Source organism: Streptomyces sp. NPDC079167 (assembly GCF_040686735.1).
In the GTDB taxonomy this organism is placed as follows: domain Bacteria; phylum Actinomycetota; class Actinomycetes; order Streptomycetales; family Streptomycetaceae; genus Streptomyces.
The window spans coordinates 57,422-115,092 of sequence record NZ_JBFBLO010000007.1; the positions used below are offsets into that span (position 1 = coordinate 57,422).

Annotated in this window: 49 protein-coding genes and 1 riboswitch (2 of these 50 running past the window's edge); of the genes, 12 read left to right on the forward strand and 37 right to left on the reverse strand. The window is 70.5% G+C overall.

From position 1 onward, the window contains the following. Nucleotides 1-921: the 3' portion of an aldo/keto reductase gene (locus tag AB0P41_RS16545; RefSeq protein WP_356711782.1), read on the forward strand. It extends 36 nt beyond the left edge of the window; 921 of the gene's 957 nt are visible here — the last part of the coding sequence; its start codon lies beyond the left edge, outside the window; it ends in the stop codon at nt 919-921. Between the two features lie 119 nt (nt 922-1,040). After that, on the forward strand, nt 1,041-2,222 hold the full coding sequence (locus tag AB0P41_RS16550) for a PQQ-dependent sugar dehydrogenase (protein ID WP_356711367.1): 1,182 nt from the start codon (nt 1,041-1,043) through the stop codon (nt 2,220-2,222). Nucleotides 2,223-2,246: 24 nt separating this feature from the next. On the opposite strand, the gene AB0P41_RS16555 is transcribed toward AB0P41_RS16550, so the two are convergent. The 15 genes from AB0P41_RS16555 to AB0P41_RS16625 form a co-directional block, all read right to left on the reverse strand. After that, nucleotides 2,247-5,276, reverse strand: coding sequence for an AAA family ATPase (locus AB0P41_RS16555; RefSeq protein ID WP_365932828.1), 3,030 nt, complete (start codon nt 5,274-5,276; stop codon nt 2,247-2,249). A gap of 47 nt (nt 5,277-5,323) precedes the next feature. Next, entirely contained in the window at nt 5,324-5,497 is a 174-nt protein-coding gene (locus AB0P41_RS16560) for a hypothetical protein (RefSeq protein WP_356711369.1), read from the reverse strand. A gap of 183 nt (nt 5,498-5,680) precedes the next feature. Then, a complete protein-coding gene (locus tag AB0P41_RS16565) occupies nt 5,681-6,337 on the reverse strand; it encodes a hypothetical protein (protein WP_356711371.1) in 657 nt (218 codons plus the stop codon). Between the two features lie 50 nt (nt 6,338-6,387). Next, nucleotides 6,388-6,942 carry a GNAT family protein gene (locus tag AB0P41_RS16570; protein ID WP_356711374.1) on the reverse strand — a complete coding sequence of 185 codons (555 nt, stop codon included), beginning with the start codon at nt 6,940-6,942 and terminating at the stop codon, nt 6,388-6,390. A gap of 28 nt (nt 6,943-6,970) precedes the next feature. Beyond that, complete coding sequence (locus AB0P41_RS16575; protein ID WP_365932830.1) at nt 6,971-9,190, reverse strand: MMPL family transporter; 2,220 nt, start codon at nt 9,188-9,190, stop codon at nt 6,971-6,973. 185 nt (nt 9,191-9,375) lie between these two features. Further along, the gene (locus AB0P41_RS16580; protein WP_365932603.1) at nt 9,376-11,487 is read right to left on the reverse strand and encodes a phosphocholine-specific phospholipase C; all 2,112 of its coding nucleotides are present in this window, start codon (nt 11,485-11,487) and stop codon (nt 9,376-9,378) included. A 167-nt stretch (nt 11,488-11,654) separates the two neighbouring features. Continuing rightward, nucleotides 11,655-13,163 (reverse strand): Asp-tRNA(Asn)/Glu-tRNA(Gln) amidotransferase subunit GatB, encoded by a 1,509-nt coding sequence (gene gatB / locus AB0P41_RS16585; protein WP_356711378.1) that lies wholly within the window; start codon nt 13,161-13,163, stop codon nt 11,655-11,657. 16 nt (nt 13,164-13,179) lie between these two features. Beyond that, nucleotides 13,180-13,413, reverse strand: coding sequence for a hypothetical protein (locus AB0P41_RS16590; protein WP_356711789.1), 234 nt, complete (start codon nt 13,411-13,413; stop codon nt 13,180-13,182). A gap of 5 nt (nt 13,414-13,418) precedes the next feature. Next, the gene (gene gatA / locus AB0P41_RS16595; protein WP_356711380.1) at nt 13,419-14,921 is read right to left on the reverse strand and encodes an Asp-tRNA(Asn)/Glu-tRNA(Gln) amidotransferase subunit GatA; all 1,503 of its coding nucleotides are present in this window, start codon (nt 14,919-14,921) and stop codon (nt 13,419-13,421) included. 5 nt (nt 14,922-14,926) lie between these two features. Further along, the gene (gene gatC, locus AB0P41_RS16600) at nt 14,927-15,223 is read right to left on the reverse strand and encodes an Asp-tRNA(Asn)/Glu-tRNA(Gln) amidotransferase subunit GatC (RefSeq protein WP_014153935.1); all 297 of its coding nucleotides are present in this window, start codon (nt 15,221-15,223) and stop codon (nt 14,927-14,929) included. Nucleotides 15,224-15,489: 266 nt separating this feature from the next. Continuing rightward, entirely contained in the window at nt 15,490-17,631 is a 2,142-nt protein-coding gene (locus AB0P41_RS16605; protein ID WP_365932606.1) for a bifunctional diguanylate cyclase/phosphodiesterase, read from the reverse strand. A gap of 293 nt (nt 17,632-17,924) precedes the next feature. After that, the gene (ligA, locus tag AB0P41_RS16610; protein ID WP_365932608.1) at nt 17,925-20,123 is read right to left on the reverse strand and encodes an NAD-dependent DNA ligase LigA; all 2,199 of its coding nucleotides are present in this window, start codon (nt 20,121-20,123) and stop codon (nt 17,925-17,927) included. A gap of 45 nt (nt 20,124-20,168) precedes the next feature. Beyond that, nucleotides 20,169-21,194 (reverse strand): methionine synthase, encoded by a 1,026-nt coding sequence (locus AB0P41_RS16615; protein ID WP_365932610.1) that lies wholly within the window; start codon nt 21,192-21,194, stop codon nt 20,169-20,171. A gap of 33 nt (nt 21,195-21,227) precedes the next feature. Further along, nucleotides 21,228-21,917 carry an SDR family oxidoreductase gene (locus AB0P41_RS16620; RefSeq protein WP_356711388.1) on the reverse strand — a complete coding sequence of 230 codons (690 nt, stop codon included), beginning with the start codon at nt 21,915-21,917 and terminating at the stop codon, nt 21,228-21,230. A 15-nt stretch (nt 21,918-21,932) separates the two neighbouring features. Continuing rightward, nucleotides 21,933-22,472 (reverse strand): TIGR00730 family Rossman fold protein, encoded by a 540-nt coding sequence (locus AB0P41_RS16625; RefSeq protein ID WP_356711389.1) that lies wholly within the window; start codon nt 22,470-22,472, stop codon nt 21,933-21,935. A 65-nt stretch (nt 22,473-22,537) separates the two neighbouring features. Here AB0P41_RS16625 and AB0P41_RS16630 point away from each other — a divergent pair, with 65 nt between their 5' ends. Both AB0P41_RS16630 and AB0P41_RS16635 read left to right on the forward strand, forming a co-directional pair. After that, complete coding sequence (locus AB0P41_RS16630) at nt 22,538-22,873, forward strand: DUF427 domain-containing protein (protein ID WP_365932612.1); 336 nt, start codon at nt 22,538-22,540, stop codon at nt 22,871-22,873. 62 nt (nt 22,874-22,935) lie between these two features. Further along, complete coding sequence (locus AB0P41_RS16635; RefSeq protein ID WP_365932614.1) at nt 22,936-23,736, forward strand: alpha/beta hydrolase; 801 nt, start codon at nt 22,936-22,938, stop codon at nt 23,734-23,736. 80 nt (nt 23,737-23,816) lie between these two features. Here the strand turns inward: AB0P41_RS16635 and AB0P41_RS16640 are convergent, their stop codons facing one another. From AB0P41_RS16640 to AB0P41_RS16650, 3 genes are all read right to left on the reverse strand, one after another. Next, nucleotides 23,817-24,551, reverse strand: a complete 735-nt coding sequence (locus AB0P41_RS16640) for a YgjP-like metallopeptidase domain-containing protein (protein ID WP_365932616.1) — start codon at nt 24,549-24,551, stop codon at nt 23,817-23,819. Nucleotides 24,552-24,602: 51 nt separating this feature from the next. Continuing rightward, complete coding sequence (locus tag AB0P41_RS16645; protein WP_365932618.1) at nt 24,603-28,157, reverse strand: type I restriction endonuclease; 3,555 nt, start codon at nt 28,155-28,157, stop codon at nt 24,603-24,605. Nucleotides 28,158-28,270: 113 nt separating this feature from the next. Next, a complete protein-coding gene (locus tag AB0P41_RS16650; RefSeq protein WP_365932620.1) occupies nt 28,271-28,756 on the reverse strand; it encodes an ATP-binding protein in 486 nt (161 codons plus the stop codon). 288 nt (nt 28,757-29,044) lie between these two features. Here AB0P41_RS16650 and AB0P41_RS16655 point away from each other — a divergent pair, with 288 nt between their 5' ends. Next, nucleotides 29,045-29,899 carry a helix-turn-helix transcriptional regulator gene (locus tag AB0P41_RS16655; RefSeq protein WP_365932622.1) on the forward strand — a complete coding sequence of 285 codons (855 nt, stop codon included), beginning with the start codon at nt 29,045-29,047 and terminating at the stop codon, nt 29,897-29,899. A gap of 11 nt (nt 29,900-29,910) precedes the next feature. After that, on the forward strand, nt 29,911-30,099 hold the full coding sequence (locus AB0P41_RS16660; RefSeq protein ID WP_365932623.1) for a DUF397 domain-containing protein: 189 nt from the start codon (nt 29,911-29,913) through the stop codon (nt 30,097-30,099). On the opposite strand, the gene AB0P41_RS16665 is transcribed toward AB0P41_RS16660, so the two are convergent. The 5 genes from AB0P41_RS16665 to mnmA all read right to left on the reverse strand — a co-directional run bounded on the left by AB0P41_RS16665 (nt 30,096) and on the right by mnmA (nt 37,368). Beyond that, the gene (locus AB0P41_RS16665; RefSeq protein ID WP_365932625.1) at nt 30,096-31,340 is read right to left on the reverse strand and encodes a hypothetical protein; all 1,245 of its coding nucleotides are present in this window, start codon (nt 31,338-31,340) and stop codon (nt 30,096-30,098) included. The two genes, AB0P41_RS16660 and AB0P41_RS16665, sit on opposite strands and share 4 nt — an antisense overlap. Further along, nucleotides 31,330-33,918, reverse strand: coding sequence for an N-6 DNA methylase (locus tag AB0P41_RS16670; protein ID WP_365932627.1), 2,589 nt, complete (start codon nt 33,916-33,918; stop codon nt 31,330-31,332). The genes AB0P41_RS16665 and AB0P41_RS16670 overlap by 11 nt, the downstream gene beginning before the upstream one ends. Nucleotides 33,919-34,027: 109 nt before the next feature. Next, a complete protein-coding gene (locus AB0P41_RS16675; protein ID WP_365932629.1) occupies nt 34,028-34,858 on the reverse strand; it encodes an RloB family protein in 831 nt (276 codons plus the stop codon). Then, the gene (locus tag AB0P41_RS16680) at nt 34,855-36,027 is read right to left on the reverse strand and encodes an AAA family ATPase (RefSeq protein ID WP_365932631.1); all 1,173 of its coding nucleotides are present in this window, start codon (nt 36,025-36,027) and stop codon (nt 34,855-34,857) included. Before AB0P41_RS16680 ends, AB0P41_RS16675 begins: the two co-directional genes overlap by 4 nt. Nucleotides 36,028-36,234: 207 nt before the next feature. Continuing rightward, entirely contained in the window at nt 36,235-37,368 is a 1,134-nt protein-coding gene (gene mnmA / locus AB0P41_RS16685) for a tRNA 2-thiouridine(34) synthase MnmA (RefSeq protein WP_365932633.1), read from the reverse strand. A gap of 61 nt (nt 37,369-37,429) precedes the next feature. On the opposite strand from mnmA, the gene AB0P41_RS16690 reads away from it, so the two are divergent. Beyond that, nucleotides 37,430-38,125: a peptidoglycan recognition family protein gene (locus AB0P41_RS16690; protein ID WP_356711401.1), complete on the forward strand. Its 696-nt coding sequence runs from the start codon at nt 37,430-37,432 to the stop codon at nt 38,123-38,125. Here AB0P41_RS16690 and AB0P41_RS16695 read toward each other — a convergent pair. The 4 genes from AB0P41_RS16695 to AB0P41_RS16710 all read right to left on the reverse strand — a co-directional run bounded on the left by AB0P41_RS16695 (nt 38,118) and on the right by AB0P41_RS16710 (nt 41,922). Next, nucleotides 38,118-39,287: a cysteine desulfurase family protein gene (locus tag AB0P41_RS16695; protein ID WP_365932635.1), complete on the reverse strand. Its 1,170-nt coding sequence runs from the start codon at nt 39,285-39,287 to the stop codon at nt 38,118-38,120. The two genes, AB0P41_RS16690 and AB0P41_RS16695, sit on opposite strands and share 8 nt — an antisense overlap. A 183-nt stretch (nt 39,288-39,470) precedes the next feature. Further along, nucleotides 39,471-41,309 carry a protein kinase gene (locus AB0P41_RS16700; RefSeq protein WP_365932832.1) on the reverse strand — a complete coding sequence of 613 codons (1,839 nt, stop codon included), beginning with the start codon at nt 41,307-41,309 and terminating at the stop codon, nt 39,471-39,473. Nucleotides 41,310-41,436: 127 nt separating this feature from the next. After that, complete coding sequence (locus AB0P41_RS16705) at nt 41,437-41,751, reverse strand: DUF4190 domain-containing protein (protein WP_356711405.1); 315 nt, start codon at nt 41,749-41,751, stop codon at nt 41,437-41,439. Nucleotides 41,752-41,766: 15 nt separating this feature from the next. After that, entirely contained in the window at nt 41,767-41,922 is a 156-nt protein-coding gene (locus AB0P41_RS16710; protein WP_356711407.1) for a hypothetical protein, read from the reverse strand. Between the two features lie 105 nt (nt 41,923-42,027). Here AB0P41_RS16710 and AB0P41_RS16715 point away from each other — a divergent pair, with 105 nt between their 5' ends. Both AB0P41_RS16715 and AB0P41_RS16720 read left to right on the forward strand, forming a co-directional pair. Continuing rightward, nucleotides 42,028-42,651 (forward strand): TetR family transcriptional regulator, encoded by a 624-nt coding sequence (locus AB0P41_RS16715; protein ID WP_356711409.1) that lies wholly within the window; start codon nt 42,028-42,030, stop codon nt 42,649-42,651. 10 nt (nt 42,652-42,661) lie between these two features. Further along, the gene (locus AB0P41_RS16720; RefSeq protein ID WP_356711411.1) at nt 42,662-43,495 is read left to right on the forward strand and encodes an alpha/beta hydrolase; all 834 of its coding nucleotides are present in this window, start codon (nt 42,662-42,664) and stop codon (nt 43,493-43,495) included. A gap of 49 nt (nt 43,496-43,544) precedes the next feature. Here the strand turns inward: AB0P41_RS16720 and AB0P41_RS16725 are convergent, their stop codons facing one another. From AB0P41_RS16725 to AB0P41_RS16770, 10 genes are all read right to left on the reverse strand, one after another. Beyond that, a complete protein-coding gene (locus tag AB0P41_RS16725) occupies nt 43,545-44,411 on the reverse strand; it encodes a thioesterase family protein (protein ID WP_356711413.1) in 867 nt (288 codons plus the stop codon). 52 nt (nt 44,412-44,463) lie between these two features. Beyond that, complete coding sequence (locus AB0P41_RS16730) at nt 44,464-45,135, reverse strand: trimeric intracellular cation channel family protein (protein WP_356711416.1); 672 nt, start codon at nt 45,133-45,135, stop codon at nt 44,464-44,466. An 18-nt stretch (nt 45,136-45,153) separates the two neighbouring features. Beyond that, nucleotides 45,154-46,458 carry a dipeptide ABC transporter ATP-binding protein gene (locus AB0P41_RS16735; RefSeq protein WP_356711419.1) on the reverse strand — a complete coding sequence of 435 codons (1,305 nt, stop codon included), beginning with the start codon at nt 46,456-46,458 and terminating at the stop codon, nt 45,154-45,156. Continuing rightward, nucleotides 46,455-47,543 carry an ABC transporter ATP-binding protein gene (locus tag AB0P41_RS16740; RefSeq protein WP_356711421.1) on the reverse strand — a complete coding sequence of 363 codons (1,089 nt, stop codon included), beginning with the start codon at nt 47,541-47,543 and terminating at the stop codon, nt 46,455-46,457. The genes AB0P41_RS16735 and AB0P41_RS16740 overlap by 4 nt, the downstream gene beginning before the upstream one ends. Beyond that, nucleotides 47,540-48,529, reverse strand: a complete 990-nt coding sequence (locus AB0P41_RS16745) for an ABC transporter permease (RefSeq protein ID WP_356711423.1) — start codon at nt 48,527-48,529, stop codon at nt 47,540-47,542. The genes AB0P41_RS16740 and AB0P41_RS16745 overlap by 4 nt, the downstream gene beginning before the upstream one ends. A gap of 90 nt (nt 48,530-48,619) precedes the next feature. Next, a complete protein-coding gene (locus AB0P41_RS16750) occupies nt 48,620-50,380 on the reverse strand; it encodes an ABC transporter substrate-binding protein (protein ID WP_356711425.1) in 1,761 nt (586 codons plus the stop codon). 44 nt (nt 50,381-50,424) lie between these two features. Then, nucleotides 50,425-51,417, reverse strand: a complete 993-nt coding sequence (locus AB0P41_RS16755; RefSeq protein WP_356711427.1) for an ABC transporter permease — start codon at nt 51,415-51,417, stop codon at nt 50,425-50,427. Nucleotides 51,418-51,773: 356 nt separating this feature from the next. After that, a complete protein-coding gene (locus AB0P41_RS16760) occupies nt 51,774-52,568 on the reverse strand; it encodes an enhanced serine sensitivity protein SseB C-terminal domain-containing protein (RefSeq protein WP_365932639.1) in 795 nt (264 codons plus the stop codon). Between the two features lie 154 nt (nt 52,569-52,722). Continuing rightward, a complete protein-coding gene (locus tag AB0P41_RS16765) occupies nt 52,723-53,499 on the reverse strand; it encodes an enhanced serine sensitivity protein SseB (RefSeq protein WP_356711431.1) in 777 nt (258 codons plus the stop codon). Between the two features lie 174 nt (nt 53,500-53,673). Next, nucleotides 53,674-54,363, reverse strand: coding sequence for an AAA family ATPase (locus tag AB0P41_RS16770; protein ID WP_356711433.1), 690 nt, complete (start codon nt 54,361-54,363; stop codon nt 53,674-53,676). Between the two features lie 173 nt (nt 54,364-54,536). Continuing rightward, a riboswitch (glycine riboswitch) is annotated at nt 54,537-54,634 on the forward strand. 167 nt (nt 54,635-54,801) lie between these two features. On the opposite strand from AB0P41_RS16770, the gene gcvT reads away from it, so the two are divergent. The 3 genes from gcvT to glyA form a co-directional block, all read left to right on the forward strand. Next, the gene (gcvT, locus tag AB0P41_RS16775) at nt 54,802-55,929 is read left to right on the forward strand and encodes a glycine cleavage system aminomethyltransferase GcvT (RefSeq protein ID WP_356711435.1); all 1,128 of its coding nucleotides are present in this window, start codon (nt 54,802-54,804) and stop codon (nt 55,927-55,929) included. 111 nt (nt 55,930-56,040) lie between these two features. Continuing rightward, the gene (gene gcvH / locus AB0P41_RS16780; RefSeq protein WP_351275341.1) at nt 56,041-56,418 is read left to right on the forward strand and encodes a glycine cleavage system protein GcvH; all 378 of its coding nucleotides are present in this window, start codon (nt 56,041-56,043) and stop codon (nt 56,416-56,418) included. A gap of 18 nt (nt 56,419-56,436) precedes the next feature. Then, nucleotides 56,437-57,671 carry the 5' portion of a serine hydroxymethyltransferase gene (gene glyA / locus AB0P41_RS16785; RefSeq protein ID WP_356711438.1) on the forward strand. It continues 25 nt past the right edge of the window, so only the first 1,235 of its 1,260 coding nucleotides appear in the window; the start codon lies at nt 56,437-56,439; its stop codon lies off the right edge, out of view.

Below are 57,671 nucleotides of genomic sequence, written 5' to 3' on the forward strand. Positions count from 1 at the left end.
TGGGCGTACAGCGCGTCGCAGCAGCGCGGTGACCGCTCGGTGCGGACCGTGCACGCCGCGCTGGACGCGGGCGTCCAACTGCTCGACACCGCCGACATGTACGGGCCCTTCACCAATGAGCTGCTGGTGGGCCGGGCTCTCAAGGGCCGCCGCTCCGAGGCCTTCCTCTCCACCAAGTGCGGTCTGCTGGTGGGTGATCAGCACATCGTGGCCAACGGGCGTCCGGGCTATGTGCGCCGTGCATGCGACGCCTCGCTGCGACGGCTCCAGACCGACGTGATCGATCTCTACCAGCTGCACCGGGCGGACCCCGAGGTGCCCGTCGAGGAGACCTGGGGCGCGATGGCGGACCTGGTGACGGCGGGCAAGGTGCGGGCGCTCGGACTGTGCGCGGTGGGGGCCCGGGCCGGGCGCGGGCCGGGGGCGCGGATGCACGACGGGACGATCCGGCAGCTGGAGCGGATGCAGCAGGTCTTTCCCGTCAGCGCGGTCCAGGCGGAGCTCTCCGTGTGGTCGCCCCAGGCACTGGAGGATCTGCTGCCGTGGTGCTCGGCCCGGGGGGTGGGGATCCTCGCCGCGATGCCGCTGGGAAGCGGTTATCTCACGGGCACGCTCAAGCCCGGCCAGGGTTTCGAGCCGGACGACCCGCGCGCCAGACACCCCCGCTTCACGGGCGAGATGATGGCGGCCAACCAGCCGGTGGTGGCGGGGCTGCGCAGGATCGCGGAGCGGCACGGCGCCACTCCGGCGCAGGTGGCCCTGGCCTGGGTCCTGCGGCAGGGCCGCCATGTGGTGCCCGTGCCGGGCACCAAGCGGGAGCAGTGGGCCGTGGAGAACGCGGGGGCGGCGGGCCTGGCGCTCACCGACCGGGATCTGGCCGAGATTGCCGGGCTGCCGCGGGCCCGCGGGTCGTGGGACTGAGACGGCCGGCACGGGAGGACGGCCCGGCTCCGGGGCGGGAGAATTGGCGGAGACCGGGGACCCGGGGCGGAGCGGCGGTGTAAGAACATGGTCGTGCGACCCTCGAAAGGATCGGTGCTGTGCAAACTCCCGTGCTGCGCAAGGGGGCGGTGGCCCTGCTCGCCTCGGCCTCACTCCTGCTGACCGCCTGTTCGTCCGACGACGGCCCCACGGCCGGTGAGGACGCCTCCTCGCCCACGGCGAGCGCCACGTCCACTCCCCCGGCCTCGGCGAGCCCGTCGGCGGACCTGCCGCCGGCCAAGGGCTCGGTCGAGGTGGTGAAGACGCTCACGGACGGCCTCGCGTCACCCTGGGGCCTGGCGGCGCTGCCCGGGGGCGACCTGCTGGTCTCCTCGCGTGACGAGGCGACGATCACCAGGGTCGACGGGGAGAGCGGCAGGAAGACCCTGCTGGGTTCGGTGCCGGGGGTCGCGCCCGCGGGTGAGGGCGGCCTGCTGGGCCTCGCCGTGGCACCGACCTACGGCGCGGACCACCTGGTCTACGCGTACTTCACCACCGAGTCGGACAACCGCGTCGTCCGCCTCCAGTACGACGAGAAGAAGCCCGCGGGACAGCAGCTGGGGGCCCCGGACACCATCCTGCGGGGGATCCCGAAGGGCACCGTCCACAACGGCGGCCGGATCGCGTTCGGCCCCGACCGCATGCTGTACGTGGGTACGGGCGAGACGGGCGACACGGGCCTCGCCCAGGACAAGGCGTCCCCCTCGGGCAAGATCCTCCGGATGACGCCCGACGGCGAGCCGGTGCACGGCAATCCCGAGGCCGACTCGCTGGTCTACTCGTACGGGCACCGCAATGTGCAGGGCCTGGCCTGGGACAGCGGGAAACGGCTCTGGGCATCGGAATTCGGCCAGGACACCTGGGACGAGCTGAATCTGATCGAGCCGGGCAGGAACTACGGCTGGCCCGAGGCCGAGGGCGAGCAGGGGGAGGCGGGGTTCGTCGACCCGGTGGCCCAGTGGAAGACCTCCGAGGCGTCGCCGAGCGGTATCGCGTACGCCGAGGGTTCGGTCTGGATGGCCGGCCTGCGGGGTGAACGGCTCTGGCGGATCCCGCTGTCGGGCAAGGCGGACGGGGAGCCTCTTGCCGCGCCTCAGGCCTTCCTGGAGGGGAAGTACGGCCGTCTGCGCACGGTGCTCGCCGCCGGCGGCGACAGGCTGTGGCTGGTCACGAGCAACACGGACGGCCGTGGTTCCGCGAAGTCGGGCGACGACAGGATCCTGCTCCTGAAGGTGCGGTAGCGGGGTTCCGCGCCCGGCCCGGTATCACCCCGCCGCGTACAGCCGGAAGCGGTGCGCCAGGGCGGCCGCCTCGCCACGGCTGGACACGCTGAGTTTGGCCAGGATGTTGGACACGTGCACGCTGGCGGTCTTCGGCGAGATGTACAGCTCTTCGGCGATCCGGCGGTTGGTGTAGCCCGCCGCGACCAGCCGGTGCACCTCCTGTTCCCGCGAGGTCAGCCCGAACGACTCGATGGCGTCCACCGCCGGGGCGGGCCCGGCTTCGCCCTCGGCCGCGTCGTCCGGACCGGTGAGCGCGATCCGGGCCCGGCCGGCCAGCAGCTCGACGCTCTCCGCGAGCGGCCGTGCCCCGAGGCGTACGGCGACCGCGTGGGCCTCCCGCAGGAGGCCCGCCGCGGGTGTCCGGTCACCGGAGGCGGTGAGGATCGCCTCGGCCCAGTGATGGCGGATCCGGGCCAGCTCGTAGGGGCGCTGGAGCGGGGCGAAGGCGGTGGCGGCCCGGCACCAGTGGTCCGGGGTGTCCGCCCCCTCCGCCCGGGCCAGTTCGGCCTCGATCAGCACGCCGTACGCCGCCCAGACGGGCACCAGCATCGGCAGCCGCTTGAGGTGGCCCCGGATCCGTTCCAGGATCGCCGGCCGCCCGGGGTCCGTGGTGGGCAGCCCGCGGGCGTCGGCCTCGATCTCGGCGGCTGTGGCGAGCAGCGGCAGGGAGTACCGCTGAGTGCCCGGTGGCAGTCCGATGTCGGACTGCGCCTCGAACGCGGCCCGCGCCTCGGAGAGCAGGCCCTTCCGGGCGGCGATGACCATGGAGTGCCGTACCGGGGAGATCAGGTGCTGCGGCTGCGTCTCGTGGCCGAGATGGCGGCGGTTGAGGGCCAGTTGCTCCTCGGCCTCCTCGAAGTCCCCGGTGGCCAGGGCCAGGTCGGTGCGGCGGGCGGCCACCAGGGCGTTCGACTTGCGGGACCGGGCCAGCGGGGCCGCGGCCTCAGCGGCGGCCCGGCTCTCCTTCCAGTGCCCCAGCGAGTAGTACGACTGTGCCTGGTTGGCCCGTGCCCAGGCCTCGGACTCGGGGACCCCGTGGCTGTGGCAGATCCGGATGCCGTGGTCGGCGGCCGCCACCGCCTCCAGGGAGCGGCCGCAGGATTCGAGCGAGGAGGGCAGGTTGACGGCGGCACGGCTCATGACACCCACCAGGTGCAGCTCCTCGGCCCGGTCGCGGACGGCGTACATCTCGGCGATGCCCTCCTCGACGTCGCCCGCGTCGATCGTGAGCCAGCCGCGGGTGAGTCTGGCGTGCAGTTCGATGGACTCCTCGCCGACGAGTCTGGCGTACTCCACGGCCCGGTCGGCCGCGACGAGCGTCTCGGGTCCTGGCCGGTGCAGGGCGCCCCAGCCGGCGACCGAGGCGAGGACGTCGGCGTGCACGGCGGACGGCCGCAGACCTCGCACCAGGTCCTCGGCGGTGGCCAGTTCCTGTCGGCCGTCCCCTCGGGAGAGGCTCTGCATCAGGAGGGAGCGCTGCACCCAGAACCATGCCGCGCGCAGCGGGTCCCGGTCCCGGTCCAGGATGCGCAGGGCCTTCTTCGCGAGGGCCAGGGCCCGTTCGCGGTCGCCGCCGAAGCGGGCGGAAACCGTGGCCTCGGCCATCAGGTCGAGGTAGCCCAGCGGGTCCGCCGGATCGCAGCCGCACCCCGGGTAGGCCTCGGCGTGGTCGAGGGGGCGCAGGGTGGCGCGTACCTCGTCGGGGACGTCGTCCCAGAGCTCCATGGCTCTTTCCAGCAGCCGGAGTTGCTCGCTGTACGCATAGCGGCGCCGGGCCGCCACGGCTGCCTGGAGCACGGCGGGCAGCGCTCTGACCGCGTCGTGGGCGGCGTACCAGTAGCTGGCGAGGCGTGCGGCGCGCTCATCGGAGCGCACGAGGGACGGGTCGGCCTCCAGTGCTTCGGCGTAGCGGCGGTTGAGGCGTGTGCGTTCGCCGGGCAGGAGGTCGTCGCTGACGGCCTCGCGGACCAGGGAGTGGCGGAAGCGGTATCCGTCGGTGTCGGGGGCGGGCAGCAGCAGGTTGGCGCCGACCGCCGCCCGCAGCGCCTCGTCGAGGTCGTCCTCGGCGAGGCCGGCGACGGCGGCGAGGAGCGGGTGCTCGACGGTGGAGCCGCCCTCGGCGATGATCCGGGCGATCCGCTGCGCGTCGTCGGGCAGCGCCTCGACGCGGACCAGGAGGAGGTCGCGGAGGGAGTCGGAGAGCCCGGAGCTGTCGCCGCAGCACTCCACGCTGCGGGCGAGTTCCTCGACGAAGAAGGCGTTGCCGTCGGAGCGTTCGAAGATGTCGTCGACCAGTGCGGCGTCGGGGACCATCGCGAGGATGCCGGTGAGCTGCCGGCCGACCTCGGCGCGGCTGAAGCGGTCGAGTTCGATCCGTCGGACCGTGCGGAGCCGGTCGAGCTCGGCGAGGAGCGGGCGCAGGGGGTGACGGCGGTGGACGTCGTCGGCACGGTACGTCCCGATCACGACGAGGTGCCCGCTGCGCAGGGTGCGGAAGAGGTAGGCGAGCAGATGGCGCGTGGAGGCGTCGGCCCAGTGCAGGTCCTCCAGGACGAGGACGACCGTGCGGGTGGCGGAGACGCGCTCCAGCAGCCGGGCGGCGAGCTCGAACAGCCGGGCGGTGCCGTGCTCGTCGTCCGGCGCCCGGTCGGCCTCGCCCAGTTCGGGCAGCAGCCGGGCGAGCTCGCCCTCCTGTCCGGCGAGGGCCGCGGTCAGCTCCTCCGGGAGCGCCCGGCGCAGGGCGCGGAGCGCCGTGGCGAACGGGGCGTAGGGCAGGCCGTCGGCCCCGATCTCCACACACCCGCCGACGGCCACGACGGCGTCCCGGCGGCAGGCCGCCCTGATGAACTCCTCGATCAGCCGGGTCTTGCCGACACCCGCCTCACCGCCGACGAGCAGCGCCTGCGGTTCCCCGGCGGCGGTGCGGGCGAGCGTCTCGGTGAGCGCGGCGAGTTCACCGGCTCGGCCGACGAAGACGGGGCTGACGGTGTTGGTCTCCACGTCGCCGAGCATCGCATACGCGTACGACACCCCGGCTACCGATTTTCGGGGGCCCATCGCTACGCGGCACGGACGAACCAGTTCCGGTTCTTCTCCACCCGCCCTTCGGTGTCGTTCCGTCCGGAACGGCGGGCGGCGCGGCGTGCGAGCACCGCCTGACGGACGGTCCGCTGCGCCTCGGCCCTGCGGATCAGCTCGGCGACGGCGAGCTGGTGGATCTCGTACTCGTACATGGTGTTCTCCCTGGTGGAACGGAAAGTGGGGGCACGGCTTCCTGCCGTGCCCCCACTCTCGTCCGCCAGGGGTCGCCGCCACATCGGGCGAGTGCCGCATCTCTGCGGGTGGGGGGCCTTAGGCCCGGGTGGCGTATGCCTTAGACCGGCCGTCACCGGGGGTCGGAGGCAGCGGCCAGGTCCTCAGCCGGCCGCGGACGGCAGGGCGACGAAGAGGTCGAGGTACATGCCCACGGAGATCAGCAGGCCGAGGACGCCGAGCGCGATGCCCGCCATGGCGACGGAGCGGACCCAGCCCGCCTGCGGCACGAGGGAGGGGGTGCCGAAGGAGGGCCGGACCAGGACGAAGACGCCGACGAGCAGCGCGAGCAGCGCGAAGACCCCGTTGACGAGGGCCGTGCTGTGCCACGCGTCGCCGTAGATCTCGGAGATCTGCTGGGCGGCGCTGCCGGTGCCGCCCGAGGTCTTGATCTGGCCGACCAGGGTCTCGCGCTCGGCGGCGACGCGGCCGGTCCAGGCGCCCGAGAGCGAGATGACGCCCAGCCCGGCGGCCACGACGGCCGCGGCTCCGGTTCCGGCCCCGGACGCCGCTGCCGCTTCGGCCTCGGCGTAGGGGTCGGGCTCCAGGTCGGTCTCGAGGCCGTCCTCCGCGGCCGCGTCCGTCGCCGCCACGTCCATGGCGGTCACGTCCGACTCGGTCGCGCCCGGTGCGGCTCCGTCCGGTGCGGCGTCTTCCGCCGGCCCGGCCTGCTTCGTCACGCCCGGCGTGGTGGCCTGTTCGTCGGCCGCCTTCTGCTCCTCGGTGTCGTCTGTGGTCGGAGTGGTGGGGGAGGTGTTCATGCGCCGCACGCTAGGGGTCCCGGATGAGAACCTCCTTAAGAGCGGCGCCCTCAGCTCCGCCCGTTCCGCCATTCGTGCGCCAGAACGGCCCAGTGCTCCTCGTCGTGGCGTTCACCGCGGTACGGATAGGCCTCGCGGAGCACCCCCTCGCGGGTCATGCCGAGCCGTTCGGCGACGGCGACACTGCGCCTGTTGGCCGAGGACGCGACCCACTCCACGCGGTGCATGCCCCGTACGCCGAAGGCCCAGTCGATGAGCTTCCGTGAAGCCCGGGTGACCAGACCGCGGCCCTCGGCGGCCGCCTCCAGCCAGCAGCCGATCTCGCAGTTGCCGGTCTTCGTCTCGAATATCCGGAACAGGACGCCGCCGACCAGCGTGCCGTCCAGCCAGATGCCGTAGAGCCGGCCGGTGTCGGCCGCCTGCTTGTCCGCGTACCGCTGGAGCAGGGCCCGTGCGGACGTGAGGTCCGTGGCGGCCGCGGCGAACGGGATCCAGGGGTCGACCAGGGCGCGCGCCCTGTCCATGTGGGCCAGGAACTCCTCGGCCTGCCAGGGTTCGATCGGGCGGAGCTCCGCTCCGTCGTCTCCCAGTGACACCGTGAACACAGTGGATCTCCTCGGTCTTCGTGCTGTCTCAGTGAACGCGCTGCGGGGCCGCCCGGGCCTCGTCCCCCGCGCGCTCCCCCGGGATCCTCGCACGTGGTGCCGTGCGGTCCGGCGGCTCGATGCTGACGTACGGGAGCAGCCGGTCCAGCCGGGCGGGGAGCCACCAGTTCGCGCCGCCGAGCATGTGCATCAGCGCGGGCACGAGCAGGGTGCGCAGGACGAAGGCGTCGAGGGCGACGGCCGCGGCGAGCGCGATGCCGAACATCGCGATGACGCGGTCGCCGCTGAGGACGAAGGCGAGGAAGACGGAGATCATGATCACCGCGGCCGAGTTGATGACCCGGCCGGTCTCGGCCAGGCCGACGCGTACGGACCGCCGGTTGTCGCCGGTCTCCAGCCACTCCTCGTACATCCGTCCGACGAGGAAGACCTGGTAGTCCATCGACAGCCCGAAGAGCACCGAGACCATGATCACGGGGAGGAACGGCTCGACGGGGCCCGCGCTGCCGAGTCCCAGCAGCTCGCTCCCCCATCCCCACTGGAAGACCGCGACGACGACGCCGAAGGAGGCGGCCACGGCGGCCACGTTCATCACGGCGGCCTTGAGGGGAACGGCGAGGGAGCGGAACGCCAGCAGCAGGAGCAGGCAGCCGAGCCCGATGACGACCCCGACGAAGAGCGGCAGCTTGCCGACGATGACCTCGGCGAAGTCGTCGTACGAGGCCGTCACCCCTCCCACGTGCGTCCGGAGCGAGGTGGTCTCCCCGGCCGGCGGCAGGACGTCGTGGCGGAGCCGGTCGACGAGTTCGCTGGTCCGCTGCGACTGCGGGGCGGAGTCGGGGACGACGGTCAGGAAGGCGGTGTCGCCGCTGCCGTTGTAGGTCACCGGGCTCACCGAGGCGACTCCTTCGGTGTCCCGCAGCACCGCGGGCAGGCCGTCCAGGGCCAGCCGGTCGTCGGCTCCGTCGAGGCGGGCGGCTACGGTCAGCGGCCCGTTGACGCCCGGGCCGAACCCGTCGGCCAGGAGGTCGTACGCCTGACGGGTGGTGGCCGTGGAGGGGTTGTTGCCCTGGTCGGAGGTGCCCAGGTGCAGGGAGAGGGTGGGCAGTGCGAGCACCGCCATGACGGCGGCGGCGGCCGCTCCCAGCAGCCGGGGGCGTCGCTCGACGAAGGCCGACCAGCGGGCGGCGAAGCCGGTGGCGCGTTCGCTCTGCGGCCCGAGTTCGGTGAGCCGGGCGCGCTCACGCCGGCTCAGGGCCCGCATGCCGATGAAGGAGAGCAGCGCGGGCAGCAGGGTCACGGAGGCGGCGACGGTCAGCACCACGGTGAGGGAGGCGGCGATCGCGACCCCGTTGAGGAAACCCAGCCGCAGGACCAGCATGCCCAGCAGGGCGACGCAGACGGTGGCTCCGGCGAAGACGACGGCGCGCCCCGTCGTCGCGACGGCGTTCCGCGCCGCTTCGGGCACGGGCAGGCCGCGTCGCAGGCCTCGCCGGTGCCGGGTGACGATGAAGAGGGCGTAGTCGATGCCCACGCCGAGCCCGATGAGCATCCCCAGCATCGGCGCGAAGTCGGCGACGGTCATGACATGGCCGAGCAGCACGATGCCCGCGTACGCGGTGCCGACGGAGACGAGTGCGGTGGCGATGGGCAGCAGGCTCGCGGCGAGCGAGCCGAAGGCGAGGAAGAGGACGACCGCGGCGACGGCCACCCCGACGGCCTCGCTCAGATGGAGCGCGGGCGCCTCGGTCGACGCCACGGCGGCGCCGCCGAGTTCGACCCGGAGTCCTTCGCCCGCGGCGCGCTGCGCCGTGTCGACGACGGCCTGTGCCTGCTCCGGCGGGATCTCCCCCGCCCGGTGGTCGAAGGTGACCGTCGCGTAGGCGGTGTGCCCGTCCGCGCTGATCCGCCCCCGCTCCGCCGCCCCGTAGGGACCGGCGACGTCACCGACCCCGGGCAGGGCACCGATCTCGCGCAGCGTCCTGGCCATCGTCCGCTCGACGCCGGGGTCGCGGACGGTGGAGCCGGAGGTGTGCCAGACGACGGTGCCGGTCTCGCCGCCGAGGTCGTCGAAACCCGTCTGCAGCAGCTCGCCGGCACGGCCGGACTCGGTGCCCGGCACCTCGTAGTCGACGGAGTACGCGGACCCCGCGAACCCGGCCGCCGTCGCCACGCCTCCGAGGACGGACAGCCAGATGAGGACGGTGGCGAGGCGGTGCCTGAGACACCGGCGTGCGGTGGCGGCCAGCAAAGGCGCTCCTGGGATTCGTGGACCGTAGGGGATATACCGGGAACATCCCACGAAGTCGCATGACCTGAGAGCCACACTCTGTCAGCCATTCCTCACCATTTGCCGCTTTCGTGGCCATGGTCACATGGCTTGACTTCGCCCCTTTCGCCGTGCGGCCGCCACCACCGCACTCCTCCTGTCCGTCAGCCGGTGACGCTCGCCCGGCCGTTCTCGATGTGGCCCATCAGCCGGCGGCGGAAGGAGCCCGCCTCGTCGGCCGTCACCTCGATGTCGTACCAGCCGTGGGCGTCGGCCGCCGAGTGCACGACCGTACGGCTGCGCCCGGGCTTGACCTGGACCGTCCGGGTCCAGTTCCGCAGGTCGTCCTCGTCGACGTATCCGAGGGGCCGCACGGTGTAGGTCAGCGTCCGCCTGCCGTTGTTGCGCAGCGTGAGGTGCAGGTCCCGCTCGTGGGCGTCGATGCGGGAGGCGAGTTCCGCACCACCGTCGGACGCGCCCTCGAACTCCCGCCGGAAGCCGTTCGGACCGGTGACCGTGAAGCGGTACGCCTCACCGGTCAGCGGCACCGACCACCGTGCCGTGCCCCTGACGTCCCGGTGCTGCGGGGCGGGGAACTCGCCCGCGTACGGGTAGAGGGTGAAGTGCGCGGAGGACCTGCCTGTGTTGCCGAGGTCCAGCCGCAGTCCGCCGGCCACGCGCCTGGCCTGCGCGTCGGGCTGGTAGGGCAGGGGCCGGGCCGGACGGACGCCGGCCTCCTGGACGGGCATGTGCTGGACGGCCGGCGGCTTCGGCTGCCAGCGTCCGCCGAACGGGGGGATCGCGGCCGGGGGCTCCGTCTCGGGCTGCCGCCGCGCACGGGTGAAGTCGAAGGCCGAGGTGAGGTCTCCGGTGACCCGGCGCCGCCAGTCGCCGATGTTGGGTTCCTTCACCCCCGTCCAGCGCTCCAGGAGGCGGATCACGGAGGTGTGGTCGAAGACCTCGGAGCAGACGTATCCGCCGACGGACCACGGGGAGACGACCAGCAGCGGCACCCGCACGCCGAGCCCGGTGGGCTTGCCCTCCCAGTGCTCCTCGGTCACCTCCGCGGGCGGGACCGGCGGCGGCACATGGTCGAAGAACCCGTCGTTCTCGTCGTAGTTGATGAGGACGACGGTGCGCCGCCACACATCGGGGTGCTTGCCGAGCGCGTCCAGGATCTTGTAGACGACGGTCGCGCTGTGCACCGGCGAGGAGACGCTGGGGTGCTCGGAATCGACCGCCGACGGGACCAGGTACGAGACCTCGGGCAGCGTCCCCGCCGCCACGTCCTTGGCGAACTCGTCGGCGAGCGTGCCCGTCTCGACCCGGCGCAGTCCCCGTTCGAACAGGCTGCGCTCGGCCGCCGTCAGGGCGGCGACACCCTCGTCGAGCAGGCCGAGCAGCCGCTCCCGCTCGGCGGCCCCGTCCGCGTCGCGCACGGTGGCGTAGAAGGACTCCATGTAGGTGTGGCCGCCGGTCCTCGCCAGGGCCTTGCGGGCGATGGCCTTGAAGGTGGCGAAGAACTCGATCTGGTTGTCGGTGAAGTTCTCCCACTCGGTGTACGTCTTCCAGCTCCGCCCGGCCTTCTCCAGCCGCTCGGCGTAGGTGCCCCAGTCGTACCCGGGGTGGGTGCCCTCGTCGTACGCGTCGTTGCCGACGGCCCGCCTGCCGTTCGGCTCGTCGCCCGTCCTGCCGCTCCACAGGTGGTTGCGGTTGGGGCTGGTGGAGGTGTGGATCGAGGAGTGGTAGGCGTCGCAGACGGTGAAGGTGTCGGCCAGCTCGTAGTGCAGCGGGATGTCGCCGCGGTCGTAGTACGCCATGGTGGCGGCGGTCTTCGCGGTGACCCAGCCGTTCATCCAGCCGTCGGCCCACGCCTTGGAGCCACCGCTCCACGAGTGGTCGAGGGCGCCGATGTACTGCAGGTCCTTCTTCTGCGCCTCCGCGGCCTCGCGCACGGGGAACGGCAGCACGGTCGCGCCCGCCGGCCCCGGCTGTTCGAAGACGGGCCGGCCGGAGGGGAGTTCGATCGCGTTGCGGTCGCCGAAGCCGCGCACTCCGCGCAGCGTTCCGAAGTAGTGATCGAAGGAACGATTCTCCTGCATCAGGATCACCACGTGCTCGATGGCGTCCAGCCCCGCACCACCGGACCGCCCGTCCACGGGCTGCGCGGCGATCGCCGCCTGGAGCGACGGGGGCAGGAACGATCCCGCCGCGGCGGCGCCGAGCGCACCGCCCCCGAGCGCGAAGAGCCGCCGCCGTGACATGTCCGTGGTCAATTGAGCCTCCCGATTCCGTGTCTACGGCTGGAAGCTAGTCATGCCGGGTGGCTACGGGAAGACCGCCGTACGGCCTGGTGGTGAACGTCCCGCAGGCCGGCCCGGGCAGCGCGAAGGGGGCGGCACACCCGGTGAACGGGTGCGCCGCCCCCAGGGGCGTGCCGGGGTCAGCCCTCGACGCCGAGCTTCTCCAGGATCAGCTCACGCACACGCGCCGCGTCGGCCTGTCCGCGGGTGGCCTTCATGACCGCGCCGACCAGAGCGCCGGCCGCGGCGACCTTGCCGCCGCGGATCTTGTCCGCGACGGCGGCGTTGCCCGCGATGGCCTCGTCGACCGCGGTGGACAGCGCGCCCTCGTCGGAGACGACCTTGAGGCCGCGCTTGTCGACGACGGTGTCCGGGTCGCCCTCGCCCGCGAGGACACCCTCGAGGACCTGGCGCGCCAGCTTGTCGTTGAGGTCGCCGGCGGCGACGAGCTCCGCCACCCGGGCGACCTGCGCCGGGGTGACCGGCAGCTCGTCCAGGCTGCGGCCGGTCTCGTTGGCGTTACGGGCGAGCTCGCCCATCCACCACTTGCGTGCCTGGTCGGACGGGGCGCCCGCCTCCGTCGTCGCGACGATCAGGTCGACCGCCCCGGCGTTGAGGATGGACTGCATGTCGTGCTCGTTGACACCCCACTCCTCCTTCAGCCGCTTGCGGCGCAGCCGGGGCAGCTCGGGGAGTCCCTTGCGGAGCTCCTCGACCCAGTCGCGGGCAGGGGCGACCGGCACCAGGTCCGGCTCGGGGAAGTAGCGGTAGTCCTCGGCGTTGTCCTTGATGCGGCCGGCCGTGGTGGAGCCGTCCTCCTCATGGAAGTGCCGGGTCTCCTGCACGATCGTCCCACCGGAGTTCAGCACCGCCGCGTGACGCTGGATCTCGAAGCGGGCGGCACGCTCGACGGAACGCAGCGAGTTCACGTTCTTCGTCTCGGAGCGCGTGCCGAACGTCTCGCGGCCGTGCGGGCGCAGCGACAGGTTCACGTCGCAGCGCATCTGGCCCATCTCCATCCGGGCCTCCGAGACGCCGAGCGCCTTGATGAGCTCGCGGAGCTCGGCGACGTACGCCTTGGCGACCTCGGGGGCGCGTGCGCCCGCTCCCTCGATCGGCTTGGTGACGATCTCGATGAGGGGGATGCCCGCACGGTTGTAGTCGAGCAGCGAGTGGGAGGCGCCGTGGATGCGGCCGGTGGCACCGCCGACGTGCGTCGACTTGCCGGTGTCCTCCTCCATGTGCGCGCGCTCGATCTGCACGCGGAAGATCTCGCCGTCCTCCAGCTGGACGTCCAGATAGCCGTCGAAGGCGATCGGCTCGTCGTACTGGGAGGTCTGGAAGTTCTTCGGCATGTCCGGATAGAAGTAGTTCTTCCGGGCGAAGCGGCACCACTCGGCGATCTCGCAGTTCAGCGCGAGCCCGATCTTGACGGCGGACTCGACGCCGATCTCGTTGACGACCGGCAGCGCGCCCGGCAGCCCGAGGCAGACCGGGCAGGTCTGCGAGTTCGCGTCCTGCTTGAGCTCGGTGGAGCACCCGCAGAACATCTTGGTCTTGGTGCCGAGCTCCACATGGACCTCGAGGCCCATGACGGGGTCGTACGTCGCGAGGGCATCCTCGTACGACTCCAGGTCGATGACAGTCACGTTGAAACTTTCCCTCTCAGCCCAGCAGGACGTCGTCGTCGCCGAGACGCTTGAGCTCGCGGTAGAGGATCGCGAGTCCGGTCACGATCGCGGCGGCGGATACGGCGGCGTCGACCAGCCGCAGCGTGTCGTTGTCCTGGCGGGCCATCCTCGCCTGCTTGACGACGCTCAGGGCGCCGAAGGCGGTGGTGCCCAGGGACACGTACACACCGGACTTGGACTTCTTGAAGTTCTGGGCCTTCTTAGCCATTGCGCTCACAGTGACGGAGCCTCCTCAAGCAGCGGGTGCCCCCACTTTTCCACGAAAGCGGCCTCGACGGCTGCTCCGACCTTGTACAGCCGGTCGTCCTTCATGGCGGGGGCGATGATCTGCAGCCCGACCGGCAGGCCGTCCTCCGGTGCCAGACCGCAGGGCAGCGACATGGCGGAGTTGCCGGCGAGGTTGGTCGGAATGGTGCACAGGTCCGCGAGGTACATCGCCATCGGGTCGTCGGCGCGCTCGCCGATGGGGAAGGCGGTGGTGGGCGTCGTCGGCGAGACGACGACGTCCACCTGCTCGAACGCCTTCTCGAAGTCCTGGGTGATGAGGGTGCGGACCTTCTGGGCCGAGCCGTAGTACGCGTCGTAGTAGCCGGAGCTCAGCGCGTACGTGCCCAGGATGATGCGGCGCTTGACCTCGTCGCCGAAGCCGGCCTCACGGGTGAGGGCGGTGACGTCCTCGGCGGACCGCGTGCCGTCGTCGCCGACCCGCAGGCCGTAGCGCATGGCGTCGAAGCGGGCCAGGTTCGAGGAGCACTCGGACGGCGCGATCAGGTAGTACGCCGACAGGGCGAGGTCGAAGGACGGGCAGTCCAGCTCGACGATGGTGGCGCCGAGCGACTTCAGCAGCTCGACGGACTCGTTGAACCGCTGGACGACGCCGGCCTGGTAGCCCTCGCCGGCGAACTGCTTGACCACGCCGACGCGCATGCCCTGTACGGAGCCGTTGCGCGCGGCCTCGACGACCGGCGGGACCGGGGCGTCGATGGACGTCGAGTCCATCGGGTCGTGGCCGCCGATGACCTCGTGGAGCAGCGCCGCGTCCAGGACCGTACGGGCGCAGGGGCCGCCCTGGTCGAGGGAGGAGGAGAAGGCGACCATGCCGTAGCGGGAGACGCCGCCGTAGGTGGGCTTGACGCCGACGGTGCCGGTGACGGCCGCGGGCTGGCGGATGGAGCCGCCGGTGTCCGTGCCGATGGCGAGCGGCGCCTCGAAGGAGGCCAGCGCGGCGGACGAGCCGCCGCCGGAACCGCCCGGGATGCGGGTGAGGTCCCAGGGGTTGCCGGTCGGGCCGTAGGCGCTGTTCTCGGTGGAGGACCCCATGGCGAACTCGTCCATGTTGGTCTTGCCGAGGATGACGACGTCGGCGGCCTTCAGCTTCTTCGTGAGGGTCGCGTCGTACGGCGGGACCCAGCCCTCGAGGATCTTCGAGCCGACGGTGGTCGGCATGTCCTGGGTGGTGAAGATGTCCTTGAGCGCGAGCGGGACGCCGGCCAGCGGGCCGAGCTTCTCACCCGCCTCACGCTTGGCGTCGACGGCGCGGGCCTGCGCGAGCGCACCCTCCCGGTCGATGTGCAGGAAGGCGTGGACCTTCTCGTCGACGGCGTCGATCCGGGCCAGGTGGGCCTCGGTGACCTCGACGGCCGTCAGCTCGCCGGAGGCGATCTTCGCGGCGATCTGAGCCGCGGTGAGCTTGATGATGGTGCTGATGTCCGTCATGGCTGTTAGTCCTCCCCCAGGATCTGCGGCACCTTGAAACGCTGCTGCTCCTGGGCCGGGGCGCCGGAGAGCGCCTGCTCGGGGGTGAGCGACGGACGGACCTCGTCCGCGCGCATGACGTTGGTCAGCGGCAGCGGGTGGGAGGTCGGCGGTACGTCTTGGTCGGCGACCTCGGAGACGCGGGCGACCGCGCCGATGATGTCGTCGAGCTGACCGGCGAAGTGCTCGAGCTCTTCGCCCTTCAGCTCCAGACGCGCCAGCCGGGCGAGGTGGGCGACCTCCTCGCGCGTGATGCCAGGCATGCAGCGATCCTCAGGGTTTGGTGTGTGGTTTTGGCCCAATCCTATGGGGTCGCCGGGCACTGCCCCGACTGCATGACCACCCGCCGCCCCGCAACCCCGGTCCGGCCGCACCGGGCCCGTCCGGAGATTGAGGACAAAACGCCCCCGGTCGGGACCGCGCGGTCCTCAGCCTCCGCGCGGGCACGGTCCTCAGGCCGTCGTACGGGCACGGTCCTCAGGCGTCGCGCGCGTACGCTCTCATGCCTCCCGCGCGGGCCCTGCGGCCCTCAGGCCGTCGCCGGGCCGGAGACCGCCCGGCCGGCCGGGCGCTGCTGCTCCACCTCGGGCTGAAGTGCCGCCGCCGCGGCCTCCCGGTCGGCCGGCCGCCGCCACCCGTGCTCGCCGCGTGCCCGCAGCCAGGCCGTCGTCTCCTGGGGCGGCATCGCGGCGGCGACGAGCCACCCCTGCACCGCGTCGCAGCGCAGGTCCCGCAGCCGCTCCCAGGTCTCGTCGTCCTCGACGCCCTCGGCGACGACGATCAGGCCGAGCGAGTGGGCCAGGTCGATGGTGCAGCGGACGATCTCGGCGTCCTCGTTGTCCACGGCCAGCCGTGCGACGAAGGACCGGTCGATCTTGAGCTCGCTGACCGGCAGCTTCCGCAGATGGACGAGGGAGGAGTAACCGGTGCCGAAGTCGTCGAGCGACATCTTCACGCCGTGCCCGGTCAGCCCGGCCAGGGTGTCCGCGGCCCGCTGAGGGTCCTCCAGCAGGACGTGCTCGGTTATCTCCAGCTGCAGTGCGCCGGCCGGGACGCCGTGCCGGGCGAGCCGGGCGGCGACGCTGCCCGCGAAGCCGGGGGTGTGGACGTCGCGCGGCGACACGTTGACCGCGACGGGGACGAACAGCCCCTGGGCCCGCCACCGCGCCACCTGGGCCAGCGCGGTCTCCAGGACGTACTCGGTGAGGTGGGGCATCAGCCCGGAGGACTCCGCGATGGCGATGAACTCGTCCGGGGGAACCCGCCCGCGCTCCGGATGCACCCAGCGCACGAGCGCTTCGAGGCCCGCCACCTGGCCGTCGAAGCGGACCTTGGGCTGGTAGTGGAGCTCCACCTCCCGGGCGTCCAGGGCCCTGCGCAGATCGCCCAGCAGGCCGAGGCGGTCCGGGGTGTTGCTGTCCCGCTTGGACTCGTAGACCTCCACGCCGGTGCGGTCCCGCTTGGCCTGGTACATGGCCACGTCCGCCCGTCTGAGGAGCCCTTCGGCGTCCAGCGCGTGGTCGGGGTGGACGGCGACCCCCGCACTCGCCTCCAGCACGAGCGTGAGCCCGTCGAGGTCGAGCGGGGAGGAGAGCTCGGCGACCAGATGGCGGGCGATCCGCTGGGCGCTGGTGGCCGAGTCCGCGGTCGGCAGCAGCACGGCGAACTCGTCGCCGCCGAGCCGTGCCGCCTCCGCGCCGCGCGGCAGGGCGAGCCGGAGCCGTTCCGCTATCTGGAGCAGCAACCGGTCACCGGCGAGGTGCCCGAGGGTGTCGTTGACGGCCCGGAAGCGGTCGAGGTCGATGAGGACGAGGGCGGTTCTGGTGCCGGTGCCGGCGGCCTCCTCCAGCGCCGTCCACGTCCGCTCCAGCAGCCACTGGCGGTTGGGCAGGCCGGTGAGCGGATCCCTCAGCTGCTCCTCGGCCCGTGCCCGGGCGATCCACAGCGTGGAGTCCAGGGCGATCAGCGGGACGGCGAAGAGCGGCAGCAGCACGGGCTTGGCCGAGGCCACCACGCAGATCAGCGGGGCGATGCCCAGCAGGGCGACCGCGACGAGCCCCTGGCGCAGCAGGGCGGTGCGGGCGATCGTCGGCAGCCCGCCGTTCTGGGACGCCCTGGCGTACCAGAGCAGGAAGCGGGTGACGAGGAGATACGTGCCGGCGGCGAGCAGCACTTCCGGCACGGCGCCGATCCCCCAGTGGAGTGGCCGCCAGGGGGTTTCGACGGTCGGCACCTCGCCGAAGGCGGACAGGACCAGCGCGGCCGCCCCGATGCCGAGTATGTCCACCGCCCCGTGCAGCAGCCCCTGCCACCACCGGTGCCGCCTGGCCGTACCGACGAGCACCACGACGACGAGGCTGACCAGGCCCGCGGCCACCCAGCCGTAGAGCAGCAGGACGGCGAGGGTGAGGGCGGCGCCGGAACCGGTCCCGCCCCACCAGCGGTCGCGCCCGAGGGCGACCAGATGGCCCACGATGATTCCGGTGAGCAGGGCGAGCGACCAGCCGGCGGTGCCCGCGGGAAAGAGCGCGTGTCCGTCGTGGACCGTCCGGTAGAACCCGGTCGCCAGCTGCACGGCGGCGACCGCCACGACGACGGCGCCCACCTTGGACGTGAGGCCCACGAAACCTTGCAGACGCGACACCGGTGCGGCGCTCTCGGTCGGTTTCATTCCGTCCCTCTCACAGCCGGCGGTGCCGATGTCCCATGGTGGCCCCCGCTCCCATGCCACCACGACCCAGATCCCACCACGCGGCCGGGCACGGCAGGTGCTCGTTCAACAGTAGGCCGACGAGGGGCCCCACGGGCAGCGCTCTGCAGCTCTTGCCCGAATGCGGTCCTTCACCGATCACCTTCTGATAAGCGCCGAACGGGTGATGCGGGCCGGCCGGCCGCGTCACCTCGTCGGCATACTTCCCCCGTCGCTCACGGCCACGCGTCGCCGGCGTCTCGATCGCGCCTCGATCAGGTCTCCTCGGCGGGCACAGCGGCCTCCCGCGCCGCGTCAGGCCCTTGCTCCAGGAGCACGGCGAAGCCGTCCTCGTCGAGGACGGGCACCTTCAGCTGCATCGCCTTGTCGTACTTGGAACCCGGGTTGTCGCCGACCACCACGAAGGAGGTCTTCTTCGAGACGGATCCGGTGACCTTCGCCCCGAGGCTCTGGAGCGCCTCCTTGGCTCCGTCCCTGGTGTGCGCGGTCAGGGTGCCGGTGACCACGACGGTGAGCCCCTCCAGCGGCCGCGGGCCCTCGTCCTCCCCCGCGCCCTCGTCCTCCATCCGGACCCCGGCCTCCCGCCACTTGCGCAGGATCTCGCGGTGCCAGTCCTCGGCGAACCACTGCTTGACCGAGGCGGCGATGATGGGGCCCACCCCGTCCGCCGCGGCCAGCTCCTCCTCGGACGCCGCGTCGATCCTGTCGACGGACCGGAACTGCCGGGCCAGTTCGACGGCGGCCACCGGACCCACGTGCCGGATCGAGAGGCCGGTGAGGATCCGGGCGAGCGGGGCCTGCCTGGCCTCCGCGATGCCCTCCAGCATGCCGAGGGCGTTCTTCTTCGGCTCACCCTGCTGGTTGGCGAAGACCGTGGCGATCTTTTCCTCGCCCGTCTTCGGGTCACGCTTGGGCAGCCCGCTGTCGGCGTCCAGGACGTACGCCCGGATCGGCAGCAGCTGCTCCACCGTCAGGCCGAAGAGGTCGCCCTCGTCCAGCAGGGGCGGTTCGGCGGGCTCCAGGGGCTTGGTCAGGGCCGCGGCGGCCACATAGCCGAAGTGGTCGATGTCCAGGCACTTACGGCCCGCGAGATAGGCGAGGCGCTCCCGCAACTGGGCGGGGCAGGAGCGGGCGTTGGGGCAGCGGAGGTCGATGTCGGCCTCCTTCATGGGCCGCAGCGCCGTCCCGCACTCCGGGCACTCGGAGGGCATGACGAACTCCCGCTCGCTGCCGTCCCGCAGATCGACGACCGGGCCGAGGATCTCCGGGATGACGTCGCCCGCCTTGCGGAGCACCACCGTGTCGCCGATGAGGACGCCCTTGGCCTTCACCACGTTCTGGTTGTGCAGGGTGGCGAACTCGACCTCCGAACCGGCCACCTCCACCGGCTCGACCTGGGCGTACGGCGTGACGCGGCCGGTGCGCCCGACGCCGACCCGGATGTTGACCAGCTTGGTGTTGACCTCCTGGGGAGCGTACTTCCAGGCGATCGCCCAGCGGGGCGCGCGCGAGGTGGAGCCCAGCCTTCCCTGGAGCGGGATCTCGTCGAGCTTGACGACGACACCGTCGATCTCGTGCTCGACGGACTGCCGGTTCTCGCCGAACCAGGCGATGAACTCCCGCACCTCGTCGAGGGACCCGACCACCTTGTTGTGCTTGGCGGTGGGCAGGCCCCATTCCCTCAGCAGGTCGTAGGCCTGGGAGAGCCGGTCGATGTCGAAGCCCTCGCGGGCTCCGATGCCGTGCACCACCATGTGCAGGGGGCGGGTCGCGGTGACCTTCGGGTCCTTCTGCCGCAGCGAACCGGCCGCCGCGTTGCGCGGGTTGGCGAAGGGCTTGTCGCCTGCTTCGACCAGCCGGGCGTTGAGCCCCTCGAATGCCTCCATGGGGAAGAAGACCTCGCCCCGGATCTCGACGAGCTCGGGGACGTGGCCGCCCTTCAGCCGGAGCGGGATCTCGGCGATCGTGCGGACGTTGGGCGTGATGTCCTCCCCCGTACGCCCGTCACCCCGGGTCGCCGCGCGGGTCAGCCTGCCGTGCTCGTACGTGAGGTTGACGGCGAGGCCGTCCACCTTGAGCTCGCACAGGAAGTGGTACCCGCCCCTGCCGACGTCCTTCGCCACACGGTCGGCCCAGGCCGAGAGCTCCGCGTCGTCGAACGCGTTGTCGAGGGAGAGCAGACGCTCACGGTGTTCGACGGAGGTGAACTCCGTCGTGTAGGGACCGGCGACCTTCTGGGTCGGCGAGTCCGGGGTGCGCAGCTCGGGGTGCTCGTCCTCGATGGCTTCCAGCGCGCGCATCTGCCGGTCGAACTCGGCGTCGTCGATGACGGGCTGGTCCTTCACGTAATACCGGAAGCGGTGCTCCTCGATCTGCTCGGCGAGGAGTGCGTGCTGTTCCTGCACCTCCGCCGGCACCCCGGTCAGCTGCTGCGCCTGCTCTTCGCCGGCCATCGACTGTTCCTCCGTTGCCCCGTTAAGACCTCTTACGACGACCCGTCACTCAGGGTTGTCCGCGAGCGACCTCGCGGCCCGGGCGCAGTGGGCGAGCGCGGCGCGCGCGTACGCGGGTGACGCTCCCGCCAGCCCGCAGGACGGGGTGACCACGACGGACTCGCTGAGAGTCCCCGGATTCAGCCCCAGCCTGCTCCACAACGTCCTGACCTCCATGACGCTACCGCCCGGGTCCGACAATGCGGTCGAGGCGGCGTCGATGCCGGGAACCACGCCGAGGAAGAGCTGGGTACCGCCTTCGACGGCTTCCCCGATCGCCTCCTCCTCACGCTCGGTGAGCAGGGAGAAGTCGAAGGAGATCCCGCCCGCCCCGGCGCGCCGCAGCAGCGCGAACGGCACCTCCGGGGCGCACGAGTGGACGACCGTGGGCCCGTCGCCGTTCACCGCGAGCAGCTCGCGGAGCGCTCCCTCGACGACCTGGCGGTCCACCGCACGGTAGGTGCGGTAGCCGCTCGCCGACCTGACCCGCCCTTGGAGTACGGCGGTCAGGGAGGGTTCGTCGAGCTGGAGCACGACCTCGGCGCCGGGGATCCTGCGCCGCACCTCGGCGAGGTGGGAGCGCAGCCCCTCGGCCAGCGAACCCGCCAGGTCACGGCAGGCGCCGGGGTCGCCCAGCATGGCCTCGCCGCCCCGCAGTTCCAGCGAGGCGGCCAGGGTCCAGGGCCCGACGGCCTGGACCTTCAGCAGACCCTCGTAACCCTGGGTGAACTCCTCCAGCGCGTCGAGGTCCTCCCCGAGCCAGGAGCGGGCGCGGCGCGTGTCGCGGCCGGGGCGGTCGCTGATCCGCCAGCCACTGGGTTCGACATGGCCGTACATCTCGATGAGCAGGCCGATGGTGCGGCCGATCATGTCCGCGCCGGGGCCCCGCGCGGGCAGCTCCGCCAGATACGGCATGCCCTGGCCGTCGGCGAAGGACCCGGTGACGGTTTTCGCCGCCTCCCGGGCGTCTCCCCCCGGCATGGATCCGATCCCGGTGGCTGCACTCGCGCTGAACCCGCTCTTCTCGCTCACGCGGAAAGCCTACGGGCCCCGGGGCGCGGGGCCTCAGCGGCCGGGGCGGACCGTCAGGTCGTTGATCTCGGCGTCCCTCGGCAGATCGAGCGCGAGCAGGATCGTCGTGGCCACCGACTCCGGGTCGATCCAGCGCGAGGCGTCGTACTCCTTGCCCTCCTGCTGGTGGACCTTGGCCTGCATGGGGCTGGCGGTGCGGCCCGGGTAGACGGAGGTGACCCTGACCCCGTTGCCGTGCTCCTCGTGGCGCAGCGAGTCGGCGAGGGCCTTGAGCCCGTGCTTGCTCGCGGCGTACGCGCCCCACTCGGCGTGCGCCGCGAGTCCCGCGCCGGAGTTCACGAAGACGACGTGTCCCTGGGTGACGCGCAGCTGCGGCAGCAGCAGCCGTGTCAGCTCGGCAGGGGAGACCAGGTTGGCGTTGAGCTGGAAGTGCCAGGCCTTGGGGGTGAGGTCGCCGACCGTGCCGAGCTCGACGACGCCCGCGATGTGCAGCAGCGAGTCGAGGCGTTCGGGCATGGGCTGCTGCCCGAACGCCCAGGAGAGCCGGTCGGGGTTGCCGAGGTCGCCGACGAGCGTGCGGGCCCCGGGGTGGAGCGCGGCCAGTTCCTTGGCGCGTCCCGCGTCCCGGGCCAGCAGCACGAGTTCGTCGCCGCGCTCCAGGAGACGGCGGGCGACGGCCGCTCCGATGCCGGAGCCGGCGCCGGTGATGAGATGAGTAGGCATGGGCTCATGCTCGCATCACTGCAGGCCGGCCGACTCCTCCAGGTGGGCCAGCGCCCCGACGCCGTCCTCGGCGAAGAAGACCAGCTCGGTCAGCGGGACCGGCAGGAAGCCTTCGTCCTCCATGCGACGGAACTGCTGGTGCAGACCGTCGTAGAACCCGGCGGTGTTCAGCAGGACGACGGGCTTGGTGTGCTTGCCGTGCTTCTTCAGCTCCAGGATCTCCGTCGCCTCGTCGAGCGTTCCCGTCCCGCCGACCATGATCACGATCGCGTCGGACTTCTCCAGGAGCAGCGCCTTGCGCTCGGCCAGGTCCTTGGCTGTCACCATCTCGTCGGCGTTCGTCCGCGCCTTGGCCGCAAGGAAGTCCACGGACACCCCGACGAGCCGTCCGCCGGACTCCTGGACACCGTCGGCGACGACCTTCATCAGGCCGCTCTCCGAGCCGCCCCAGACCAGGGTGTGTCCGCCCCGGCCCAGCAGCTCGGCGAATTCACGGGCGGGCCGGGTGTAGCGGTCGTCGAGGTCGGCGGCGGAGAGGAAGACGCAGATGTTCATGCGGATACCGTACGGCGGGTCGCTGACACGGGAAGAAAGCGGCCTGCCCCACGGCTGAACCCTGTATGACTTCTCTCACAGGACACACGATCACCGTCGAACCGGCCGCCTTGCACGTGCGCGCCGTGCACGACGGGCAGGTGCTCGCAGAGAGCCGCCGCCCCCTGGTGCTGCGCGAGACGGGCTGTCCCGACCGCTACTACCTGCCGCCCGAGGATGTCCGAACGGAGCTGCTGACGCCCTCGGACACGCGTACGCACTGCCCGTTCAAGGGTGACGCGTCGTACTGGTCTCTGCCGGATGCGGCGGACCTCGTGTGGGCTTACCCGGAGCCCAAGGAACAGGTCGCGGCGATCAAGGGGCACTACTGCTTCTACGCCACGGACGTGCTCACCGACTGACCGTCAGAACTATTTCTCCGTCGCGGCGATGAGTTCCGCGGGGCACGGCAGTCCACCCTCACATGGACAAGACTCTCTCCCGTGACGGCACGTCGATCGCGTATCGCCGCCACGGTGACGGGCCGCCGGTGATCCTGGTCGGCGGTGCCCTGAGCACCGCGGCCGACGAGGCACCGCTGGCCGCTCTGCTGGCCCCGCGCTTCACGGTCGTCACGTACGACCGCCGGGGCCGCGGGGCGAGCGGCGACGGCGGGCCGTACGCGCCCCGCCGCGAGATCGAGGACCTGGCGGCGGTCGCGGCGACGGCGGGTGAGCGCGTCTCGGTGTTCGGCATGCTGTCGGGCGGGGCGCTGGCCCTGGAGGCGCAGGCCGCGGGGCTGCCCGTGGACCTCCTGGCGGTCTACGAGCCGCCGTACACCCCGGGCCCCGCCGGCCTCCTGTACAAGTCCCGCTGCACATCGTTGCTGCACCAGTTGCTGGCTGCGGGCGACCGGGGCGGCGCCGTCGAGCTGTATCTGTCGCGGACGGGGGTCCCGGAGACGACGATCGCCCGCATGCGCCGGGCCCCGCTCTGGCGCGGCCTCGAAGCGGTGGCCCACACCCTCGCGTACGACGACGCCCTGCTGGGCGACGGCTCGGTCCCGGCCGGGCGGCTGGCCTCCGTCACGGCGCGCACCCTGGTGGTGACCGGCGGTTTCAGCACGGAACAGGCGCACCGTACGACGCTGGCCCTCGCGTCCGCGATCCCCCGGGCCAGACACCGCACCCTGACCGGCCAGACCCGCGAGCTGGCCCCGCACGCGATCGCGCCGGTGCTGGCGGACTTCTTCGCCCGGGACGTGTTCGCGCGCCAGGTTTCCTGATTTCTCCTGCGCGGGTCACGTCCGTACAGGGGTCGGACGTGACGCGCATGGGAGGGGTTCCGGGGCGCCCCGGCGGGGCGCTACCGAGCCGCTCCACGCCACAGTCCGGGCTCGGCCTTCGCGAACAGCTCTTCGCGCGCGTCGGCGTCCGGGAGCACGAGCCGTATCTGGCGCCGAAACGTCGCGCCGTGCCCGGCCGCACGCAGATGGCAGAGTTCATGGACCAGGACGAGATCCACCAATGACGGTGGTAGCTGCAGTGCCGCCCAGTGCACCGTGATCGACCCCTCCTGCCCCAGCGCGCCCCACCTGGGGCCCAGGTCACGGGCCTCGACCCGGGGCGTCGGCAGCCCGACGCGTGAGGCGTACGAGGGCAGCCTCGCCGAGAGCCATCGGGTGCCGCACGCCTCGTACCACTGGGCGATCCTGCGTGCGCCCTCATCGGCCGTGTGCGGCCGGGGCAGCTCCAGCCATCCCCGGTGCAGCCTCACGCGACCACCGTCCCCCGGTGGGAGGAGCTTGAGCCGGTGCCTTCGCCCAAGGTAGGTGAAGCCGGTACCACCTACGAGTTCCTTGACCGGCTCGTCAGGCCTGGTTCGCCTGCGCCGCACCTCACGCGCCAGGCGTGGCAGCCTCGTCCGTACGGCGCGCGCGACCTCGGCCGGGTCGGCATCCGTCGGTACGGCGAACAGGACGTCCCCACGCTCGCCGACCTCGATGCCCAGGGTGCGCCGCCGGGGCCGCACGACGACCTGCCACGTCCACTCCCCCGGCACGGGGAGCGCCGCGATCGCCTGGTGAACGGGAGTACTCACGAGGCATTCCTACCATCCGCCCCACGGCTTCTCCGGGGGACCGCCCCTCGGTCAGCGCCCCTTCAGCTCCCCGTACCGCAGGAAGTCGTCACGGCGCTCGACGGCCAGTTCCACCAGGAGCCCGGCGAGCGGGCCGGTGTCGTCCCAGTCCAGGGAGACATGCGTCTCCAGACTGACACGAAGTTGCTTGCGAACCCGGTCCCTGGTGTCCGTCAGGTGCACGATGTCCGGTGAGCGCACATGCCCGGCAAGCTCCACGGTGAGGGCTCGGGCGGCTGCCATCAGGTCGGCCCCCGGCGGGGTCAGCGCGCCTTCCGCCAGCTCCTGTACGAGCAGTCCGTGGACCGGCCGCTCGGTCAGCGGGTCGAGTCCGCTGCCGGCACCGGCATCCTCGGCCTCGTTCGTGTTCATGTCGCCGACCAGCCGGGAGAGATCGGCGGCGGCCTTCTCGAAGTCGTCCTGCATCTGCTGCACGATCTCGTCGAGACGCCGGCTGAAGCGGGTGTAGCGGGACCGGTCGGAGCCGATCTCCGCCGCGATGCGCACCTTGACCGAGCCGGTCATGTAGGAGACCCGGGCACGCGGGTCGCTGTTGGCGTTGACCCGCTCCATGAAGTCCGAGGCCGTGAGGTCGACGGGCGGAACCCGCTGCTCGATCCGTGTCACCTTCAGATGCCGCGCCATCAGTTGCCGGATCTTGGCACCGTAGCGGCGCGGGCTGAAGTCGTCGCGCGCGTCGAGGTAGCGGCGACGGGCCAGGTACTGGACCTCACCGAGCAGACGGGCGAACGCCTCGTACTTCAAGGCCTCAGGCTGTGGCAGTACGGCGTTGAGAGCAGTGAGGAAGTCACGTGCGAGTTCGTCGAAGTCGGCGCGCAACAGCGGGTCCTCAAGCGCGGCCAGCAGGTCCTCGCGCTGTTCCTCCACCTTGAGCGAGGCGACGCCGACCCGGTCCAGGAATTCGGAGACCCGCGTACGCAGATCCGCGAGCAGGGCATGGGCAGCGGCGTCGGCCTGGAGCAGCAGACGGTCCCGGACCGGCTGGTCGCCCGTGAACGTCTTCTTGTCGAGGTGGTCGACGGACGTGTCGTAGCCGTACAGCTCGCGAAGATGGGCCTTTTCGTACTCCCCGAGCGAGCGGGCGAGCTCCGGGCCGATCCCGATGAAATCGACGACCTGCCCCCAACGCTTGTGCCGGTACGGGCGGTTTGTGCGGGCGACTGCCTGGAGCAGCCCCGCGCCGGACAGCGCGCGGTCGAGGTAGAGCACCTGCTCGACGGGCGCGTCGAAGCCGGTGAGCAGCATCGACTGCACGACCAGGAAGGCCATGGGCGCATCGCCCGGTTCCTCCTGCTCGGCCGCCGGCGGGGCCGACTGCTGCCCGTCCGGGTGCCAGACCTCCCCCGATCCGCTTGGCGTGCCCAGGCCGGACGCCGAGGTTCCGTGGGCTGATGCCTTCCACGCGGGGTCGTCGGCAGCGGCGAGCGGGTCGCCGAGGCCCTTCTGGAAGCGCTCGATGTAATCGTCCTGCTGGGACTTCGAGGTCCAGCACTTCCATGCCTCGGGGTCCTTGCGCCCACTGTTCGGCTGGGCCTCGGAGATCACCACGGCGGCATCGATGGACCTGAGCAGGTCCCGGTGGGCGACCAGGTCCAACAACTCGCGTTGCTGTCCTTGGGACTCGAAGGGAGCGAGCGGGTCGTGGACGAGCTCCGGGCCGAGGGCGTCGATCTGCTCCACCAAGCGGTCACGTGCCGCGAGCAGGGCTTCGCGGTAACGCACTGCCGCGAGCCGGGAAACAGCGGCGAGCTGGGCACCGAAGCGGTCCGGCAGGGCGTTCAGTGCCCAGTGTCGCAGCATGTAGTCGGCCTTGGCTGCGATCACGGAGGGCGCTTCGAGGACCTCCTTGCGCCGTGCGAACTTCTCCAGGACGCGCTCGCGCTCCTTGGGGTCCTCGGGCACCTTCTCGTCGAACTCGGCGTCCAGCGCCGCCTTCTCGATCACTTTCAGCGGCACGCTGTAGGCCTCGTAGCGCACCGGCACCACGGCGCCGTCCCGCTCGGCGTCGCGCAGGGTGTAGAGGTCGGCGAACGGACCGAAGATGTCCTCGGTGGTCTTCCGGTTGTCGCTGAGGATCGGGGTTCCGGTGAAGCCGACCATCATGGCGTTCGGCAGCATGGCGCGCAGTCGCGCGTGCTGCCACAGGGCCTGCCCCCGGTGGGCCTCGTCGATCAGGACGACGATCTCGGAGCTCGTGTTCTCGGCGTTGTTGTGCAGATGGCCGTCGTCGTCCGCGTCCGGAAGCTTCTCCTCCCGGCCGTCGTACTCCGTATCGTCCCTCCGCGCCTTCTGCAAGGTGACGAGTACGAGGTCGGGTACGGGCACCGCGAGGTAGCTGCGCGCCTGCGCCACACTGGACGCCCGGTAGATCTTCTGGTTGGTCGCCGCGAGGCTCCCCCGGATCTGCTTCTCCAGGTCGAGGCGGTCCGTCACCACGACGACCTTGTGTTCCTTGAGACCGGCTGTGCTGCGGAGATGGCGTACGAGGAAGGCCATGGTGAGGCTCTTCCCAGAGCCCTGGGTGTGCCAGACGACTCCGCCGCGCTGGTCGACCGGCTCACCGGCTTCGATCTTCCTGCGCCGTTCCAGCAGGCGCTGCGCGAGTTTGTGCACGGCCTTGAACTGCGGGTAGCGACCGATGATCTTGACGGTGCGGGGGCCGCTCCCGGCCTGGGTGGTGAAATTCCGGACCAGGGAAAGCAGATGTGCTGGTCTCAGCACACCTGCCACCAGGGTGTCCTGGGCGCTCAGTGCGGTGCTGCTGCTCCTGCCGGTCTCCTCGCGCACCTGCTCCTCGGTGGCGGGCAGCGTGGTGCGCCAGGGTGCGAAGCGCAGCGAGTCGGCGGTGACGGTGCCGAGCTCGGCGTGGTCCCGGTCCGTTCCGATCAGCACCTGGGCGAAGCGTACGAACTCCGCGACGGGCGCCGGCGCCTCCACACCCGCGTAGCCGATGACCTGCTCGACGGCCGCGTCCAGCGCCGCTCGCTGCTCCTGCCGGGCGGACACCAAGGGGGCCTTGCACTCGATGACGACCCAGGGCAGGCCGTTGACGAACAGGACGATGTCGGGGATGACGGGCTTGGCGTTCTTGCGCTCCACCCGGAACTGGGAGACCGCGAGGAAGTCATTGCCGTTCTCGAACTCACCGTCCCAGTCGACGAGTCTGATGTGTTCGGGGTCGCCCTTGGTCCAGCCGGGGACGGTCCGGGAGTTGATGCCCTTGCGTAGGAGTTCGGTCGCCTCCAGGTTGCCCGCGACACCCCGACCGGGGCTCCCGAATCCCGGCGCCTTGCCCTGGACCCGGGCGAGGAGGTGATTCAGCTGGGCATCGGACAGCCAGGTCGTGCCATGGGGGCCAGGGTTGATCCGGGCCACCGCGGCCCGGAACCGTTGCGCGTAGACGACCTGCACGAAGCTCGCCCGGCCGGACGGGTCAGGCTCGGTGACCGTGCCGTGCGGCGGACCGCCTTCGAGGTGCGTCCACCCCATGGCGGTCAGCTGCCCGGTCAGCGGCTTCTCGGTCTTGTCGTACTCCGGCTGCCCCATGCCTGGTCTCCCCGCGCGCCCGTCACCGTGCATCCCACCCGCACCCGTATGGGTGTACGCGGAACTCTACCGGCGGGCGCCGGATCGGCCAGGGCGGAAGGGTGGGGCGGCGGTCAGCTGGTGAGCGCCAGCTCGAACCAGATGGTCTTGCCGCCCGAGCCCAGCTCCCCCTCCCCTATGGCGCATCCGCCCCAGCGGTCGGCGACGAGTTCGAGGATGGCCAGGCCCCGCCCGGCTTCGGCCTCCGGGCCGACGGCCGGCCTGCAGGGCTCGGGCAGGTCCGGACTCAGGTCCCAGACGCTGACTCTGAGCACGGGATGCCGCCACTGGACCCGCACTCCGGCGGGGCCTTGGGCGTTCCGCACGGAGTTGGTGGTCAGCTCGGAGGCCAGCAGCTCGGCGCGGTAGCTGAGTTCGGCAAGTTCATGCGCGTCGAGGATGGCCCGGAGGTTGGTACGGGCGATTCGGGGGCCGCGCGGGTCGCGGGGGAAGACGAGTTCGTAACTCCAGGGGCCGGCGAAGGGAATGGGGGCGGGGTGGAGTGCGTACGGGGTGTCAGGGGCGTCATACGGGACGTAGGGGGTGGGATCGGTCCTCACGGGCACCTCCTAGGGTGCGGGCGGGTGGGCAGAAGTTGACATGTGCCAGGGGAGGTTGCGGACTTTGCGCCGCGAGTGACGGTGGCAATGCCGATCCGGGGGCCTGCCTCCCGGGTGGGCAGGATGGATCGGTGCACTTCCGTGCCCGTGCCCCTGTGGCGCTGTTCATAAGCTAGAGGACAACGACTCACATGTGAGCACTTTTCCACGAACGAGTGAGTAGGTAACTCGTGTTGGACCACAGAGCGCAGCCCCTGCAAGACTGTGCGAGCACACGAGAGAGGACCCATGGCTCCACGGAACGCACCCACCGGCCGCCAGCGCCGCCTAGCGACCGAAGTTCGCCGCATGCGCGAGCAGGCAGGCGTCTCAATCCAGGAAGCTGCAGCACTCCTCGGGTCGGACCGCACCATGATTTCCAACGTCGAGGCAGGGCGCACTGGTCTCAGCGCGGACCGCGTGCGGCAGATCGCCTGCCACTACGGTTGCGGGGATCCCGAGTTGATTGATGCTCTCGCGGAGATGGCGGGAGGGCGCCGCACCAGGCACTGGTGGGACGAGTACCGGGGCAAGCTTCCAGACGGCCACTTGGACATCTCCGAGACGGAGCACTTCGCCGCACGCATCCGGACAGCCCAGACAGTGCACTTGCCCGGCCTCTTCCAGATCGAGGAACACGCCCGAGCAATCTTCAACCTCTCCGTACCTCCGCTACCGAGGTTGGAAGTCGAGCTACGTGTGGCACATCGCATGAGCCGCCAGGCCGTTGTCACCGGCGAGAACCCGACTCCGTACCTCGGAATCATTCACGAGGCGGCACTGCGGCTTGAGTTCGGGGGACGCGAAGTTGCCCGCCAACAACTCATCCACCTGGCAGATACGTCCGAACTGCCCCATGTGACCTTGCTGGTTATCCCGTTCCGCGCAGGCGCCTTCCACGGAGCCGGTCAGTCGATCCTGTACGCCGAAGGACCGGTCAGACAACTCGACACGGTCCAGCTCGACACATCGTTCGGCAGCCACTTCATTGATGCGCCGACGCCACTGGGGAACTATCGTTCTCTTCTCGACCTGATGGAGGGGTCAGCCCTCCCACCCGATGAATCGCGTGATCTCATCCGGTCAATCGCCCGCGAACTGTGAGAGGCCCCACCGTGCTCGAACATGACTGGCAACGCTCGTCGTTCTGCTCAGGCGGAGGCAACAACTGCGTCGAGGTCGCCGCGCTGCCCGACGACACCGGCGTCGCGCTGCGCGAGAGCGAGAGCCCCAACACCACCTTGGTTGTCAGCCGGGAAGCACTCAGGGGGCTACTGGCTGCCATCAAGCCTGGAAGGGATTAATTCTCACTCGTCTCAAAATTAACACAATCCATGTGAGCCAAAGAAGTCCCGCGGATCAGATCTTCAACCACACTCTGCTGCGCTACCCGCAATTTCGCGGCCTGCTTTCTGAGTGCTCTGGATCGACACTCGAAGCCGCTCTGCACTGCAGCGATCCTGCGCTGTTCACTGAGCGGCACAGCAGGGATTGAAAGTCTCTGGATGTCTTCCTTCGAGATCTTGTACTGCCCACTAGTGCCCCGCATGACCGAGTCAATCTGACGCCGCATCTCGCCCGACCCAAGCACCAGGCTCAGGAATCTTGGATCCAGTTGCTCCGGGTTGGGGGACAGCCGGAATACGAGGTCCGGCAGGTACAGCCCTGCTCGCACTTGCTCCACGTAGCAAGAAACTCCAACCAGAGTCTTGACCCCGTTGGCGCGAGACACAAGCACATCTCCTGCCGACACCTCGAGAGCTGAGCGGGCAACCACCCCGCTTGGCAGCCGCTTAGCCTCCTCCGGAACGAAGGTTCCAGACGTGACCGCGCTCAGGCGCAGGACTCCATGCTCATCAAGTGCCGGGGGGACGCTGTCACACACAGGACTCCACCCGGACTGGACAGCGTCCAACAGGTGCCTCAGCGGCACAATGCCGTGTGCGCTACCGGCGGACAGCTCACTGGCGAGGGACGCACGCTTTACTGTTGCGAGTTTGTCGTGCAGCCGTTCCAGTGCCCCGATCCGCCGCTCGAAGACGGCGTGCACGGCGACGATCCGGCGCTGCTGCGAGAGCGGAACGTCAGGAATCCTGAGCGACCTAGCTTCCGCCTGCGGAAGCTGAAACTGCCCGCTAGTCCCTCTCATCGCAGTACGAATCTGACGTCGAACATTCTCAGCGTTCAGCAACAGGCCAAGAAATTCTGGACTTACTTTCCGCTCGTCCGGAACGAGCCTGTACATGAGGTCGGAAAGCACTAGCCGAGGCCGCACTCCCCTGGCCACACAAGTTGCCCCTACTAGTGCAGGGGCACCGTTCACCCTCACCATCAGGACGTCGAGTTCACGGATTTCCAGCTTCTCATAAGCGGAGTCCCACGCCTGCAGCCGCTTCGCCTGCGTGGAGCCGAAGACCTGGGAACGCAGGGCGCCGAGTCGCAAGAGTCCCCACTCTCCGTCAGCCGGTTCCTGTGCATGGGCTCCCTTTGCGACACCGACTCCGATGTCAACGAGGACATCACCGAGCTCCAGCTCATCGCGCATAACCCAGCTCCTCCAGCCACTTCCCCAGCTCGCCCGCAGCCTCGTCGCTCTCCGCCTCCAGGTCCGTCAGCGACACCGCGTACTTCTCCGCCCACCTCCGGAACGCCGCCACCAGCTCACGCCTGCGCGCAGCCGTAGCCGAGTCCAGGCGCCCGGACAGGTCCGCGTCCAGAACCTCCAGCACCACCCGTTCCGGGCCGCCGTCCTCAGCCAGCACCACGTCCCGCGCGGCCCGCAGCCTGCGCAGGAACACCTCGTCCAAGGCTTTCCGCTTCTTCCTGACCACCGCCAGAGCCTTCTTGCACGCGGCAGCATCCCGGGTCAGTTCGGCGATCCTCTCCGCCGAGGCCACCGGAGCGGCGTCCTCCTCCGGCTCGGCGCCGTCCGCGCCCTCCGCGTCCTCGCCGCCGTCAGCCGCCTCCGGCTCCTTCGCCTCGGCCAGCGCCTCCAGTGCCGTCTTGTGCGCCACGTCGGCCTCGGTGACCGCCTTGTCCGCCGTCACCACCTCGTCCAGGAACTCCGGGATCAGCACGCGCACGACCGGCTGGTCCATGGCGCGGCGGCGGTCGGTCGCCGTGACCGTCGTCTTCCGGGTCGTGGTGTCGTCGTCCGGGATCACGGGCTCGACGATCGCTTCGACCGAGTCGACCCAGCCGGTCAGTACCCGCTCGAACCCGCCCGCCGCCAGGGCCTTCATGTCGTAGCGGTTGGTGGCCCACCAGTCGGCGATGATGCCGGCCGTGGTGAACTCGTCGATCACGCCGACCGCGCCGATGTCCCGCTTGAACGAGTCCAGGAGCCCGCTCCGAAGCTTCATCAGCTCACGGTCTGCCGCGAGGCCCGCGAACAGCGGCGCGTGGGCCTTCCACCACGTGGCGTAGACCTCGTCCAGCTCCGACTTCTTCTTCTCCGCCAGCCACGGGATGCGGGCCGCCGTAGCGTCCGGGCCCTCGGGCAGGAAGTCGTAGTAGTCCGGGTCGCCGTCCCGTACGGCGAACAGCTCTGTCGCGTCCACGCCGAACGAGCGAAACAACTCGGCCTGGTCCGCAACCTCGGTCACCGGTACACCGCCGTACAGATGCGACCGTACGTCCTGGGGTTCTGCGGGCGGCGAGTTGTCCACCCAGCGGCGGATGTTGAGGTTGGCCTCCGCCGCCAGCAGGTCCTTCACCTCGACCGCACGCGAGTACCGAGGGATCTGGCGCCACTGCTCGTACGTGGTGACGATCTTCTCGACGTGCTCCGGGCGGAGTTCATTCTGGTTCCGGCCCGCCGTGAAGTCCCGGTCGGCGTTGATGAACAGAACCTTGTCCACCCGCTCGACGCGCTTGCGGTGCGGACGGCGGAGCACCAGCACGCAGGCCGGGATACCCGTCCCGTAGAACAGGTTCGGGCCGAGGCCGATGACCGCCTCGATGCAGTCGTCCCTGAGGAGCTGCTCGCGGATGTCGCGTTCCTTGCCGCCCCGGAACAGCACTCCGTGCGGCATGACGATCGCCGCAACGCCCCGCTCCTCCAGCACCGCCACCATGTGCTGGACGAACATGAGGTCGGCCTTCTTGCCGCCCTCCGGCGCCCAGTGCTTCATCCGCTTCCCGTGGTCCTCATCGGCCTTCCTGACCAGCGAGGCGTCATAGTTCAGGGAGAACGGCGGGTTGGACAGGACCTTGGTGAACCGGCGCAGCTGCGTGGTGCCCGGCTGGAAGTGCAGTGGTTCGGTGAGGGTGTCACCGTGCTGGAGGTCGAACTCCCGGATGCCGTGCAGCACCATGTTCATGCTGGCCATGGACCAGGAGGGGCCGTTCTTGTCCTGACCGTTGACCGAGAGGAGCGTCGGGTCCTCGCCATGTTCCTCGACATGTTCGCGGGCCGCGATCAGCATGCCGCCGGAGCCGGCGCAGGGGTCGTAGACGGACTCCTGGGCCTTCGGGTCGACGAGCCGGACCATCATGCGTACGACAGCGCGCGGGGTGTAGAACTCTCCGCCCTTCTGCCCGGCCGAGTCGGCGAACTCCCCCAGCAGGTACTCGTAGGCCGCGCCCAGCATGTCGGGGAACTCGAAGTCCTCGTTGCGCAGCCGGTAGAGCGTGAAGTGGCGGATCAACTGGGACAGTTCAGCGTCGGTGAAGCGGGGTTTCGTACCGACGACCTCATTAAAACTGATGTGCGTGGTGACGCCGGCGAGACGCTCGTTGCCCTCGCTGAGCGCGACCATCGCCTGGTCGAGACGCTCACCGACCTTGTCGGTGAGCGTCTGGATGCCGGGCGCGGGATTCTCCGGGTCCTCCAGGTCGCGGTGGGGTCCCTTCCACCAGCGCGCCCGGGGCGGCACGTAGAAGACCTCGGTGTACGAGTCCGGGTCGTTGGCCCGCTTCAGCGCCTTCGTCTCGTCCTTCGTCCGGTCCAGGTGCTTGCGGTACACCCGGTCCCACTCGGGCTGGAACTCGTCCGAGGCGCGCTTCAGGAAGAGCATCCCAAAGATGTAGTCCCGGTACTCGGAGGCGTCCATCCGACCGCGCAGAATGTCGGCGGCCGAATACAGGTGCCGTTCGAGCTCGGGCAGGGTGATTCTGGCCACGCGCCATTCCTTCGTACGTACGGTGAGGGGATCGGGATGCTCAGGGAAGCGTAGACGTCCCGTGGATCCGGTGCGGACCGATGACCGGATCGGGCGACGTCCCGAATGGTCAGGCGTCCACGATTTCTAGGCTCACCAGCAGCCTCCAGACATCGGTGGACGGGTCACGGTCGAGGACCGGGCAGTCGGCGGCGTGGCCCGAGTCCGGGATCAGCGGGTCGGGGCGCTCGGGAGCACCTTCCCACCGGTAACGGTCCTTGCGAGTGGACTTCGCCTTGCACCTGTCGTGCTCGCACTGGTCGACGAGGCTCCGCGCATGGCTGACGGCGGCGGACTCCTTCTTCCCCAGCGCCGTACGACGCCCGTCCTTGACGCTCTTGTCGTTCCGCTTGTCGAAGTTCTTGAAGGCCGGGTCCGCCTGCCGCAGCGCGTCCACCACGTCCTTGCTGCTGCCCCCGCGACTGCCCCCGAACGCCTGGAAGTGGAGCAGCAGCCACAGGTCGAACGAGGGATGCGAGAAGCAGACCTCGGTGCCCTGCTCGGCCGCCAGGTCCAAGGCCTCGGGGATGTCGTGGTGCTGGTCCCGGTCGAAGAGGGCCCAGGCCTCGTCTTCCTCTGCCTTCTCCTGGACCTTGGCGACCACCTTGGCCGGAGTCAGCCCGTTCTTGGCGAACACCGGCTGGATACGGAACCGCCGTCCGCCGGTGAGGCTGCCATCGCCGAAGCGTTCGTTGAGGTAGTTGAGGTAGTCCGGCTCGGTGGACTCGCCCTCGCAGCCGACATACAGCACCCGTTGCGCCCGCGTATCGGCGGGAGGCGGTGGCGCGGGGGCGACGAGAGGCTTCTCCTCGCCCTTGCGGCTCTTGCGCTTCCGCCGGGGCGGCTCGTCCGCCTGCCCCTCGGTGCCGTGCTGGCCCTGCTGCCCACCCCGCGTACTCACGCTGTTGCCTTCTCCTCCTGCCAGGACAGTTCGCGGGCGATCTCCCCCGCGCTGACTCGGGGCACTCCGCCGTAGCGCCCTCGCAGATAGCCACGCTCCAGGTTCTCGCCGTCCTTGGGGTGGGCGGCGGTCAGCGGATAGATCTCCGTCGCACCCGACCGGTCCTTGGCCGCGATCCAGACCTGGTCGCGGGCGAGCGGGCGGTCCAGCACCTCGCTGCCGAGGAGGGTGGCGTCGTGCGTGGTGAAGATCAGCTGGGCGTTGCGTGGGTTGGCCTTCGGGTCCTGGAAGATCCGTACGACCTCCGCCGCCAGTGTCGGGTGCAGGGAGGAGTCCAGCTCGTCCACGAGCAGCACTGCGCCCTTGTCGAGAACCGTGAACATCGGCCCGAGGAAGGCGAACCAGGCGTGCGTGCCGAAGGACTCCTCGGTGAGGAAGTCCAGCGGGGTGTCGGTTCCGTCCCCTGTACGGTGCCGCAGCCTGACGGCCCCGGTCTCCGGGTCGACGTCCATGCCGGTGACGCCGATATCGGCGGCGGCCAGCAGGTGCAGGACTCGCTCGCGGTACCCGTCCTTCGCGTTCTGCTCGATGAGGTCCAGAGTCCACCTGGTGCGGTGCCCGACGTCCTCGCCTGGTGTGACCAGCCACATGTTGTCCAGGAACCAGCGGTGCAGTGCGGAGAGCTGGGGGTCGTTCAGGGTGGCGGCGGTGGACAGGAACAAGGAATCAGGTCGCGTGACGGACACCAGGAGTTCGCGATTCCCCTTGTAGCCCTCGCCCTCGAAGACGAACTCCCCGCCCTCCGCGTCGGGACGGCCCGCTTCGCGGTCGAACCAGGTCTCCCGCTTGCCGCCGGGGTAAGCGTGCAGCCATTCCGCCTCGACGCGCTCGTCCGAGAGCTCGAAGCCGTAGGTGAACCGGGTGCTGTTGCGACCGAGGGAGAGATCGACCTCGTAAAGGCTGGTCTCTTCCGTGCACGCGGGGTCGAGTTTGAAGGGCTCACGGGGCACACCGGGCGACTTCGTCCAGTCGGCGAAGGAGGTGCGGACCGCGTGCCGCATGTCGGACAGCGCACTGAGCATATTGCTCTTGCCTGCGGCGTTGGAGCCGAAAATGCCCAGCACCGGCAGAGCCGACACGTCATGCCCGTCGTGACGGAGTCCGGTCACTCGGGCGTTGCCGTCACCGGAGGCAGACCCGATGAGTGACAGCTCGCACTCATCACGGATCGAGCGGTGATTGGCCACCCGGAAACGCAGTAGCACCCTCGGCCTCCCGACAGGACGGGGAGGCTGACCCCGTCGTACGTACACCGCATGCGGACGATCCGCATGTGCAGCCTATGACGCCTGCACCGGCCGTGCCAGCCCCGGCCCTCAGCCGGTGGCCGACGCCTTCTCCCGCCGCACCGTCGTAGCGATCGTCGCCGACCCGACCACCCGCGTCCCGTCGTACAGCACCACCGCCTGGCCCGGTGCCACTCCCCTGACCGGCTCGGTGAACGTGACCGACAGGGTGCCGTCGGTCAGCTCCGCCGTCACCTCCGTCTCGCCGCCGTGGGCGCGGAGCTGCGCGGTGTACGTGCCGGGGCCGGACGGGGCCGTGCCGCACCAGCGGGGCTTGATCGCGGTGAGGGCGGTGACGTCCAGGGCCTCGGCCGGGCCGACCGTCACCGTGTTGTTCACCGGGGAGATGTCCAGGACGTAGCGCGGCTTGCCGTCGGGGGCGGGGTGGCCGATGCGCAGCCCCTTGCGCTGGCCGATGGTGAAACCGAAGGCGCCCTCGTGGGTGCCGACCTTCGCGCCGGACTCGTCGAGGATGTCGCCCTCCGCGGGGCCGCCGAGGCGGCCGGCCAGGAAGCCCTGGGTGTCGCCGTCGGCGATGAAGCAGATGTCGTGGCTGTCGGGCTTCTTGGCGACCGCCAGGCCACGGCGCTCGGCCTCGGCCCGGATCTCGTCCTTGGTGGTCAGGGTGTCGCCCAGCGGGAACATCGCGTGGGCGAGCTGCTTCTCGTCCAGGACCCCGAGGACGTAGCTCTGGTCCTTGGCCATGTCCGAGGCGCGGTGCATCTCACGGGTGCCGTCGTCCTTCACCACGACCGTGGCGTAGTGGCCCGTGCACACGGCGTCGAAGCCGAGGGCCAGCGCCTTGTCGAGCAGCGCGGCGAACTTGATCTTCTCGTTGCAGCGCAGGCAGGGGTTGGGGGTGCGCCCGGCCTCGTACTCCGCGACGAAGTCGTCCACGACGTCCTCGCGGAAGCGTTCCGCCAGGTCCCAGACGTAGAACGGGATGCCGATGACGTCCGCCGCGCGGCGGGCGTCCCGGGAGTCCTCGATGGTGCAACAGCCGCGCGCGCCCGTCCGGAAGGACTGCGGGTTCGCGGAGAGGGCGAGGTGCACACCGGTCACGTCGTGGCCCGCCTCGGCGGCTCGGGCCGCCGCTACGGCGGAGTCGACTCCGCCTGACATGGCGGCGAGCACACGGAGGGGGCGCTGGGAGGTCTGAGTCATAGCCTCTCCAGAGTACGGGGCGCCGGGAACCGAATGCTCGCGGATATGCGTTGGGGATCATATGGGGAACAACGGGAGTGCCGGGTCGTCGGGGAAGGGTCCTGGTCACGGCATCAGCAGGCGCTCGTTGCTGATCGGCGGCGGGGCAGCGGCGGCGGCCACGGCCGCTGTGGCCGTCGACGAGATCCGGCAGGTGTGGTGGCGGCTGCCCGGCGTGGGCAAGCCCCGTGAGGAAGGCGAGCGGGACTACGCACCGGCGAGCTGGGTCGCGGCCTCCGAGGCGAACTGGCGGCGGGCCGACCGCCCCGACGACTACGGCGTGGACCGGGTGATCATCCATGTCACGCAGGGCAGCTTCGAGAGCGCCGTCAACGTCTTCCAGGACCCGGCGCACAAGGCGGCGTCGCACTACATCGTCGGCCAGGACGGCCGGGTGACGCAGATGATCCGTGAGCTCGACGTGGCCTACCACGCGGGCAACCGCTCGTTCAACGAACGCAGCGTCGGTATCGAGCACGCGGGCTTCGTCGACCGCCCGCAGGACTTCACCACGAAGATGTACGAGTCCTCCGCGCGGCTGACGGCCGAGATATGCAAGCGGTACGCGATCCCGGTGGACCGGGAGCACATCATCGGGCACGTCGAGGTGCCCGGCACGGACCACACCGACCCCGGACCGCACTGGGACTGGCCCCGCTACATGAAGCTGGTGCGCGCCGCGTCCACGGGGACAGCCGAGAAGGCCACGGCTAGCTGAGTCCCGCCGTCCTGGCCCGGTCGACCGCGGGACCGATCGCCCGCGCCAGTTCCTCCACGTCCTGTCCGGTCGTGGTGTGGCCGAGCGAGAAACGCAGCGTGCCGCGTGCCAGCGCGGGGTCCGTGCCGGTGGCCAGCAGCACATGGCTCGGCTGGGCGATGCCGGCGGTGCACGCCGAGCCCGTGGAGCATTCGATCCCCTGGGCGTCGAGCAGCAGCAGGAGGGAGTCGCCCTCGCAGCCGGGGAAGGTGAAGTGGGCGTTGGCGGGCAGCCGCCCGCCGGGGGCCGGGTCGCCGCCGAGGAGGGCGTCTGGCACGGCCTTCAGCACGGCCTCGGCCAGCTCGTCACGGAGTGCGCCGATCTCCCGGGCGAAGCTCTCGCGCCCATCGGCTGCGTGCCGCCCGGCCACGGCGAACGCGGCCACGGCGGGCACGTCGAGGGTGCCGGAGCGCACATGCCGCTCCTGGCCGCCGCCGTGCAGGACGGGCACGGGGGTCTGGTCGCGGCCGAGCAGCAGCGCCCCGATGCCGAACGGGCCGCCGATCTTGTGCGCGCTGACCGTCATGGCGGCCAGCCCCGACGCGGCGAAGTCGACCTCCAGCTGCCCGAACGCCTGCACCGCGTCGGAATGCATGGGAACGCCGAACTCGCGGGCCACGTCGGCGAGTTCGCGTATCGGCATGATGGTGCCGATCTCGTTGTTCGCCCACATCACGGTGACCAGGGCGACGTCGTCCGGGTCGCGTGCGAGCGCCTCGCGCAGCGCGTCCGGGTGGACACGCCCGTACCCGTCGACCGGGAGGTATTCGACGGTGGCGCCCTCGTGCTCGGCGAGCCAGTCAACGGCGTCGAGGACGGCGTGGTGCTCCACAGGGCTGGCGAGGACCCGGGTAAGCCGGGGGTCCGCGTCGCGGCGGGCCCAGTAGAGGCCCTTCACGGCGAGATTGTCGGCCTCGGTGCCGCCGGAGGTCAGGACGACCTCGCTGGGGCGTGCCCCGAGGGCGTCGGCGAGGGTTTCTCTGGACTCCTCGACGGTACGGCGGGCCCGGCGCCCGGCAGCGTGCAAGGAGGACGCGTTGCCGGTGACGGCGAGCTGCGCGGACATCGCCGCGATCGCCTCCGGAAGCATCGGCGTGGTCGCGGCGTGGTCGAGGTAAGCCATGGTGCTGACGATTCTACGAGTCCGCGGCACGGCGCGTGCCGAGGGCGGCGCCCGGCGCATCAGGTGCCGGCTCGCGGCAGCCCCGGGGAGGGCCGGTCCGAGTCGCGGCCGCCCCCTGTTCGCTTCAGGTTCGGGGCGGGCGCAGCCCGGGGCGTGCGAGGGAGGCGTCCCGTCCGGCTGCGATCAGAAAGCCGTCCAGCGTTGAGACGCCTTGCCCGAACAGCGGCTCGTCGTGACGCCGCTCCCACTGGCCAGACCGAGGCAGCCCCCGGTGCCGACGCTCACGAGGCTGCCCCCCTCCCCTGCGCGCCAGAGGCGTGATTCGGCCTCGTTGCACGAGAGCTGAAGGGTCCCCGCGTTGAGGATGTTCGCGCTCAGGCAGTTCCTGCCTGACTCGGCGGCGATCTGGAAGGATCCGTCGGACAGCGGGCGGACGGTCCAGCCGGCACCCATGCCCTCGCAGTCACCGGCGGCCGAGGGCCCGCCGTACGGGGCGACGAGGCACTTGCCGTTCTCGCCGTTGCGGTAGCGGTGCATCCCGGAGGGTGTGGTGGAGCCCCCGGAGCCGGTGCCCCCGGAGGTACCGGACCCACCCGAGGCACTGGACCCTCCCGAGGTACCGGACCCACCGGAGCCACTGGACCCTCCCGAGGTACCGGACCCACCGGAGCCACTGGAGCCGCCGGACGTGCCTGACCCACCCGCCGCTCCGGACCCGCCGGAACCGTCCTGGGAACCGCTCCCCGCGTCACCGGCCCCCGGCGCGGGCGAGGATCCGCCGTCAGCCTCCTTGTCAGCGCCCTCGCCCTTGTCCTTCGGCGACTTCGCGGGTGACGCCGGGCCGGACGGGCTCGCATCCGAGGAGGAGGCCCCGGGCACGGCCGGGGCCGAGACCGAGGCGGACGGCCCGGCGGCCTCGTGGTCGTTCGCCCCCGAGACATGGGGCAGGAGCTGGACGGCGAGCGTCGCCCCGCCCACGGTCAGGACGACGGGAAGGACGACGAAGGCGACGCGGGTACGCCGCGGGTGGTCCTGGAACTTCGTACGTGGCTTCCGCCCGAGGTTCCGCGTCTCCATGGAGACGGGCGGCGGCAGCTCGATCTCCTGGACGTTCGCCGCGAAGGCGGCCTTCTCCGCGAGGTTGCCGCTGATGGACTCCGGCCACGGAGGAGCCGTGAACGGCCCGTGCTCCGTGGCACTGCGCACCAGCTCGGAGGCCGAGGGCCTGGCCTCGGGGTCCTTGGCCAGGCAGGCAGTGACGATGTCGGCGAGTGCGGGATCCAGCTCCCGCAGCGCTGCCAGGTCGGGCTCCTCGTGCACGATGCGGTACAGCACGGCGGGGCCGGACTCCTCGCCGAAGGGCGGGCTGCCACTGGCCGCGTACGCGATGACCGAGCCCAGCGCGAACACGTCGGCGGCGCCGGTCAGATCCCTCTTCGTGGTGGCCTGTTCGGGAGCCATGTACGCCGGGGTGCCGACGACCATGCCGCTCCTGGTGAGCTGGCTCTGCTCGGTGGCGCGGGCCACACCGAAGTCGATGACCGTGGCGCCGTCCACGGTCAGCATGACGTTGGACGGTTTGAGGTCCCGGTGCACCATGCCCAGTTCGTGCACGGGGACCAGCCCGGCGGCCGCCTCGCGCAGCAGCAGCCAGAGGGTGCCGGCGGGCAGCGGGCCCTTGTGCAGCCTGAGGGCGTCACTCAGGGTGAGCCCGGGGACGTACGCGGTCGCCAGCCAGGGGGGCCGGGCGTCGCGGTCGCTGGCGATCAGGGGCGCGGTGGCCTCCGCGGGCAGCTCGGCGAGGTTGTCCAGCTCGTGCCCGAAGCGGCGGACGAAGTCCTGGTCCTCACCGGCGATCGAGGGCAGCACCTGCTTGACGGCGACGTACCGCCCCTCGTGGACGCCGAGGTAGACGCGCCCCATTCCGCCGGAGCCGAGCCGGCCGCCGAGCGGAATCCCACCGATCTGCACCGGATCGTCCGCTTCCAGCGGTTTGGCCCCGCTGCCCGTCAGGTCTAACACGCCCACGCTGTCCCCCCGTGACACACCGTTTCCGTACCGGGAAAGTCTGGCCAGCGGGCACCGGAAGCGGAAGCGGATTCAAGAGACTCACTCCAGATATTCACGCGGAGCGTCCCCCTCACGGGCCTCAGGCAGTGAGGCTCCAGGAGACGGTGCCGTTGGCCGTGACCAGGACGGCCAGGACGACCAGGTCGGCGATACCGAGGGCCAGTCCGAGCAGCGCGCGCCCCCGTCGGGCGGTGGAGCGGGCGAGAGCGACGAGCGCCATGACGATGGCGACGGGTCCGAGCAGGATGTTCATCACGAGGAGGCCGAGCAGCCCGAGTACGAACGAGGCGACGGCGAGCCCGTCGCCGTCCCGGGTGCCGGAACGAGCCGCGGCCGAGGGGGACTCGCCGGAGCGGGCGTCGCGCGGAGCGGTGCGTGCGGTGATGAGCGTCATGGTGCGGCTCCTTCGTCAGCGGGTGCGGCGGGCGAGGCGTTCACGAACGGCGAAGACCGCCAGCCAGAGGCCGATCACGGCGGCGGCGGCCAGGGCCACGGGGAGCGGGAGGTGCGCGACCGCTCCGAGGACAACCCCCAGCAGGAGCAGGGCGGCGACGAGGACGAACATGTCCGGGCCTTTCTGCGAGCTTTGAGAGTACGACTGTGCACTGACTTATCAGTTTAGACCCTGCGCCACTTCCGAAACTCGGAGAACGGTTGTTTACTGAATGGCATGAGTCACACCGTCGGCATCCGCCAGGCCCAGAAGCTGAAGACCCGCCAGGCGCTGCTCGACGCGGCACTCGGACTGCTGGAGCACCAGAGCCTGAGCAGCCTGGGCCTGCGCGAGGTGACGAGGGCCGTGGGCGTGACCCCGACCGCCTTCTACCGTCACTTCGACGACATGGCGGCGCTCGGCGTCGCCCTCGTCCAGGAGGCCTTGGACAGCCTGCACGGCATGATCGGCGCGATCCTGGCCGACACGGGGAACAGCGAGGAGCGGCTCGACCGCAGCGTCGAGCTGATAGCGCGTCATGTCACGGCGCAGCCCGCCCACTTCCGCTTCATCTCACGCGAACAGCACGGCGGCGTGGAGGAGGTCCGCGGGGCCATCGCCGCCCAGCTGCGCGGCTTCGCCGAGGAGGTCGCCCAAGTCCTCGGCGAGGAGCAGGAGTCAGCCGGCTGGGAGCGGGAGGACCTTCTGATGCTGGGCGGGCTCTACGTCGACCACATGGTGCTGACCGCGTCGGCGCTGCTGGACGCCGGCCCGGAGGGCGAGGAGGAGGTCGTCCGGGTGGCGCGGCGCCGGCTGCGCCTGGTCACGCTGGGCCGTGCCCACTGGCTGGACGGGCCGTAGGGTCGGTGCCATGAACGACTGGATACTGGACCGGGCCTTCGTCAGTTCCGCGGGCGAGGTGCGCTGGGCGGCGCTGGGGCCCGAGCAGGCTCCGCCCGTCGTCCTGGTGCACGGCACACCCTTCTCCTCGTACGTCTGGCGGGGCATCGCCCGGGGGCTGGCGCAGGACCACCGTGTGTACGTGTGGGACCTGCCGGGTTACGGCGCCTCCGCGCAGTACGACGGGCAGGACGTGTCGCTCCGCTCCCAGGCCCGGGTGCTCAACGAGCTCATCGAGCACTGGGGGCTCGGTGAACCGGCGGTGGCCGCCCATGACTTCGGGGGCTGCGTCGCCCTGCGGGCCCATCTCCTGCACGGTGCCCGCTACCGGCGCCTGGCCCTCGTCGACCCGGTGGCGCTGGCCCCGTGGGGCTCGCCCGCCTACCGGCTGCTCGGGGGCCGCTCCGAGGTCTTCGGCGACCTGCCGCCGGACCTGCACCGGGCCCTGGTGACGGAGTACGTCGGATCGGCCAGCCACCGGGGGCTGCATCCGGCGGTGCTGGAGAGCCTCGTCGCCCCCTGGTGCACCGAGGCCGGGCAGCCCGCGTTCTACCGGCAGATCACCCAGAACGACCAGCGGTTCACCGACGAGATCCAGCACCGATTCGGCGAGCTGGAGCTGCCGGTGCTGGTGTGCTGGGGCACCGAGGACACCTGGATCCCGGTCGCCCGCGGCCATGAGCTGGCCGGGATGATCCCGGGCGCCGAGCTGCGGCTGATCGAGGGGGCGGGGCACCTGGTCCAGGAGGACGCTCCCGCCGAGCTCACCGCGGCCCTCACCCGTTTCCTGCGTACGGCTCCGTGACCGCGGCCGCCGCTTCGGGAACCACGCGATGCGCCCGGTCCGGCGCGCCTCAGCCGCGGGGCGCGCGGGCCAGCTGGCGGGACTGGGCGACGAGACGGCCGGCGCTGTCCCAGACGTCCGCGTCCTCCTCCAGGAAGCCGCCCGCGAGGTTGCGGGTGGTGATGGAGACGCGCAGCGGCCCGGGGGCCGGGCGGCAGCGGATGTGGGTGGTGAGCTCGATGGTGGGCGTCCAGCCCTTGAGCCCCAGCTCGAACGAGGTCGGCGGCAGCGCGTCCACGGTGAGCAGCAGCGAGAGCGGGTCCGCGTCACGGCCGTCCGCGAGCGCGAACCAGCCCCGCATCTCGCCCTTGCCCGACGGCGCGCCGACGGCCCAGCCGACCGTCGCGGGGTCGAGCTTGATGTCCAGGCGTTCGGTGATGGCGGAGCTGCCGGGGATCGGTGCCGTGCCGTCGCTCGTGCCGAAGCACTGTTCGATGGGTGCGATGGCGGGCGGCTCGGCCGCCGTGCGGACCTCGTCGGTCAGGCCGTCCAGGTCGCCGTAGGTGGCAAGCACCCGGATGCGCTCGATCTCCGTACCGTCCTCCGCGAACTGGAAGAGCGATGCCTCGCCGGTGGAGAGCGTGCGGCCGGTGCGGACGACCTGGGTGCGGATCACTGCGGGGCCGGGGACGGAGGCCGTGAGGTAGTGCGCGGAGACCGAGAAGGGGTCGGAGTGCGGGAGCGCCTCGCCGAGCGCGCGGCCGAGCATGGCGAGCAGGTAGCCGCCGTTGACCGCGTGGATGATCGTCCAGCCCGCGGAGAGCTCCGCGTCGTAGACGCCTTCCTCCCGGAACCTGACCGCGGTGTCGCGGTCGAACTCGCTGTCACCGATGGTCGCCTGTACCGCGCGCGACTCCTGCGCTGCTGCCTGTGCCATGGCATGCACGGTACACCGATCGCATTACTGAGCGGTAGCTTTTTGTTTGCCGTCACATGACGGCGGGCTTCTCCTCCGCCGTGGCCGAGCGCCGGTTGTAGGCGCGCGGGGCCCGCCAGTGGAAGCGCAGGGCCAGGAGCCGCAGGAGGAACGCGGTGATCGCGGCGGCGGCGCTGGTGTAACCGTTGAGGGCGTCGAACCGGATGCAGAGGACCACCATGACGGCGCCCACGATGGCGGGCACGGCGTACAGGTCCCGGTCCCAGCGCAGCAGCGACGGCACCTCGTTGGCCAGGACGTCGCGGAGCACACCGCCGCCGACCGCGGTGGCCAGCCCCAGGGCGGCGGAGGAGGTGAGGCCGAGACCGTACTCGTACGCCTTGACCGTGCCGGCCACGCAGAAGAGCCCCAGCCCGGCCGCGTCGAAGACGTTGACGCCGACCTGGATCCGCTCCACGTGCGGGTGCAGGAAGAAGACCAGGGCGGCGGCGAGCAGCGGGGTGACGAAGTAGCCGAGATCCGTGAAGGCCGCCGGAGGGACCGCACCGATGATCACATCACGGAAGATCCCTCCGCCCAGCGCTGTCACCTCGGCGAGGACTGCGATGCCGAAGACATCGAAGTTCTTGCGTACGGCGAGCAGTGCGCCCGAGATCGCGAAGACGAAGATTCCGACGATGTCGAGCGAATGCTGGACGGAGGGGGTGAAGAGTTCGTTGAGCACCGGGCAATTGTGCCGGTACTACTCCTTCGCCTTGCCCTCCGCGTCCGGGGACGGCGCGGAGGACGAGTCCTCGCCGTCACCGTCGGCCGCGAGCGCGGCGGACTTCCCCGGCTCGCCCGAAGCCTCGGACACGGACGCCTCCTCGGACACGGACGCCTCCTCGGACAGGGACGCCGTCGCGGGGGCGGTCGCCTCCTCCGTCGCGGCGGCCGGCTCCGCGGCTGCCGCCGACTTCACCGTGATGACGTCCGCGACGAGCGGCGCGTCCCCCGGTGCCTGGTCCTCGCCGTTCTCCGGGTGGTGGCACGCCACCTGGTGCCCGGTCTTCAGCTGGAGCAGCGGCGGCTCCGTCGTCTTGCAGACCTGCGTCGCCTTCCAGCACCGGGTGTGGAACCGGCAGCCGGTCGGCGGCGAGATCGGCGACGGCACGTCGCCCTTGAGCAGGATGCGGTCGCTCTTGGCACCGCGCCTGCGCGGGTCCGGCACCGGCACCGCGGACATCAGCGCCTTGGTGTAGGGGTGCATCGGCGCCTCGTACAGCGAGGTGCGGTCCGCGAGCTCCACGATCTTGCCGAGGTACATGACCGCGATCCGGTCCGACACATGGCGGATGACCGACAGGTCGTGCGCGATGATCATGTACGTGAGCCCGAGCTCCTCCTGGAGGTCGTCCAGCAGGTTCACCACCTGCGCCTGGATCGACACGTCCAGCGCCGAGACCGGCTCGTCGGCGACGACCAGCTTCGGCTTCAGTGCGAGCGCCCGCGCGATGCCGATGCGCTGGCGCTGACCGCCGGAGAACTCGTGCGGGTAGCGGTTGTAGTGCTCGGGGTTGAGCCCCACCAGCTCCAGAAGCCGCTGGACCTCGGCCTTCACACCGCCCTCGGGATCGACGCCCTGGAGCCGGAAGGGGGTGCCGACGATTCCGCCGACCGTGTGGCGCGGGTTCAGCGAGCCGTACGGGTCCTGGAAGATCATCTGGATGTCGCGGCGCATCGGCCGGAGCCGCCCCGCCGACATGTGGGTGATGTCGCGGCCCTGGAACTCGACCTTGCCGCCGGTCGGTTCCAGCAGACGGGTCACCAGCCGGCCCATGGTCGACTTCCCGCAGCCCGACTCACCGACCACGCCCAGGGTCTCCCCGGGACGCACGTCGAAGGTGAGCCCGTCCACGGCCTGGACCGCGCCGACCTTGCGCTTCAGCACGCCCTTGGTGATCGGGAAGTGCTTGACCAGGCCTTCGACCTTGAGGAGCGGCTCGGACCCGGACCCGTCCGACCCGGCCGCGGGGGACGCGGGAGTCTTCTTGTCTCGATCAGTCACAGCTTCGGCGCAATCTCTTCGGTCCAGATCCGGTCGCGCTTCTCACGCGACATGTGGCACGCGGAGTAGTGCCCGTCGCTGACCAGCTGCAGCTCAGGACGCTCGGTGCGGGTGATGTTGTCCGGCGGGACGTCGGCGTACGGGCAGCGCGGGTGGAAGGCGCAGCCCGACGGGACGTTGATGAGGCTGGGCGGCGAGCCCTTGACCGGGATGAGCCGCTCGGTCTGCTCCCGGTCGATGCGCGGCATCGAGCCGAGCAGACCCCAGGTGTAGGGGTGCTGGGGCTCGTAGAACACCTTCTCGGCCGTGCCGCGCTCGATGCAGCGTCCCGCGTACATCACGAGCAGGTGGTCCGCGATCTCGGCGACGACACCGAGGTCGTGCGTGATCATGACGACCGCGGAGCCGAACTCCTTCTGCAGATCGCGGATGAGGTCGAGGATCTGCGCCTGGACGGTGACGTCGAGTGCGGTCGTCGGCTCGTCGGCGATGAGCAGCTGCGGGTTGTTGACCAGAGCCATCGCGATCATGGCGCGCTGGCGCATGCCGCCGGAGAACTGGTGCGGGTAGTCCTCGTACCGGCGGTGCGGCTCGGGGATCCCGACGCGGTCGAGCATCTCGATCGCGCGCTTCTTCGCCGTCTTCTTGTCGACCTTGTGGTGGACCCGGTGGGCCTCCACGATCTGCGCGCCGATGCTGTAGTACGGGTGCAGGGCGGACAGCGGGTCCTGGAAGATCATGGCCATCTTCTGGCCGCGCAGCTTCCGTACGCGCTCGGGGCCTGCGCCGATGAGCTCCTCGCCGTCCAGCCAGATCTCGCCCTTGATCCGGGCGCGCTCCGAGGTGTGCAGGCCCATGATCCCCAGTGAGGTCACGGACTTGCCCGAACCGGACTCGCCGACGATGCCGAGGGTCTGGCCGGCCTTGAGGTCGAAGCTGACGCCGTCGACGGACTTGACCAGGCCGTCGTCGGTGTCGAAGTGGACGCTGAGGTCGCGCACGGACAGGAACTCGTGGCCGTCGCCGGACCGCGGGGCGGGGACGGTGTCCGCCGCCGGGGAGTCCTTCTTGATTGCGTCGCTCATGAGAGCCTCACCCGGGGGTCGATCGCGGCGTACACGAGGTCCACCAGCAGGTTGCAGATGACGATGAAGAAGGCGGCGACCAGGGTCACGCCCATCACCTTGGGCAGGTCGGCGGTGGTCACGCCCTGGATGGCGAAGGCACCGAGGCCCTGGAAGGAGAAGACCCGTTCGGTGATGACGGCGCCGCCGAGCAGCAGTGCGAAGTCCATGCCGAAGATCGTGACGAGCGGGGTCAGCGCGGAGCGCAGGCCGTGCTTGACGACGACCTTGCGTTCCTTGAGGCCCTTGGCACGGGCGGTTCTGATGTAGTCCTCGCCCATCGTCTCCAGCATCCCGGCCCGGGTGAGCCGGGCGTAGAGAGCGGAGTACAGGAGGGCGAGCGTGCACCAGGGCAGGACCAGGCTGCCCGCCCACGCGAGGGGATCGTCGGCGAACGGGACGTACTCCCCGTTGCCGAACAGCGCCAGGACGACGAGGCCGGTGAAGAACATCGGCAGCGAGACGCCGGCGAGGGCGACACCCATGGAGAGGCGGTCGAAGAAGGAGCCCCGCTTCAGCGCGGAGAGGACGCCGATCGCGACACCGGAGACGACCCAGATGACCGCGGCACCGACGGCCAGCGACAGGGTGACCGGGATGCGGTCGACGAGCTGCGGCCAGATCTCGGTGTGGGTCTTGAAGGAGTAGCCGAAGCACGGGGCGTTGCAGGTGACCGGGTCGGGGCCGAACTGGTAGTCGGCGCCGACGACGATGCCCTTGATGAATTCCCAGTACTGGATGTACAGGGGCTGATCGAGCCCCAGGTTCTTCTTGACCGCGGCGATGACGTCGGGGTCAGGGCTCTTACCGACGTACTGGGCGGCCATCGAGTCGAGGGTCTGCCCGCCGAGGCGGGGAACCAGGAAGAAGATCGCGAACGTGACTGCGCTGACCACCAGCAGCAGCAACACCGCGGCGAATACGCGTCGGATGATGTACGCAGCCACAGCCGTGCGGCGCCGGGCGGGCGGACGGGGTACGCCCGCCGGCCCGGCGCCTTCACCTGCCTTTCAAGGGATGCTGTTGATGAACAGGTGTTACTTGGTCGAGGTCATCAGCACGTAGTCGTACATGCCGAGGTACGCGTCGGTGACCGTGACGTTCGCCGCGGACTCCGGGCGGTAGAGCAGGTTCTTGCGGTAGACGAGGGGAACGACCGAGGCGTTCTCCATGACCTTCTGGTCGACCTCGCCCCAGGCGGCGTTGCGCGCCGTGGTGTCGACGGTGCCGATGCCCTTGACGAGGGCGTCGTTGACGCCCTTGTCGTCGAGCTCCATCAGGTTCGTACCACCGGACGGCTTGATGGCCGATCCGTTCACGATCTGGTCGAGGAAGCCGAAGCCGGTCGGCCAGTCGGCACCCCACTGCATCATCATCATGCCCGCGTTGTTCTTGTGGACCCACTCGGGGACACCCGCGAAGTCGGTGAAGTACTTGTCCGACGGGAACTGCTTGATCTCGGCGGTGATGCCGATCGCCTTCAGGCTGCCCTGGAGCTGCGTGGCGGCGGTGATCTCGTCAGGACGGTCCGAACGGGCCGTCAGCGTGGTCTTGAAGCCCTTGGCCTGACCGCACTTGGCCAGGTGGTCCTTGGCCTTGGCGATGTCGCCCTTGTTGCCCTCGGTCGGGTACAGGTCGAACTTCTTGTAGCCGGCGACGGTCGGCGGGATGACCGTGGTGGCCGGGTCGCCCTTGACCGAGCCACCGATCGAGTCGATCAGGCTCTGCTTGTCGACGGCGTACTGGACGGCCTTGCGGCACTCGATGTTGTCGAACGGCTTCACGTTGACGTTGAGCGCCATGTACTGCAGGACGCCGGCGTACGGGTTGTCCGTCTTGGCCTTCTCGGATGCCTTGACCAGGACCTTGGGCTGCGTCTTGGACTGCAGACCCGTGCCCGCGACGTCCGCGGTGGTCACGTCGTTGAGGAGGTGGTCGTCGACCGTGGTGGGGTTGACGTTGAGCTTCAGCTGGATCTTGTCCGGCAGCGCCTTGCGGATCGGGTCCGTCTTCGGGTCCCACTCCGGGTTGCGGACCAGCGTCGCGCCCTTGCTCTCGTCGTACGCCGAGAACTTGTACGGGCCCGAGGAGACCATCTTCTGGACGTAGCTGGCACCCGTGTCGGCCTTCTGCGGGACCGGAGCGGTCTGCGAGAAGGCGGCGAGGTAGTCCATGTCCGCGAAGGGCTTGTTCAGCTTGAAGACGATCGTGTAGTCGTCCGGCGTCTCGATGGACTTGAGACCCCCGGCCGACTTGTCCTTGTACGGACCCTTGTACTTGTCGCCGCCCTCGAGGTACGCCTTGAAGTACGTCGGGCCGTTGGACAGGGCCTCGGGCGCGAAGTTGGAGCGCTCGACGGCGTACTTGACGTCCTTCGAGGTGATCTCGGTGCCGTCCTCGAACTTCACGCCCTTGCGGATCGTGTACGTCCAGGTCTTGGCGTCCGCGCTGGCCTTGCCGAGGCTGGTGGCGAGGTCGGGGACGACCTTCAGGCTCTCCTTGCCGGCGGCCGGCTTGAAGGTGACCAGGGAACGGGCGTACAGGCGGGAGAAGTTCTGCACCCAGCCGTAGTACGTGTTGCCCGGGTCCAGGGAGTCCGGGCCACTGGAGTGCTCGTAGGTGACCGTCCCCCCCTTCTTGTCCGTCGGGTTGACGATGCTCGTCAGACCGGCGTCGGCCTTGGCGTTGCCCCCACCGCCGTTGCTGGCGCCGTCCGAATCGCTGCCGCTGCAGGCCGATGCGCCGAGCGACACCGCTACGGCCACGGCTATGGCCGCTGCTGTCTTTCTGTTCTGCATGCTGAGGAAAGCCCCCTCGCTAGTCCGGTGCGGCACTGCCGCGATTACTTGCCACGAGGGTCGAGTGCGTCGCGCAGCCCGTCCCCCAGCAGATTGAAGGCCAGCACGGTGATGAAGATCGCCATACCGGGGATGACCATGAACATCGGGTCCACCTCGTAGAGGTCGACGGCCTGCGTGAGCATGCCGCCCCAGGACGCCTGCGGCGGCGCGATACCCACGCCGAGGAAGGACAGGGAGGCCTCGAAGAGGATGTTCGTGGGGATCAGCAGCGTCGCGTACACGAGGATCGGCGCGATGAGGTTCGGCAGCAGCTCGCGGAAGAGGATGAACGGGCCGCGGGCCCCCAGGGACCTGGCGGCCTCGACGAACTCCCGCTCACGCAGCGACAGCGTCTGCGCACGGACGATGCGGCCGATGTAGGGCCAGCTGAAGAATCCGATCACGAAGATCAGGACCGCGATCCGCAGCGTGAGCCCTTCCATCCCGAAGGCGTTGCCCTGCAGGGAGGCGGAGATGGAGATCGCGAAGAGGAGCAGCGGGAAGGCGAGGAAGGTGTCCATCAGCCGGCTGATGAAGCTGTCCACCCAGCCGCCGTAGAACCCGGCCACGACGCCCATGACGACGCCGATGACGACCGAGAGCAGCGTGGAGCCGACGGCGACCACGAGGGAGACCCAGGAGCCTTCGAGGATGCGCGCCAGGATGTCGCGTCCGGTCTGCGGCTCGACTCCGAGGGGGTGATCCCAGCTGATCCCGCCCAGGGAGCCCTTGGGCGCCAGCATGACGGGGTCGACCAGGCTCTGGTTGAAGGCGTTGGGGTCGAGCCCGAGGAGCGACTGGAGCGGCTTGGACAGAACCGCGGTGAGGATCAGCAGCACGACGACGATGCCGCCGGCCATCGCGCCCTTGTCCCGCTTGAAGCGCGTCCAGGCGATGCGGCCGAGCGAGCGGCCCTCGATCTCCTTGCGCCCGGCGCCTTCCAGCACCGTTTCGGGCCGCGCATCCGCCCCGGTGGTCTCGATCGGTGCCGTCATTGCGCTGGAGACCCCTCTCGGCCGACGGTGGCCGGCCTGTGACCGCCGCTGTAGCGGCTCTAACAAAACATGACAGATGCGATCACACATGCCGAACTGACCCTGTTTGAAAGAGGGTTTCGCCGGGCATGGAGCACCTGCTGTGTGGAGTCTTCAACCACTTTGCGATCACCCGCCAGACCTGACGGGGAATGTTTGCTCAAACGTGATGCTGCCAAGAGGCTTCCGTTATGCGGACAGCTGTGCTTGTTGAGCGGGCCCCCGGGGAACCAATCCGTTGCTAACGGACATGTCTCCCAACTACGTTGTTCAGGTGACTATTTGGCCGCGACACCGCGGTGGCGGCCGACGCCCTCTCAGTACGCGTGCGGTACCGGCCCGGTGGCGGGCGGGTAGCCGTAACCCGGGGCAGCGGGTGCCGGGGCGTGCGCCTCGCGGTCGTAGAACGGACGGGAGTTGGCGTTCAGCCACATCGCGACGGGGTCGTACTCGTCGGACAGCGAGACCGTGGAGACCGGCAGCCCGTCGGGGACCACGCCGATCGACTGCTGCATCATCGCGCGGACCGCGTCGACGGACGGCCGGCCCGTGTCGTAGAGGTCGAGCCCGATCGCGAGGTACGGGGCGCCGAGCGCCGGCTGCACCCAGGCGCGGCGCAGCGCGCGGACGGCGGAGGTGCGGTGGGCGTTCTGCGACAGCAGGGCGTAGAACTGCGGGAGTTCGATGGAGGGTTCGGTCAGCCGCAGCGGCCCGGCGGGCATCCGGTCGAGGTCGGTGGCGATGCGGCGCAGGTCCAGCCACGGGATGCCGACGCCGCCGCCGGGGGCGTGCGGGTTGAGCCAGATGCCCCAGCGGTCGGGGAAGAGGGAGCGGGCGATGTCGCGGCCCGTGATCACTTCGTGGGCCCTGTTCCAGCCGCTGGCCGAGAGCTCCTGGGCGGAGGTCACACAGGGGGCGTAACCCTGCCCTTCGACCTCCATGTTGCCGTACTGGGCGTCGGGGGAGCCCGCCGTGCCGTGCCAGAGGAGCATCCAGACCTGGCCGTCCGCGAGGGACCGCAGCAGCGACTCGTACGCGTCGAGGCGCCCCGGGGTCACTTGGCGCAGCATGTGCTCGACCTGACCGGCCGCCGCGGTACCTGACGCACTCACCCTGGGTCCCGCCCCTCTTCGTTCCGCTGTTCCCGCATGCCGCACTGTGCTGTGGTGCCACTCCCGGGCACACGGGGCGGCCTCGTCATCCAACCAGCTTATGCGCCGCCCCTGACACCGTCTTGACGCCACGTGGCAACGGCGGCTCCGTCTCTCAGTACGCGTCGCGCCGGTAGAACGGACGTACCTTCTCCAGCATCCAGTCCCCGACCGGGTCCTGCGCCACGTCGAGCAGCAGGAGATTGACCGGCCAGGGCACCTGGACCCGGCCGAGCGCGCGCCCCAGGGCGTCCAGCGGGGCGCTCTGCCCGGCGGCGTCCCACACGGCGGACTCGACGCCGACGAAGAGGACGGGACTCTCGCCCTCGATGCTGGCCAGCGCCCGGCGCGCGGTCTTCACCTCGGCGGTCCCCTGGAATTCGGCGGACACCGCGGCGAGGAAGTCGACGGGGTCCTCCTTCCAGTCCGGCTCGTACAGCCGAACCCGGCCGCCGCTCGCGGGGCCGTCCAGCGGGGTGCGCCCGGCCCGGCAGAGCTCGGCGACGGCGCCGGGCGGCAGGGGCACGCCGACGGCGCCGCCGGGGTTGACCGCTATACCGAGCTGCGGCGGCAGTCCGCGGGCGAACTCGCGTGCGGGCGCGACGGTGAAGGAGAGATGGGTGCCGACGCACTGGAGGAACTGCGCCTCGGAGCTGAACACGGGGACGTACGCGCCGCCGTCGATGTCGACCGTCGGCAGATCGAGGTCGGTGCTGTCGCGCCCTCCGCCGTTCGGGAGGGGGACCCAGATCTGGCTGCGGCCGAGCACCTCGACCAGCCTTCCGCCCGCGCCGGGCACGCCGAGCGAGGCACTGAGCACCTCCTCTAGCTCGTTGGCCGGCCATCCCTGCGGCGGGTGCGACGGGGCCTGGGCCTGAGCCGGAATGTCCACGGTGTCTGTGTCCCTTTCTCGCCATGCGGTGCGGCTGAAACTCTAGACCGGGTCGCGGCAGGAGGGCAGAGCCCGCAGAGGCGGCACCTCCGTCCACCGCACCGTCCAGATCCCGGACAGTGCGCGGAGCGCCTGCGAACTGTGCGTATGCGAACGGTGACGCCCCCGGGTCCTCTACTCCTGCGGGAGCCGCGCCTCCGGGAACGAGATCCGGTCGATGTCCGCGGCGGCCTCACGGTCGAGCAGGACCGCCGAGGCACACCCCGGCGGCAGCAGTCCGGTCTCCGTGTCGCGCAGCAGCCGGCCCACCGCCCGCCGGTGCCGGGCGAAGGCGTATCCGGAGACCCCGCGCCCACGCTCCCGCTGCCCCTGCCTGGCCACCCGGGGGGTGACGTCGAGCAGGACGAGATGGAGGCCGCTGCCCCGGCGCCTGGCCTCACGCGCCAGCCAGTTCCGCACCCACGCCTGCGTGCCGCAGTCGTGGACGACGACGGGTCCGCCCGACCGCAGCGCCCGCCACAGCCCGGTGTAGTGCGCGGCACGCACCAGGGGGCGGTAGAGGGCGTACGGGAGTAAGGCGGGCAGGGCCGCCGCCCAGCGGTCCCTGGTGTCCTGGGAGTCGACCGCGTACTCCTTCACCGCCCGCCGGATCAGCGTCGACTTCCCGCTGCCGGGCAGCCCCGAGACCACGACCACGTCACCCGCCGTGAAGTCCAGGCCGCGCGGCCCCCGGCCGCCCCCGCCCCGCAGATCACGCACCACCGGAGCGGGCCCGCCCGTCAGCTCCCGGGCGGGCACGCCCGGCTGCTGGGGCATCGCACCGCGTGCCGCCCCCGCGGTTGTCGCGTAGCGCTGCAACGTCATCGCCTTCCCCCTGCCGAGTCACCCACTGACCTGCCCAAGAAGTGTAAAGAAAAGGTAATGCGGCACAACCGCTTCCGCCCGTACGTGTCGGGTCCGGCACCCGTCCGGGCCTGGACGCCCCACTCTCCCGCAATGCGTGCGATGATGACCCCGCCAACTGCATACCGGCCGTTTGAATCCGCGCGGGAGAGTCCCGGTCACCGTGTGCGCCGGGCGCCGAAGGAGCAAGTTCCTCCCTTGAATCTCTCAGGCCCCGTACCGCGTGGATGAGGCAGATCTGAAAAGCGGGCCGCTCTGCGGCTCCACCCAAGGTGCAAGCCGACGCTGACGGGGCCGACCCCGTCGGGACCCTTTCAGGGGCTTTCGGCGAACCTCTCAGGTTCCGATGACAGATGGGGAGGGAACCACCCCCTGTCGTCATGCCCTGGAGCCATGTCCATGAGCACTGCCCCGAGCGCCGCCCCCCGTCTCACCGCCCTCGATGCCCTGCACCGTTCCCTGGGCGCGACCATGACCGACTTCGCCGGCTGGGACATGCCGCTGCGGTACGCCAGTGAGCGCGACGAGCACAACGCCGTACGCGAGCGGGCCGGCCTGTTCGACCTGTCACACATGGGCGAGATCACCGTCACCGGTCCGCAGGCGGCGGCCTTCCTGAGCTACGCGCTGGTCGGCAACATCGCCACCGTGGGCGTGGGCCGGGCCCGCTACACGATGATCGTCGCCGAGGACGGCGGGATCCTGGACGACCTGATCGTCTACCGCCTGGGCGAGACCGAGTACATGGTCGTCGCCAACGCGGGCAACGCCCAGCTCGTCCTGGACACCCTCACCGCGCGCGCCGGTGACTTCGACACCGAGGTGCGGGACGACCGCGACGCGTACGCGCTGCTCGCCGTCCAGGGCCCCGACTCCCCCGCCGTACTGAAGTCGGTCACGGACGCCGACCTGGACGGACTGAAGTACTACGCGGGACTGCCCGGAACGGTCGCCGGCGTCCCCGCGCTCATCGCCCGTACGGGTTACACCGGTGAGGACGGCTTCGAGCTCTTCGTGGCCCCCGCCCATGCCGAGCAGCTCTGGAGGGCGCTGACCGAGGCGGGCGCGCCGTACGGTCTGATCCCCTGCGGGCTCTCCTGCCGCGACACGCTCCGCCTGGAGGCGGGCATGCCGCTGTACGGGCACGAGCTGACCACCGCGCTGACGCCCTTCGACGCGGGCCTGGGCAGGGTCGTGAAGTTCGAGAAGGAGGGCGACTTCGTCGGCCGCGAGGCGCTGACCGCCGCGGCGGCCCGTGCGGAGTCGGCCCCGCCCCGCAAGCTCGTCGGCCTGGTCGCCGAGGGCCGCCGGGTACCGCGCGCGGGTTACCCCGTCGTGGCCGGCGGGCAGGTCGTGGGCGAGGTCACCTCCGGTGCGCCGTCGCCCACCCTGGGCAAGCCGATCGCCATGGCCTACGTGGACGCGGCGCACGCAGCACCCGGCACCGAGGGTGTCGGGGTCGACATCCGGGGCAAGCACGAGCCGTACGAGGTCGTGGCCCTGCCGTTCTACAAGCGCCGTAAGTGACGCGGTGCGGCGCGCCTGTCACACGGCGCGCCGCGCACGTGACGCAGTCGTGTCTCACACCGTAAGACCACCGTTCATCAGCACTCCCCCGCGTACAGGAGAATTCAGGTCATGAGCAACCCCCAGCAGCTGCGGTACAGCAAGGAGCACGAGTGGCTGTCGGCCCTCGAGGACGGCGTGGCCACGGTCGGCATCACCGAGTTCGCGGCCAACGCGCTCGGTGACGTCGTCTACGCCCAGCTCCCGGAGGTCGGCGACACGGTGACCGCGGGCGAGACCTGCGGTGAGCTGGAGTCGACCAAGTCGGTCAGCGACCTGTACTCGCCGGTGACCGGCGAGGTGACCGCGGCCAACCAGGACGTCGTGGACGACCCGTCGCTGGTGAACTCCGCTCCCTTCGAGGGCGGCTGGCTGTTCAAGGTGCGCGTCGCGGAGGAGCCGGAAGACCTTCTCTCCGCCGACGAGTACACCGCGTTCTCCGGCAACTGAGACCTTAGGGACCCACTGATGTCGCTTCTCAACTCCTCCCTCCACGAGCTGGACCCGGACGTCGCCGCCGCCGTCGACGCCGAGCTCCACCGTCAGCAGTCCACCCTCGAGATGATCGCCTCGGAGAACTTCGCTCCGGTCGCGGTCATGGAGGCGCAGGGCTCCGTCCTCACCAACAAGTACGCCGAGGGCTACCCCGGCCGCCGCTACTACGGTGGCTGCGAGCACGTCGACGTGGTCGAGCAGATCGCGATCGACCGCATCAAGGCGCTCTTCGGCGCCGAGGCCGCCAACGTCCAGCCGCACTCCGGCGCGCAGGCCAACGCCGCCGCGATGTTCGCGCTGCTGAAGCCGGGCGACACGATCATGGGTCTCAACCTGGCCCACGGCGGTCACCTGACCCACGGCATGAAGATCAACTTCTCCGGCAAGCTCTACAACGTGGTCCCGTACCACGTCGACGACACCGGTGTCGTGGACATGGCCGAGGTCGAGCGCCTCGCCAAGGAGTCGAAGCCGAAGCTCATCGTGGCCGGCTGGTCCGCCTACCCGCGTCAGCTGGACTTCGCCGCCTTCCGCCGCATCGCGGACGAGGTCGGCGCGTACCTGATGGTCGACATGGCGCACTTCGCCGGCCTGGTCGCCGCGGGTCTGCACCCCAACCCGGTGCCGCACGCCCACGTCGTCACGACCACCACGCACAAGACCCTCGGTGGTCCGCGCGGTGGCGTCATCCTGTCGACGCAGGAGCTCGCCAAGAAGATCAACTCGGCGGTCTTCCCCGGTCAGCAGGGCGGCCCGCTGGAGCACGTGATCGCGGCCAAGGCGGTCTCCTTCAAGGTCGCGGCGACCGAGGAGTTCAAGGAGCGCCAGCAGCGCACCCTGGACGGCGCCCGCATCCTCGCCGAGCGCCTGGTGCAGCCGGACGTCACCGAGGTGGGCGTCTCCGTCCTCTCCGGCGGTACGGACGTGCACCTGGTCCTGGTCGACCTGCGCAACTCCGAGCTGGACGGCCAGCAGGCCGAGGACCGGCTCCACGAGGTCGGCATCACGGTCAACCGGAACGCCGTCCCGAACGACCCGCGGCCCCCGATGGTCACCTCGGGTCTGCGGATCGGTACGCCCGCCCTGGCCACCCGTGGCTTCCAGGCGGAGGACTTCACCGAGGTCGCCGAGATCATCGCGGCCGCGCTGAAGCCGACGTACGACGCCGACGACCTCAAGGCCCGCGTGATCGCGCTGGCCGAGAAGTT

Excerpts from the sequence above, each read along its gene's own strand:
- AB0P41_RS16555 (WP_365932828.1), bottom strand. The coding sequence starts at position 5,276 with ATGCTCGGCGACGTGGAGACCAACACCGTCAGCCCCGTCTTCGTCGGC.
- AB0P41_RS16560 (WP_356711369.1), bottom strand. The coding sequence starts at position 5,497 with ATGTACGAGTACGAGATCCACCAGCTCGCCGTCGCCGAGCTGATCCGC.
- AB0P41_RS16565 (WP_356711371.1), bottom strand. The coding sequence starts at position 6,337 with ATGAACACCTCCCCCACCACTCCGACCACAGACGACACCGAGGAGCAG.
- AB0P41_RS16590 (WP_356711789.1), bottom strand. The coding sequence starts at position 13,413 with ATGGCTAAGAAGGCCCAGAACTTCAAGAAGTCCAAGTCCGGTGTGTAC.
- gatA (WP_356711380.1), bottom strand. The coding sequence starts at position 14,921 with ATGACGGACATCAGCACCATCATCAAGCTCACCGCGGCTCAGATCGCC.
- gatC (WP_014153935.1), bottom strand. The coding sequence starts at position 15,223 with ATGCCTGGCATCACGCGCGAGGAGGTCGCCCACCTCGCCCGGCTGGCG.
- AB0P41_RS16605 (WP_365932606.1), bottom strand. The coding sequence starts at position 17,631 with ATGAAACCGACCGAGAGCGCCGCACCGGTGTCGCGTCTGCAAGGTTTC.
- ligA (WP_365932608.1), bottom strand. The coding sequence starts at position 20,123 with ATGGCCGGCGAAGAGCAGGCGCAGCAGCTGACCGGGGTGCCGGCGGAG.
- AB0P41_RS16620 (WP_356711388.1), bottom strand. The coding sequence starts at position 21,917 with ATGCCTACTCATCTCATCACCGGCGCCGGCTCCGGCATCGGAGCGGCC.
- AB0P41_RS16625 (WP_356711389.1), bottom strand. The coding sequence starts at position 22,472 with ATGAACATCTGCGTCTTCCTCTCCGCCGCCGACCTCGACGACCGCTAC.
- AB0P41_RS16630 (WP_365932612.1), top strand. The coding sequence starts at position 22,538 with ATGACTTCTCTCACAGGACACACGATCACCGTCGAACCGGCCGCCTTG.
- AB0P41_RS16635 (WP_365932614.1), top strand. The coding sequence starts at position 22,936 with ATGGACAAGACTCTCTCCCGTGACGGCACGTCGATCGCGTATCGCCGC.
- AB0P41_RS16645 (WP_365932618.1), bottom strand. The coding sequence starts at position 28,157 with ATGGGGCAGCCGGAGTACGACAAGACCGAGAAGCCGCTGACCGGGCAG.
- AB0P41_RS16655 (WP_365932622.1), top strand. The coding sequence starts at position 29,045 with ATGGCTCCACGGAACGCACCCACCGGCCGCCAGCGCCGCCTAGCGACC.
- AB0P41_RS16665 (WP_365932625.1), bottom strand. The coding sequence starts at position 31,340 with ATGCGCGATGAGCTGGAGCTCGGTGATGTCCTCGTTGACATCGGAGTC.
- mnmA (WP_365932633.1), bottom strand. The coding sequence starts at position 37,368 with ATGACTCAGACCTCCCAGCGCCCCCTCCGTGTGCTCGCCGCCATGTCA.
- AB0P41_RS16690 (WP_356711401.1), top strand. The coding sequence starts at position 37,430 with ATGGGGAACAACGGGAGTGCCGGGTCGTCGGGGAAGGGTCCTGGTCAC.
- AB0P41_RS16695 (WP_365932635.1), bottom strand. The coding sequence starts at position 39,287 with ATGGCTTACCTCGACCACGCCGCGACCACGCCGATGCTTCCGGAGGCG.
- AB0P41_RS16705 (WP_356711405.1), bottom strand. The coding sequence starts at position 41,751 with ATGACGCTCATCACCGCACGCACCGCTCCGCGCGACGCCCGCTCCGGC.
- AB0P41_RS16710 (WP_356711407.1), bottom strand. The coding sequence starts at position 41,922 with ATGTTCGTCCTCGTCGCCGCCCTGCTCCTGCTGGGGGTTGTCCTCGGA.
- AB0P41_RS16715 (WP_356711409.1), top strand. The coding sequence starts at position 42,028 with ATGAGTCACACCGTCGGCATCCGCCAGGCCCAGAAGCTGAAGACCCGC.
- AB0P41_RS16720 (WP_356711411.1), top strand. The coding sequence starts at position 42,662 with ATGAACGACTGGATACTGGACCGGGCCTTCGTCAGTTCCGCGGGCGAG.
- AB0P41_RS16725 (WP_356711413.1), bottom strand. The coding sequence starts at position 44,411 with ATGGCACAGGCAGCAGCGCAGGAGTCGCGCGCGGTACAGGCGACCATC.
- AB0P41_RS16740 (WP_356711421.1), bottom strand. The coding sequence starts at position 47,543 with ATGAGCGACGCAATCAAGAAGGACTCCCCGGCGGCGGACACCGTCCCC.
- AB0P41_RS16750 (WP_356711425.1), bottom strand. The coding sequence starts at position 50,380 with ATGCAGAACAGAAAGACAGCAGCGGCCATAGCCGTGGCCGTAGCGGTG.
- AB0P41_RS16755 (WP_356711427.1), bottom strand. The coding sequence starts at position 51,417 with ATGACGGCACCGATCGAGACCACCGGGGCGGATGCGCGGCCCGAAACG.
- AB0P41_RS16770 (WP_356711433.1), bottom strand. The coding sequence starts at position 54,363 with ATGACGTTGCAGCGCTACGCGACAACCGCGGGGGCGGCACGCGGTGCG.
- gcvT (WP_356711435.1), top strand. The coding sequence starts at position 54,802 with ATGAGCACTGCCCCGAGCGCCGCCCCCCGTCTCACCGCCCTCGATGCC.
- gcvH (WP_351275341.1), top strand. The coding sequence starts at position 56,041 with ATGAGCAACCCCCAGCAGCTGCGGTACAGCAAGGAGCACGAGTGGCTG.